We start from the raw sequence: 57,671 nt of genomic DNA, 5'->3' as shown, positions 1-57,671 counted from the left end.
TTATGGCAGCTTTTTTTACAAAAAAATAATAATTAAAAATCTTCTTCCTTACATTAAGTTGTATCTTCCTTTCACTCTTGAGTTTTGCATCCCAAATATCCCTGATGCGTTTTCTTACCTGGAAATATGTGCTCCGATGCATTTTTATCAAAGGCTCAAAGACGGCTCAAAGAGCACAACGTTTCATTTAATAAAATAGCTTTGAGATGTCATTTGAGCCTTTGATAAAAATCCATTGCACCAATATACTGCCTGCAAGTTCACTAACATTGAAAACCTGTCCGATAATAAACTGACGGGCCATTGAATTAACGGGACAGAGCACTAAGGAAGGCATGATATAAAAAAATTTAAAGAATTTTGCTCTATACCAGCATTCCGGCTAAAAATACTCTGCCGCCGAATAATATGGTTATTATTGCCAGTATGACAAAGATTATGACCAGCCACTTTGCGATCTCGACACTAAAGCCAGCCACGCCTCTTGCACCCAATACATATGCCACAAATGCCAGTATTAGAAATATAACCGCTAACCATATAAGGTCCATATCATCACCATTTTCCGAAAAAGAGTAATATGTCAATAAATATAAATTGATATTTTATTTATCACCGGAAACAAGTATCGATTTTTTTAATAATATCATAAATCAGGTTTACCTGTAAATCCCCTTAGCAAATGCCTGTAATTGCTACTAAAGGCTGGCAGGGCATGCAGAAAGATTTAAAGTATCATAGCCCTGACACACTACACTTGCTCCACCGGGGGTACATGTATAATCGGAAATTATTTTCGAGAACTTTTTAATTTTAATATCGATGTAAAACTATTCCTGTTGAGGACTTTCATCATCAGCCTTTACGCCGGCGTGTATGGGGTCGTGTTCAACCTGTATATCCTTGACCTCGGGTTCCGGGAGGATTTTCTCGGGCTGCTGCTGTCCGTCACGCTTCTCGCATCCTCATTGACATCTATACCGGCAGGAATTTTATGCGATCGGGTCGGAAGGAGAAGATCAATGGTAGTATCCAGCTTCCTGTCTGCCGCAACGGTATTCCCCATATTCCTTACCGATTCCCCCGTATTACTGCTCCTGTTCTGCGGCATCGGAGGCGTTTTCAATTCCGTTAGCGCAGTATGTGTAGCGCCATTCCTTATTGAGAATAACGTCGGGAAAAACTCTGTCCGGGTATTCAGCGCTAACTCGGCACTGAGCTGGACCGCGTCAGTCGCAGGATGCGCGATAAGCGGTGTCCTGTCCGGAATATGGGTGCATATTCCTGCACTGGCGAACATGGGCAGCCATCGTCTCACTCTTCTCGCCGCGGCCTTTCTGCTCATACCGGGATGTATCCTGCTTCTCTTTATGAAAGACAGGAGCGAGCTTAAGCCCGTCAATAAACTCACATTTAGGGGATTCAAGCTATCGCCCAACGTAAAAAAGTTCACCGCGATAAGCATGCTCATAGGCACCGGTTCCGGCATGATCGTGCCATACTTCAATGTATACTTCACGAAAGTGCTGAACGCAGGCGTCTTTGAGATCGGCATCGTATTCGCCGCGGCGGACATCCTGATGGTCATGGGTTTCATGGCTATCCCATGGCTTGTGAAAAAGATAGGCAAGGTCAGGTCATCCGTAATAACGGAGATGTCGTCCGTGCCGTTTCTTATCATGATGGCAGCGACGAATAATTTCATGATAGCGTCCACTTCATATGTCGCGCGCATGTTCCTGATGAATGTCGCGGGGCCAGCCACGACAAGCTTTCAGATGGAACAGTTAAAGGCAGAGGAAAGGGGGCTTGCAGTGGGCGTAATGTCTACCGGCAACAGCCTGGCGCTATGTGTCAGCACCTACGCCGGAGGCCTGCTTATGGCCGGTGGCAATTATATATTGCCCTACTGGATCACGTGTGCGGCTTACATTCTTGCCGCGTGTCTCATGTATCATTATTTCAGGAACGCTGAAAAGGCCGCTCCCGTCATGCATGATAACCTTTCACAGCCCTCCGCGGCCATATGATCTGTATGGGTGTTAGCGCTTATGCCCTGTTATCAATTAATACCAAACTAATACATTATTTTATTATATGCGTTTAAATTTTAGCTTGCATAGTAAAAAGGATTTATATTATCATTAAAATCTATGGTTGCCTGTATATTTGGTACTAAAATCGAAAAAACCACAAAATATGTTAATTATCTTAGATTTAAAAACTTAATAAAAGGTAGGGTTGATATTTGATACGCGACTACATTGAAGCCGTTAAGAAGTTTTCACCGAACGCACGAATGTTCCTGACCTCGACGTTCCTTTCATCGTTATGCATCGGGATCACCAACGTTATCTTCAACCTTTACATACTAAAGCTGGGATACAACGAAAGATTTTTAGGGCTGATCATCGCGGCGACCATGATCGCGACCGGCCTGTTCGCATTCCCGGCAGCCCAGATATGCGATCGTATCGGATGTAAGAAAAGCCTTGTAATCTCGGGATTACTGACCTCGGTGACAATGTACCTGCTATATACGGTCACGTCCCAGGAGATACTGCTTATCCTGAGCGTAATGAGCGGGATATTTGCGACCGTGCCGGCCGTCATATCCTCGCCGTTCCTTGTCCAGAACAGTAACGCCGACGACCGCATATACCTGTTCAGCGTCAACTTCACGCTGTTCCTTGTCGCGACAGTGCTGGGAACTGCCGTAGGCGGCTATCTGCCCCAGCTATGGAACATGATATTCGGCATAGACGGCACCGGCATCAGCTCATACCGATATACCCTGTTCATTTCGCTGATACTGGCGACGGTATCGGTGCTGCCTCTGGTGTTCATCAATGATAAAAAGAGCGCTTGCGCCAAGCCGCGGGACATCAGGGTCATGATAAAGAAGATGGCCGAGTCTGACCGGGTAAAAAAACTTGTCATGATAAGCTGTCTTATAGGCCTCGGGGCCGGGCTTATAGTGCCGTTCTTCAACGTCTACTTTAACAGGATACTGGCTGCCAGCCCCAATGAGATCGGAGTCATATTCGCACTTGCCCAGGCATCGATGGTGATTGGCGCCGTGGCTGTCCCTTACCTGGTCAAAAAGTTCGGGAAGGTCAAGACCATCTCGCTCACCTACATGATCTCAATACCGTTCCTTATAATAATGGCGATATCGACTAACCTGTTCCTGGTCGGTTCTGCATATGTGCTTAGGATGCTGTTCATGAACATGTCGATGCCCATAAGCAACAGCTTCTCTATGGAGATCGTAAAAGAGGATGAGATGGCATCGGTTTCCAGCCTGACCTCCATGGGCAGCTATATATCGATAGCTGCCAGCACAATGATAGCGGGGACTCTGATGTCGAGCGGCTCCTATGTGCTGCCGTACATCGCAGCATGCGGACTGTATACTGCCGCCGCGCTGCTGTACTTCAGGTTCTTCAAAAAGTATGAGGATAGCCATGCGGAGCCTGTCAAGGTCAACGTGGAAACCACGTCGGGCTCCTGATTTTTAACTTTAAGCGACCTTTACTTAAATTAATGGTCATTGGCGTTAGAAGAACTCATTATAACATTCATTTCACCGGCGCTGATGCACACGATTTTTTACCACTAAGCGCACGAAGGCGAGTAAGGTACACTATACTGTTAACCACGAAGCGCACGAAGGCGAGTAAGGTACACTAGACTGTTAACCACGAAGCGCACGAAGGCTAGTAAGGTACACAAATTTTTTTAGTATATGATCATCTTCTAAAAAAGTCTTTTGTGTTCCTTGTTCGCCTTTGTGCGCTTTGTGGTTGGCAGTTTTGTGTTCCTTGTTTGCCTTTGTGCGCTTTGTGGTTGGCAGTTTTGTGTTCCTTGTTCGCCTTTGTGCGCTTTGTGGTTGGCAGTTTAGTGTTCCTTGTTTGCCTTTGTGCGCTTTGTGGTTGGCAGTTTAGTGTTCCTTGTTTGCCTTTGTGCGCTTTGTGGTTGGCAGTTTTGTGTTCCTTTGTTGCCTTTGTGCCTATTTTGGTAAATGGAATGAAAGGGGTATACCTAAAAACCATGTAATATATCAAATATGTTTTATTTTAGCTTCCCTTTAGCCATTCGGGTATCAGTTCAAGCGACCTGTTCAGCATTACACTGCTCTGGCTTACAAGTCTCTGTCCGTCCATAAAGTACTGGTCTCCAGCAGTCTCATCATTCTCCCTGTATTCATTTCCGGCCAGGATAAAACAGTTCGACGCGTTTATCATAGTATCGGTGTACATTGTCAGGCTTTCCGCAAAATTAAGTTCATTCCATTCGCTCGCATGATCCTTCATTTTCATATAATGGGCACCAGCAATGGAGTATTCTCGCTTTGATTCCTGGTATTGGTCGATAGCCCGGTCCAGGTCTCCAGAATCCCAGAGGTCGGTCCCTGCATCAAAATATTCTTTTGCACTCAAGTGATGCTCAAGGCCCTGGCAATACTCCTCCACGTATCTTATCCCCGTATCCCCGGATTCGCCGGTATCCTGGCTCGAGAAGGTACAGCCTGATGTCATGATAATGCTCAGGATGATCATGAATGCTATCGTCTTGGGCTTCAATAAGGTATTGCTCCTATTTTTTTGATATATTTCATTTCTATGGTTCATCTGCAAAGCCATATGGTTAATCCGCAGAATCGGCGAATAGTTACCTGGAATATATACAATAAGTCGTGTTTGGGGTAGCGTAACGTTATAATCCTTTGAGGCCATACCATTCTATCATGGCGATGCATTCCGGTTTACGCCTGGGGTTTTCCACTCTTGCATTGTTCATGAGCCCACCGGATACCTGGGTAGAGACAGCTATGAGCGATGGTTTTAACGCGCTCGAGATACTCTGCGAGGGGCCTATGTGGCCAAGAGAAAAGAAGTGGGAAACTCTCAAAAATATGGGTGATAAAAATGTCGAGATTTACATGCATTCCCCGACCATCGACCTGAACCCGGCGAGCGTTAACCGGGGTATACGAGAGGAAACGCTAAAACAGCTAATAGAGTCGATAGAAATGGCTGTGGAGATAAACGCAAAGTTCGTGACCACCCATCCCGGCATAGTCCATAAGCCCATGCCGCGCATAAGGGAGTTTTGCGAACAGGCGGCCATGCAGGTGCTTGGCGAGGCCGGGGACCGCGCGAGGTCCGCGGGAGTTACGCTTTCCATAGAGAATATGCCGAACAGGGAGACCTATCTCTGTACCGATCCCGTGACACTGGCCGAGTTCCAGAAAAAATGCGGGTGCGGGGTGACCATTGATGTCGGCCACGCCATTACCTGTCCGGAGCCTCAAAGATTTTTAGAGATAGACGGGATCTCGTATCTCCATGTTAATGACAATGACGGCTTAAAGGACCAGCATCTCTGTCCAGGAGACGGTATTCTGGACCTGGGCATGCTCAGGGGACATGACCGCATGATAATCGAGCTAAGCGATTACCAGAAAGTGCTGCGCGCGCGGGATAACATCCGCAATGCCTTGCTTTAGGCTCCAAGGGCCGTTTTAGCTATTTATGATGATGCCGGCAATATTTTATTAAATCTTTACTGAAACCGGCCTGACGTATATTTTTATAAAAAAGGAAAAAATACGTATATATAAACATTATCGTCCCCATCGATTTATTTTTCTTTTTATTGCTATTCAATCAATAATATATCGAAATTTTTGGCCATTTTACGACAAAGTTAATAAATGGGTTTGTATAAGTATGTGATGTCAAATGTCCTGAGCGGCATTGGCGTCTTGTAGAGGTACCGGTATTCCCGCTATAATGGCGGTATACACATCTCGTGCGGATATACATCGGTAAGACCGCTTTTCAAAAATGAAAGGTGAGTGAATGGAAAACGATAATGATGCAAAGATGCAGAACTTAAACGAATATTTGCTGGATACAAGAGAACGTTTTTGCGCAATTAACTCAGATTACTTTGATAACGAAATACCGGATATCATGGTGCGCATCAGCGACCGGCTTTACAGCCGCATTGGATATGCGCACAGCAATCCGCTGGGCATCGTGTTATCCTCAAGATATCTCGAGAAGTACGGGTGGGAGACACTTGACGAGGTCTTAAAACACGAGATAGCCCACATTTATGCCTATCATTTTTATGGAGAAAGAGGTCACCGCGGAGAGAATTTTAGGGAGGCGTGCAAGAAGATGGGGGTATCTCCGAGCGCCAGGACCAACGATCTTTACGTGGAACGGGAGAAATGGCATTACAGGTGCAGGAATTGCGGCCAGACTATCTCCACTTACAGGCCTCTGAGAAGCGTAGAGTATTGTGATTCATGCGACGGCACGTCTGATGAGACGATGCTCATCAAGGTCAACAAAGACCAGATCGACATGCCTCTTAACGAGTTCCGGAAAAAAGTCCGGCCCAAGATAAACGTTTACAGGTGTATAAAATGCGGCCGTGAAGTCAGGAGATATAAGCGCTGGACTGAAAAGCACTCCTGCGCCGTTTGTAACCCTGATGATTTCGACAACACCTGCCTGATGGAACTTGTCAGGAATAAAGCCTGATATCATATTTTTCTTATTGTGTATTGACTGGCATGGTGTCTTGTCCCGTAAATAGGATAGTTAATCGTTTGATAGGTTTTTATTGATTTTAATCCTGCAGGAAGCTTATTGGAGTAATTCATTCTCATCTTTGAGTCTCAGTAGTTTCGGTGGGGTTTGTCCTGGTTTTTTGTTGGTTGTTGTTTTCATAAAAACACCATAAACAACACCCTACACCACTTGCTATAACCAACCACCAAAATAAAAAATACACAAAATCTTTGATGTGCGGGGTCTTGTTCAGGTTTTAAGGATGAAAGAACGTGTTTTACTCAATGGTCTTTGAGATGATGTTTTTATGGTTGTGCCTGTCGGATGGCAGGTAGACACGTAACCTCACAAAAACACGGAAACACAAAATTTTTTTTATGATTTTTTAAGGGCTCAAAAAGCACTAAGAGTTTACTCACTAAACCACGAAGGGCTCTAGTATCACCGTCAACGCACTAACACCTCTAACGCTCGGCTGAACGCACCAACATTCTCTAAGTCACCAACGCTAAAACAAGGCCCGAACATTCTCCAAGGGGCACGAAAGTCTAATATCCCGGTCTGTGTTCGCCCGACCTATAACAGATTTATTAGTCGTGTAAGCGTCAACCGTGCAGTTAAAATTTAGTGTTTTTGGAGAATGTTCGTGTCTTGTTTTAGCGTTGGTGAATTAGAGCGCTTCGAGCATTAAGCCGTGCATTTGAGACTTTAGTGCGTTGACGGTGATACTGGAGCCCTTTGTGGTTTGGTGAGTGAACCTTAGGGTTTTCGTGATCTTAAAATTCTAAAAAAATTTTTGTGTTTCCGTGTTTCTGTGAGGTTACGTGTCTGCCTGCCATCCGACAGGCATCACGGCAGAACATCGATCCCATAATGAATGTTACATGCACGTCTTTTTCAATGACCATCAAAAAGTTTCTTTATGAGAACACCCACAAAAAACCAACCGGTACAAACACACACCGAAACTACTAAGACTCAAAGAAGACTGAAAGATCTCAAAGTTTTTTTAAATATACGTTGAGTTCTTTGAGATGTCCTTTGAGTCTTTAAGATGAAGATGCATTAAGCCCGGGAACAACGGGCATGTTCACACGCATTATGAATCAACGTATTAACAAAACTATTTCAATCAAGAGGCATCATTGACATTAAAGTGAGTAGCCTATGCGTGTTCATGATACGTTCGAATGTGAGATGTGCGGCCAGTGCTGCGCCAACCAGGATCTCGTGCAATTAACGACCTTTGAGCTTTACAGGCTTGCGGAGCACCTGGGTATGTCCCCGGTCGAGTTTTTCAATGAATACTGTGAGCTCGGGGCTACTAACCTTAATCCCGAAGTGCATATGTATATCCGGACAATAGATCATGCCTGCCCGTTCTTGAAGGATGGGCTGTGTAGCGTCCATGGGGCAAGGCCGTTCGCATGCAGGGCTTATCCAATGAGGGCGTACAGGACAAAAGTATCGGATATGAAGGCGTTCGTGCATGAAAAATACCCGATGCTCGAGTCTACATGCGGACTTAATAAACTGGATAACGATGACGTACTTTTAGGGGATCTGGAATTACTTATTGACCAGACGATCTCTTACTGGGTGGACGACGCTTACTATAACCTGATAAGCACGGAGGGCGCTGTCGACATGTCCATACCCTATAGCGCGGCACAGCACTATATGGATGACACTGCCGTCAGGGGGATCGCAAAAAAATATCTCGAGGACCCCGGGGATGTTTTCGCCCAGCTTAACACTGAGATCCTTTATTCGCGTATAGCGATGTCTTTACAGGCTCTCGTATGGGGTTCGGGCATTTCGATACTGGACCCGCCATCGCATATGTCGGTCGGAGAAGGCGGATGTATGGGAAAATACCTGGTGCTGAAAACTAACGTTGACGCATATACTGCTTTAAGGTCGCTTGTGGAAAGCGGCAACATGGATGTTGCCCGGACTTTTGCTATAAGCCTTAAGATTTTACCTGACATCTATCTGATCAATGCTTTACATGGCTCTTCTGCCGGGAAGGCCGTTATCGGCTTCCAGTTCGAGGTCGATAAAGAGACGCTTGAAAAAGTAACACAGAACGGGACTATGCCGCTTTATGTGTTCTTCCTGCCGGAGAACAGCGAAGAGACTCAGGCGGTAGGGTTTAGCCTGAGCGTCAATGTTTGAGGCTTGAAGTGCCTGTAAATCATTTCGACTTGCCGTATGGGTTTTTAATGGTAACTGGATTACCAAAACTATTAATATTAGCCTGATAAAAATGTATAGAATGTCCGGTATCTTTTGAAACCGGAAAATATTAAATACTATTAGAGTAGATTAGGGTTCGCATTTCTTCTATATGTCGTGGTATCCAAGCCTGGTATGGAGCAGGTTTGCTAAACCTGTGCCCCTCGGGGCTCGGGCGTTCAAATCGCCCCCACGGCGCTCTTTATTGAAGTATCCGGCCGTATGGCTTGGATACGTATCTTTTAGTATTTTTCTATTATGTTTTTGTTCGCGGGTTCGACGCTCGCTCACTTTGTTCGCTCGCTACTCGTCGTTTTGGGTGCTTCGATGTCAGGGCCGGGCTTGCACCCCGCTCGCATTTCTGCTTCGCAGAATGCTCGCTCGCAAGCCCTAAGCGACGCCGACTGAGGCGGCGTCCATTACCCTGCAATCTACGCATCCCTCGCTTTGCTCGGGCAAACCCAAAACGCCTCGCCGACCGCGGATACTTTATTGAAAAACAAATTGAAACTAATAGGTAGATAAAATTGGCCGGGTTATTCTGTTTATTTTCCCGGTCTTAAAAAAATTCATACAGTCGTACGGATCAGAGATATTCTTTCGGGACATTTCCGACCGATATTATCTTGACGATATCTCCTTTCCTGTTCCTTATCACTTTATTTGACCACAGGAGCCTGACTCGCTCACCGCTTTTCTTGATATTCTCATCTGCATCATTCGAAACGTACTGCTCCGGATTTTTAAGAATATCTTTGATCATGTCAGCGGAACTTTTTCCCGGACGTGACATCTCAGGAAGGATCTTACCGATTATGCTTTTCCCGACTAACTCGTCGCTGGTATAGCCGAAAAATTGCTGCCCGAACTTGTTCATGTACATGATCTTTCCCTGAGTATCCCAGGTCAAGATGATACTGTTGGCGTTTTCGACTATCTCGCAGCAGTCCGTTCCTCTTTCCGTCGAGGACGGCATTGTGCTTATATCCTGAATTTTCGGACCGCCTCGTTCATTGAACAATCCAAGAATGATCGACAATATACTCACTGACATTTTCATATCATCCCTATGGACAGAAAATAAACAAAATATATAAATATATTTATTTTATTGTACGATAATCAAATTATTATCATTCTCCCGGATCACGATAACTCCCGTCTATACCACATTTTATTTTATGAAGCAGGTCTTTTTCCTCTTCCGTCATCTTCGCATCCGAACATATGTGATACAGGCATACAGGGCTTCGCAGTTCTCTGGGTAATATGCATCCCGTCCCGTCGCGGCAGAACCCATCGTGCAGGTCGCAATACTCGGCCATCATTCTGGCAGAATCATCGTCAAGAGTACCGTCCTCTCTCTTCCAGTGCCCTAAAGTATCGACACAATCCGCGCAGCATCCGACGCCGTTGACATGAATGTATCTGCAAAAGCTGTTGCCGTCACAGCAGTCAAAATCTATTTTCTCAGTTTGTTTAGCCATTGTCCTGTACGTATCGACATCATAGCCTCGTATACGTTTTTTGTCCTTAGGGATAACGGAAATGTTCAGTTTAGAGAGTAATCGCTCGAATTCATCATAACGCATAATGGTACCTTTTTCATGCTCAATTCTGTATCAGTAATATTTATTTATGTCTGCAAGTTATGTGACTGACTTATCCTGTCAGTTGCCAGAAATAATGATATGTGCGGAAATTTAATCATCAAATCCAGTCTAAAAGAAAAACATGAGTGATTGGAGATCCGTCCTGAACGGCGATCCCGTTGACTGGCTGCTAGAAAAGGAAAACCCTTCTGTCAGGTATTTTACTTTACGTGATATTTTAGATAGGCCTGAGAACGATCCCGAAGTAACGGATGCTAAACAGGATATCATGAAGACCGGCATTGTGCCGGCAATCTTAGAGAAACAGGACGATGAAGGATACTGGGTTGACCCTAAGCGATTTTACACGGCCAAGTATACGGGGACCGTATGGCAGGTCATTATCCTTGCAGAACTCGGGGCAGGCGAAAAGGATTCCCGGGTCAAAAAAGCATGCGAGTTCATTCTAAATAATTCACAGGACAGGGAAAGCGGCGGTTTCTCCATGTCGGTTAGCGTAAAAAACGGCGGAGGCAGGCACAGCGAAGTTATTCCCTGTCTGACCGGTAATATGGTCCGGAGCCTGATAAGGCTAGGATTTTTAGACGACCCGCGTCTTCAGGACGGGATCAAGTGGATCACGACATATCAGCGTTTCGATGATGGAATAACAGCACTCCCGACAGGCTGGCCCTATGATCGATCTGATGCATGCTGGGGAAAACACACCTGCCACATGGGTGTAGTAAAGGCGTTAAAGGCACTGGCGGAAATCCCTGAGAATGAACGGTCCGCTGATGTGAAAACGACTATAGAAAACGGTATGGAATACCTGCTCATCCATCATATATACAAAAAAAGCCATGATTTGAGCCGTGTTTCAAAACCCGGCTGGAAGAAGTTAGGGTTCCCGCTGATGTATCAAACGGACATTCTGGAGATCCTGGGGATATTGACCGGCCTTGGCTGCAGGGATGATAGAATGCAGGATGCAATGGACATTTTGATATCTAAGCAGGACAAGCATGGCAAATGGGTACTGGAAAATACTTTTAACGGTCGTTTCCAGGTAGACATCGAACAAAAAGGCAAACAGAGCAAATGGGTCACCTTAAACGCTATACGGGTCATAAAGGAGTATTACTGAAAATACTATTTTCATTTTTAATAACCCAAAAGAAGGGCCGGTAATAAGATAATTCTGGAATTCACAATGCTCTGCCATCATTTTTTTGAACGTCTATTATCATTTCCTTCTAGATAAAGACTTAATAATTAAACGGTTAATATTTAAGGAGATCAATTATGAAAATCGGTATCATTGTTCATTCTCAGACAGGTAATACGTTTACAGTGGCACAAAAGCTTCAGGATAAGCTATCAACGGCAGGGCATTCGGTAAATATTGAACGTATAGCTCCCGCGGGCGGCGAACAAAGAGACGCAAAGAACATCCGGTTCGATAAGCTTCCGGACCTAAGCGCATACGACGCCCTGGTATTAGGCGCTCCAGTACAGGCATTTTCTGTTTCGCCCGTGATGGCGGCATATCTGAAACAGCTTCCATCGCTTCAAGGTAAAAAGATCGCATGTTTTGTCACTAAAGGCCTGCCCTTTTACTGGACGGGCGGGAACCGTGCCATCTCTCAGATGAAAAAAGCCTGCGAATCCAGAGGCGGAACAGTGGGCGCTACGGGGATAGTGATCTGGAAGAAGACGGGCGTCGAGAAAAATATCGAAGATGTGGTAGAAAAATTGAGCGGATCATTTTAACTATTCCTTTTTATTTTTTTACAAAATTTTCATATATTTTTAAGTGTTCATTAGTTTTCAATATTTGACTGCCCTTTACTTTCCAATGATCATGCTAATTATATCCGTGCTAGAAATGCCCCTGGCACATAAACGGCCTGCTGCGCTTTTATTATTTACTAAATATCTCCATATTGAATATAACTTATTCGTTCTTAATTTTTAAAAAATATAAACAAATAATTTCAGAAATGCAAAGAAAATGCAATATAAACCTATATATCTTATATAAACTAATATTAGCCGACCGATTATTATGGTCTCGCTTATTGCATGACTCCCGGTAACAATATGGAATAATTGTGGTATGAAAGATGCTATCCGTCATCGCTTCATCGTTCATTCGTATTAAAAACGCAGGAGATATTAAAATATCATATAGCGGAAGTATGGGGATCACCTCCGGGTATTTTGCCAGGCATGATCCATGGCCAGGTGTACGGGAGGGACTATATTGATCCTTGATTTATCGCTCAATAGTCTAGGCTATATTATTATATCCATCATGGCCGCTATACTGGGACATTATACATGGAAGCGCCGTAAAGTCCCCGGCGGAACCTATTTTTCAATATTGATGGCCGCAGTTTCCTTTTGGGCGCTTGTGACCATGGGGGAACCTGCCGCAATGAGTGAGGACGTCAGTGAAATGTTCTCGCTGCTATCATACATATCGGTCACATGGGCAGGCCCGCTGTGGCTGTTATTTGTCCTTGATTACGGATATCGCGATCGCTGGCCTATAACAAAGAAAACTATGCTGATCTGTGTCGTACCTGTAATTATAATCCTACTTGCGATAACGAACGAATTGCATGGGCTTATATGGCTAAGACCAGGGCATCAAGACCTGGTGGTCTTTAACCATGGCGCCGGCCTGTGGGCCAATTTTATATACACCTATATACTCTTGCTTGCAGGGTTCGTGTTACTGATATGGACCGTAATAAGATCCTATAAAAAGAATTTCCTTAAGGCTGCGGCGTTATTGCTGGGCACGATGATGCCGATGATAACGAGCATATTCTGGATGGTGAGGTTCAATCCCTGGGCTGACATAGATATTACGCCCGTCGCCATGGGCATTACGATCTTGCTTTACACCTGGAGTATTTTCGGGCAGCGGCTGTTTGATATCAAGCCGGTGGCAAGAGAGGTCCTGGTCAACAGTATGGCCGACGGTGTGATGGTATTAAGCAATGAGGGAGATATCGTCGATCTGAATCCTGCCGCAATGAAGATGCTCGGAGCTGCGGAGTCTTCGATCGAGCAGCCTGTAGATACCGTTCTGACGAAATGGCCTGAGCTCGTCGATTATTGCCGCAGTGACAAAGAGGGGTCTTCAGAGATATTGATCAACGGCCATCAAGAACCATCATGGATCGAGATACATACATCTCCTCTATGCGGCGGCAGCGGAAAGTATTACGGCAGGCTTATCACCTTGCGGGATATTACAAAACGCAAGCTCGCAGAAGAGGAGATAAAGCGGTCGAACGAGTCACTTCAGGCCGAGGTGATCGAAAGGACGCATATCGAAGAAGCGCTACGGCTGTCCAACGAGGCATTACATGCGGAAATAGCAGAACGTAAGCGCGCCGAAGAGTGCCTTGAGATATCTTTGAAAGAAAAGGAGCTACTGCTTAAAGAGATACACCACAGGGTAAAGAACAACCTTCAGATCATTTCCAGTCTCATGAGCCTGCAGGCACTGAATACGATCAATGAAAATACCAGCGCACACCTGAGAGACACTCAGGGCCGTATCAAGTCCATGGCCTTGATCCATGAGAGACTTTACCTGTCCAGAGACCTGGCCCGGATCGACTTCAAGGAGTATGTCAGAAGCCTTATCGTATCTTTAAAGCGCTCTTATGCACTTTACCCGGGCATTGAGGTCGATACGGACATAGATAATGTCTTCCTGGATATCGATACCGCCATCCCCTGCGGCCTGATAATTAACGAACTGGTCTCTAACAGCCTGAAGTATGCGTTTAAAGATACGGGATCCGGCAGAATTTGCGTGTCAATGTGTTGCGAGAATGACCTGTACAGGCTTGTCGTAAGCGATGACGGCGTAGGATTGCCCGCAGGCATGGATTTCCGGAATACTGATTCGCTGGGCTTGCAGCTTGTGGTCACTCTGACAGAACAGCTTAAAGGGAATATAGAGTACCCTGATCGTAAAGGGGCTACGTTCATAATCACTTTTAATAAAAATAAGGAGTAAAATATCCTGCCATAATAGTGGCAGGGTATACGGCTTCCGTCAATGTATTCCCGTATGAAAGTCCTGGCTGCCGCTAATACAATATGTCTGCTATTATTGTTTTTACATCAGGCTCTTGTATTCAGGCTTATATGCATGCGATTCAATGAATGCGCGTATATTCTCAGGCCTGTCCACTCCCGCGAGGCTTTTATCGAAGATGACCTCTGCCACTTTCGTCGCCGTATATAGCTCTGTCTCCAGAATATTCGACTGGTGCGGGTAAATCTTTCCTGAGTCAAGTTCGGCCTGCGTGACCTGTTCGGCAACTGCATGAGCAGCAGCAATGAACATATCGTCAGTGATACGCTTTGCCTGAGTGGCATACACCGCCATTCCGATAGCAGGATAAACATACATGTTGTTTGCCTGGCTGGGAACGAATTTTTTACCGTTATACTCTACTGGCGGGAACTGAATGCCGGCAGCATAAATGGCACGGCCCCGGGACCATTCGTACGCCTCGTCAGGAGTACATTCCGCATGGTCCGTAGGATTCGACAGCGCGAAAATAATGGGGCGATCATTAATAGTGGCCATGGTCTCGATAACACGCCTGTTGAAGGCTTTACCTGTAGTGCTCACGCCGATTATCGCAGTAGGCTTGACGGACCCGATCGCCTCGGCGAAATCCCTGGTTGGCGTATGTGTATGCGCATAAGGCTTCTGAAAGCTCTTTACCTTCGATCGGCTTGACTCTACCAGGCCTTTGGTATCGAAGAGCCATATGCGGGAGACCGCTTCTTCCTTCGTCAGCCCGTCCTGCATCATGGCAGAGACGATAAGATCGGCGATCCCGATGGCCGCAGAGCCGGCTCCAAGGAACAATATCCTCTGGTCTTTCAGCCTGCTGCCGGCGATCTTAAGCGCGTTGATGATGCCGGCCAGTATGACGCCTGAAGTGCCCTGTATGTCATCGTTAAAACAGCAATAGTTCTCACGGTATCGCTCCAGAAGGTTAATGGCATCGACACCTCCCCAGTCCTCGAAATGGATGCAGCACTGGGGAAAAACTTCCTGCACTGCGGACATGAACTCGTCCGTGAACTCATATATCTCTTCAGCCGGGGGCCTTGTCTGGCGGATGCCGAGATACAGCGGATCGTTAATGCAATCGCGGTTATTCGTTCCCATATCCAGGAACACCGGAAGAAGGACGTGGGGCGGCACTGCTGCACAGGCGGTGTATAGCTGTAATTTTCCTATGGGTATACCCATTCCGTTAGCGCCCAGGTCGCCGAGGCCGAGTATTCGCTCGCCGTCCGTTACGCATATGAACCGGACGTCTTTTTCCGGCCAGTTGCGAAGTATCTCCTTTACATGGCCTTTGCGCCTGATCGAGATATACATGCCGCGAGGCCGCTGGAAAATGTGGCCGAACTTCAAGCATGCCTCGCCTATCGTCGGGCTGTAAATTACCGGCAGGAAATGCGCGGGGTCTGACATGACCACCTTGTAAAATAATGTCTCGTCGTTATCGAGAAGTGAAATAAGGTAGATGTACCGGTCTAGGTCGGAGGAATTATCGTTGAGCTGCTGCATCACGCGGTTTATCTGTGTCTCTTCTGTCTCGATAACGTCGGGGATAAGACCGACCAGGCCTCTTGCCTGACGTTCCTCCTCTGTGAATGCGGTGGATTTATTGAGCGTCGGATCCTGTAAGAGCTCGATCCCGCGTTTTGTGATTCGGTTTCCGTTTAAATCCATACTGGTACCTCTCCGGCAATAGGATGAACAGATCATGTATCCTGATGGTCTTTCCTCATATCATACGCTTTGATACATATGATTGTGTATAACTTCTGGTGACCGAGGATTTTCACCATATTTGGATAGTAATGTAATCCATTATGCTATAAATAAATTGTATTCAAAATGGTCATTGATATTCTATAACTATTTTGCATCAGTTATTGGTGTAATATAGGATCCTCTATAAAGATACCTTTATTGTATTGGTTTTTTGGGTCGTGGTTATTCTTCGATAGTATTCTTCCATCGAAGCTCACGCTCTATCTGCTCTATGGCCCGGGAGATTGATTCAGCATCTGTTTCTTTTACCTTTATGTTCGCGGCTCCAAAAACATATGACGCGCTTTTTCCGGAGAGAGATTGCTTTGTGAGCACTACGTCAGGCTCGTTATCGAGCAGCATCTTTGCCACCATTATCCCTTTTCTTTTTTCAGACTCTTTTTCCTGATTCGCTATTATTTTCTGACGCTCGAACTTACATTCTTTTACGTTAAAATCTATAAGCGCAAAGAAAGGCGCCTCCCCAAAGTGGGGGCTGAGCTTACCCTCCCTGTCCTGTAAAGGAATGGCATAGCGCAAATGCGTTTTCGTTTCCGGTTCGTAGTGGATAAGTACACGATCTACGTTAGGGACCAGTTTACGGATCTGATCTTCGATCCTCTCACTTGCATTATGCGCCTTCTCCAGATCCGATCCGGCCATGGTTACCGTCGCTTCCACAAACATAAAACGCCCTGAATTACGGCCCGTTATCCGCTTTACTCTTCTAACGATGGGATCCGATAGTATGGCGGCTCTGATAGTATCCAGGGTATCATGATCTATAGAGGCATCGAGAAGGGTACGCATACTATCCTTTAAAATGTACCATCCCGAACGGATTATAAATAGGGCTACTATTATCGCTGCGATACTGTCGAGCGGAATACCAAAGTACTGGCCAAGCAGGGCAAAGAACACTATAGATGCGGTGAGGACATCGACCTTGTGCTGTTCTCCGTCCGCTATCAGGCTTGGCGAGTTATACTTTCTACCCACTTTTACTTCATACATTCCAAGAATGTAAGGGACCGGAACGATAAGTGCGACAGCTACCAGGACCCATCCGCTGTATGGCAGTTGAGCGCCCTTGGAGCTCAATGCCTCCAGCGTTATCTCGTACGCCGTGAGAAATATCAATAACGAGATGGCCACAGATACGATATTCTCCACTTTATAGAGGCCGTAAGGATAGCCTTTGCTCTTACGGGAAGAGATCTTTATCCCAAAGATCAGTGCTACGGACATGATGACGTCTACAAACGAGTGTATGCCGTCAGCGCGAAGTGCCAGGCTTCCCGAGATCAGGGAGAGGCCTAACTTTGCTATGACCAGGCCGACATTAACGATAAGGGATAAAAAGGCAACTCGTATAAGCACGGATTCAGGTGTTTTATCTATCCCGCTTTTCTCCGGAGTCTCTCTACGCATACAAACTCACACTGATGGACATCCCGATAACATTAGAATATAATATAAACTATATTTTAACACTTTCCGAAACATGATATAATTCTAAAAAGAATGGCCGAAAGTCATATTCAGACATACAGGCATTAAAAAACCAGGTACATAAAGTGTTAATGACACAAACCGCTACAAAATCTTAACACCACCCGGGTCTGATTATTATCCGGGAATGTCAATGCAGATGATAGAAGAAAAGATCGTGAACGGTATAAATGTCACAAAGCTGTACAGCACTATCGATACTATAAAAGAGAGACCGGGACTTGCAAAATTCCAGTTTCGCGCGACCAACAAATGGGTCAACTCGATGCATAACCGCGCAAAGGTCAAGGATTTTTACGGGGCCGGCAAGGAAGACGATACGCGGACCGAGCCATATGTTTTTGATGCGGATGAGCCTCAGGTACTTTTAGGGGAAGACCAGGGAGCTAACCCTGTAGAATATGTGCTGGTAGCACTTTCCGCATGCCTGACCACAAGCCTGGTAGCCCACGCTGCCGTAAAAGGGATCCAGCTGGACGAGGTGGAATCAAGATTGGAGGGCGACCTTGATGTCAGGGGATTCCTGGGGATCTCGAATAGCGTCAGGAGAGGATATGAAAAAATACGCGTGACCTTTAAGATCAAATCGAATGCCACCCGTGAGCAATTGCTGGAGCTCATAGATGTGGCTCAAAAGAGGTCGCCCGTATTTGACATTACGCATAATACGACTCCGATCACGGTTACCCTGGAAACATAAAAAGATATGTATTTGGCGAGGGTAAGCCATGCGATCCCTCACTTTATGTTTTTATGTGGCCGTCCTGATGATTTTTCATGAAAATACTTTCGTCAAACACTACGCTAAATGATATTTTTATGCAGAACAATTCTTAGCTAAGTTATCCATCTGGATGGATAGACTTACGGCTATCTAATAGTCGATATATTGGTCTGGAGTAATAACAATGTCTTTCAAATGCGAACTCAAAGAACAGCCCGCTCAACCGGTGTTATCTATAAGGGCAAGGACGTCCGTGCGGAATTTACCGCAGGTGCTGGGGAATGGATACGGATCGATCATACAATACATTTGCGAACTTGGCGAAAACCCCGTAGGCCCGCCATTTACTGCCTATTATAACATGGACATGGAAAACCTGGATATCGAACTTGGTTTCCCGGTAGCAAAAAAGCTTCCGGGAAAGGGGGATATTAATCCGGGCGAGATCCCCGGCGGCAAACTGGGGACCTGTCTGTATACCGGCCCATATGGTGATGAGATGTGCCATGCGTATGGGGCGCTTACCAACTTCATTATCGATAAGGGTTATGAGCCGACAGGAGTGGCCTATGAGATGTACCTGAATGATCCGACGGTCACGCCGCCTTCGGAATTACAGACGCTGATCGTATTCCCGTTAAAGAACTGATAATGAAATGGTGGATATGGCCACATTAATATTGGTGGCTATTATCCTGTTGCCAGAAGCTACATTTTTTTTTACTTTTTTAATGTATCCATAATTTATGACATTACAGGGCAGCAGGCAGGGTAACCCGCGCCCTGATATGTCATTATATCCGAACCTGATCAATCAAGTTTCAGTTGTTTTATTTCCTTCAACGTATCAAGGTCATTTAGCTGAAGTATCGAGCTTGACATTGTGTAAAGCACATCTTTTATGTAAAGGCTTCTCGATATCGACCTGTCGCCATAGAAGTAGTATCCGCTCTTCTTGAAAACTTCGTCGTCATCGTAGTGAGTTACCTTTCCCCTGAGCGTGAAGCCATTTTTTATGCTGACGTCGTAGACATAGGCTCCCTGGAACACATAATCGCCATACTGGTTCAAAGAAGTCCGCTCACCCTGTATCTCGGCTACAGTGATAGGTAATACCAGTAAATTTTTCTCCCTGTCGAACAGGAATGCCTTATGGTCAGTAAGTACGGGCGAGTCGGTGCCTCTGTCACCTATGACCACCTTATACATCTCTTTAGGATGTTCCACGTCGCTGACGTCGAATATCGCCATCTTGACGCCCTGGTACCATGCGAAGTCAAGGCCCCTGCCAGATGTCTCGCTCTCGCCTGCATCAACTGTGTCCTTTCCTATGCCTATTATGTGGTTCTCGTCGTAAGGGTGAAGATAATCGCTGTACCCGGGTATCTTTAATTTACCCAGGACATCCGGGTCTTTCGGGTCGCTGAGGTCTATTACGAACAGCGGGTCGACTTTCTTGAACGTGACCATATAGCAGCGCTTGCCCATGAACCTGGCTGAATATATCTTCTCTCCCGGCGCAAGGTCTTCAAGTTCGCCGACGACGTTCATGTTCCCGTCTAAAACATAGACGTTATTTGTAGACGGGGTTTTAGAGTTCCAGACTTCCCCTATGGTCGTTGCTATCCGGAAATATCCATTATACTCGTCCATGGAGAACTGGTTAAGTATATGCCCTTTAACGCGGCCGCTGCCTATGAATTTTATTTTCCCGCCGTCAAGACTGAACTTAGCAACGGTAGTTTCCTCACCGGTTTTACCGTCCGGAGAGTATCTATAATATCCATAGCAGTCCGATTGCGTGATATAAAGATTATTCTCCGAGGCGTACACGTTCTGTCCTGAACCCGCGATCGTCTCTTTAGTGATGTCTTTATCCTCGTCGGTCATCGATACCGATGCTAAAGTTATAAAGCTGGCAGCTTCTACCGGCGGGATGTAGCAGATGTCCGTGGCATCGGCCACCGGCTTAAATGACTCCGAGCCTTCCCTGCAAAGAGGTATGATGTTGTCCGCTTCCACGCCCTCGTATAATGGCCATATACGGGGATAAGTGTTCACGACGAAATATACATCATTGCCTATCTTTCTTGACGTGAGATAACTGCCCTCTATCTCGAACGTCCTCAGGATCTGCGGATCTTTCCTGTCAGATATATCATAGAGCTTTACTGAAGTTACTGCAGGTATATGCCAGCAATAGGGGCATCCTGCAACGATCTTTTCCGCCTTTACGTCAAGCGGCTCCGGAATGTTTACGCTGGAAGAACCGAATACAAGTAATCTGTCATCGTCAATGAACATTTCTGACGGCCTGAATCCGGCGATATTCGTTGACGATAATATTTCAGCGTTTCTTCCAGGATAAGCTAAGGCGATGATGATCTTGTCTTTGGCGATAATATATACGTATTTCCCGTCAGTTTTTATTATATCTGCTTCGTCAACGCCTTCGACCTGCACATTCGTTGTCGAAAAGTCCCCTGATTGTCTGCCGATGGCCTCCGAACCTTTTGATGCATCCCCGGCGCTTAATATGGGAGATAAAGGCAGCCATGAATTCCATGCGCTATCCTCACACTCATAAATGCCGGCGGACGCGTTCATGAACGCTTTTATCATATCCCGGTCCGATGAAAACCTCGGAAGTTCAGAAGTATGCCCGGGATCGAATGGCGAACTTAATATGACGTTTTGGGGTCTCATATTGCTGATAAGGGCGATGGCAGATATCATCAACACGGCCGATATGAGTAATGCAAAGATAGCAAACAGGTAAATATCAGATCTCTCAGATTTCATAAGGCTCATCCTATCTCTGTTAAATTGTTGGTATTTACCCGATTTAAGCTTTTATTAGGCTACGATTTGATTTGTAGTTATAGAATTAATTCATTATTTATTAAAATTAGCTTTAATATTACTGTTTTTAGTTAATAGGCCTGGTATTGCCATTAATTGAATATTTTATACGATCGACCAGAAAATTATCAAATTGAAAATAGCTGATAGGCAAACTACACTGAGTATATGTTTAAAAAAATTATTTTTCTGGTTTCCTTGCTCAGTTAGAAGCCTGCTTTGCTTTTTCCGCCAGCTCCAGCGCCCATTTTCTCACTGCCGGTAAGTCCCTGGCATCATAAGGCTTACTGACATCCACACCTTTCTTCTCAAGTTCTCCCTTCATGGCCATGCCCATTATCCTTGCTATAAGGTTGGGACTGTTAAAGTCGACATAGCCGCCAAATAGCCCCATGGATATCGGCTTTATGGATGGATATTTTTCCGCCACTTTCTCGAGGTAGGTCTTCATGCCGTATTCTCTCTGGGACGGGTCTCCGCCAGACAGGCCGGAAGCGAACAGCGCGACCTTCTTGTCTTCAAGCGCCTTGGCGTTACGCTTCAGGAAGTTCGCCGCATCTCTCTTCCACTTCGTAGCCCAGATGGAACTGCCCACTACTATCAGGTCAAACTCATTCACATTGATACCTTTCGTCTCCCGGGCATTTTTCACCGTCGCAGCATAGCCCTGTTCTTCCAGCGCCTTTGCTATCTCATCGGCAATGCCTTTCGTAGCACCGCCTCTGGTACCGTATACTACCAATGCTTTCATTTGTTACCCAATCTCTCATAGGTGTATTGAAGCTATAATCTTGCCGGTTATCCTTTTTATCCTTAAAAAAAGTCCTATGTATTTCATCATTGACCTGTTATTCAGGTAAAACGCTAGAGATCAATAGACTACGTTCACCTCAACGTCGCCTTTTTTATCTATGACGTTGACAAGAGTGCTTTTTCCGACTCTTCTGAATTCGAGATCCACCCTCGAATCACCGATCGTCAAATTTAATATCCGGGCCGTCTCAAGCCATGGCGGCAGGTATGGTTCATTTAATGTCAGGCGCTTATCCATGGCGTCCGGCGTAAACCCGAGAGAGGAGCTTAACATATGGGGTATCGTACCTGCAGACCATGCCTGCGGGCTACATGCTACCGGGTACTTAATAGGTATTCCGTATTCAGCATAATTAAATCCGCCGAAAAGCTCAGGAAGCCTGTATCTCGGGTAGAACTGCGCCGCATCATACATACTTGAAAATAGGGTCGTCATCTCGTCCCTGTATCCGTATTTGCTTAAGCCGGCAGTGATTATCGAATTATCATGCGGCCAGACAGTGCCGGTATGATATCCCATGGGATTATATCGTTTTTCTTTTGACGATAACGTACGTATGCCCAATCCCGTGAACATGTCCGGCTCGAATATCCTGCTCACCAGGTCATCTGAGTGTGCCTTATCTATAATCCCTGTCCATAAACATTGAGCCGGGTTTGTGGATATGACGTCGCAGACACCCTTATCGTCGATGGCCTGCGCGTAATATTTTTTATCTTTCATCCAGAAGAGCTCGTTAAATTTTCTATACATGTCATCAGCTTCTCTTTTCATCCTCGCCGCTTCGTCCTCCCTTCCTATCCTGCTGAAAAGAATGGTAAATTTGCGCTTTACCATGTAAACATATCCCTGTACTTCTGCCAGGGCTACAGGATGCCTGGCCAGCGATCCGTCCGAATGGCTTATTGCGTTTAAAGAATCTTTCCAGCCCTGATTATCCAGTCCCATTTTCGACCTTCTTTTATAAGTCGCGAACCCGTTCTCGCTCATGGCAAATCTGTCAATCCATGAAATGGCTGCATCAACGTTATCCTTAAGCTTATGGTACAGGTCGATGTCCCCCGTCCAGTCAATGTATTCGGATAACAATATGAGGAATAGCGGCGTCGAGTCGATACTGCCATAATATGGCGTCTGCGGGATCTCGTTCAGGTTTGATTTCTCTCCCACTCTTAATTCATGCAATATCTTGCCGGGTTCTTCCTCTGTCCAGTTATCCATCCTCCTGCCCTGGAACTTTGACAGCAACATAAGAGTGGATCTTGCAATGATGTGCTCATAAGGCAATATCTGAATGGCCGAGATAATACTGTCCCGTCCGAACAACGCATCGTACCACGGTACGCCTGCCGCGTGATATGTGTATTTCCCCGAACTCATATGAAGCATTCTGAGATCTAAGAGCGAGCGCAGGAATATTTTGTTAAATATGAGGTTATTTGTCTGGATATTGCTACAGTATTCCAGCTTGTTAAGGTAAGAAAACTGTATCTTTTTTAAAGTTTTTTCAGGAGAGACCTTTTTTTCTTTGCGAGGCGCATTTTTATCAATATCGTCCACTTTTATTTTTAGCGATATTTCCCTGGACTCATTCGGGCTTAGATCTACAATGAATGTGCAGAGCCCTGACTTTATGTCCTGGGGCGGGGTTGAGAAAGATATCCTCGTGCTCCTTATATGTTCGTCCTTTCCCACATAGGAAAATAGCAGGTCTTTCCCATTAAATGCCGGGTGGACAAGCTTTCCCTTATCTTCTCCGGTGATACCTCTGACAGTGAATATATCGTAAAAATCAGAGTCGAATTCGAGAGTCACCTTAAGCGAGACTTCAAATTCGTTAAAATTTTCTATCTTTATTCTTTCGATCAGTATCTCCGGAATTTCTCTAATTCGTCTTATGCTGATAGTATCCTTGTCTATGCTTCTCCCTTTACAGTCGACTGACTCAGAGTTGGTCATCATCGTAATTGACGAGTAGCCTTTATCATCGCTTGCCAGTATCTCTTTCGGCTCCCTGCCATTTATCTTAAGCACGAACTCGTTCAAGAACCTGCAATCCTTGTGATAGAGGCCGTACCCGTGATGGTGGCCGTTTGGTATGTTCCCGTTCTGCAATGTTACCAGTGTCAGGTTCTCTTCACGTATCACCAAAGCGTTAAGTATGTCCTTTGAACTTTCATGCCATTTATGCACTTTTTTTCTATCCGGCATAGGCGCATTTTCTCCCGTCGTCAAAGCCCCGTCAGTATCAGTATGCTATCGAGAGCAGACCCTTTTCCGTATTATGATCATTCGGAAAACGATATGCTTTACTTTACGAAGGCCATTGCATATTATTATTTATTATAATATTAGTTATAATTTTATTGTTTATTTATTAAAAATAAAGTGTTTTAAGCACATTAAATAAAGGCATATTTTTAGCCGGTCTCTTCCATGTCCACAGTACGTTGAATGATCAATGCCGGCAGGCATCCGGACGGTATGGGTTTATGTTATCCCTTAATTTCGTCACTATAAAATTTTTCTAAATTGATCGTCATGTACCGACCATTCTGTATTTATACGTGTAAGACACACCTGTTTATTTACTCAACAGATTTCACCGGGTGGTAAAATGATTAAGGAATTCATTTCCGGATACAGGGAAAAAACATATGAAAAAATGAATAAGGCCGAAGAGAAGATCCTGGAAATGAAAGGCGTTATCCTGTATAATGAGCTTTCAAGAGAACGGGGAACGGTCACGATCGATGATAATTCATTTAAGGAAATGGCTTTTTTCCAAAAATTACAATTTTTAAAGAGAATATTGCCTAACTTAAGGCGCTGCAGGAATATCCAGTCCAAAAGCGTTGAGTCTTTAATCGAAAATCCCGGACACCCGAAGACAATAGCCGATAAAGCATTTATCGCGAGCCTGGAGAAAGAAGCAAAGCTGATGGGAGTAAATGCGGTAGGATACGTTAAAGTCCCCCGGGGATCGATCTTTAAAAACCGGGGCATCCTTTACGAAAACGCGATCATCCTGACGATGGAGATGGATAAGGAAAAGATCGGCAAGGCTCCAAGCTTTGACACGATGGATAACGTGATCAAGACCTATGCCGACCTTGGCGAGATGGCCAATGAGATCGCAAGTTCCTTAAGAAAGAATGGCTACGGTGCACATGCAAGCCCTGCATTAGGCGGTCTCGTTTTCTATCCTGCCCTTGCAGAGAAAGCCGGCATGGGGGTGCGCGGCAGGCACGGGCTACTGATATCGCCGGGTTGCGGTCCCCGCCAGAGGATCGCAGCGGTCTTTACGAGCATAGAGAACCTTCCGGTATCGGCTGATAACTCTCACGAATGGATCCGTGATTTCTGTAAAAACTGCGGCAGGTGTATTAAAAAATGCCCGCCGGGCGCAATATATGAAACGCCGGTGAAAATGGCGAACGAAGAGATACGATTTGTCGACGGTGAAAAATGCCTGCAATACTTTAGCAAAAATTATGGATGCTCTGTTTGCATCAAAGAATGTCCCTTTAATACGGTCGGATATGATAATATCAAGGCGGGACACGATAGAAAGAATCGTGCGAGCAGTAAGGATAAAACTTAACCCGGCGGACAGGGCCGTAAAGTTAAAAACACATCGTATATCACCGATCTTTAAAAAAAGAAAAGATGTGACTTTGAAGTCACACAGGCACCGACACTATTTCAGGCTTCTTATATTCTATCCGCGAAGCCGGCGCAGACGATGTCGCCTTGATCAGTTCGGTCATAGGTATCGGCTCAGCGTCGGACGGGAACTTATCTCCCGGCATGAAAGCATCTTTAAGGGCGCTGGTCACCGTAGGATACGCATCCATTATTTCCATCTTTCTCTCTTTGGAAAACAGCATCTTCACGGGCTTTTCCAGCTTATAGGATTTCACTGTGCCGTCCGGCATGTACAGCGACAGCGTGCCGAACTCGTACAGGAAGTAGTCCCTGTCGTTGAATAGCACCTTGATGTCCTTCATGGTCCAGATCGCGGAAGCGCCGGCAACTGCGATGGATGTTTTACCGACGTCCGATCTTTCCATGGTAGCCGTGTCCAGTTCTTTTGTAGACATGTAAGCCATGTCGCTGGTCATGTCATACTCCCCGCTTAACGGCTTACTGAGAATAATGTGGGATACGTTATTCCCTATTCCCTTCAAGACCATTTCACTTATCGTGAACATAGCCGAATCAGTGCTCATGTTAGAGATCGATATCACACTGTCTATGCGGTCGATCTGCCTGCCGGTCATACGGCCATATTTATCGGCCATAGGATCTTTATCGTCCATGTACCCGTCCTGCGCAAATGTGCCGGGAACGATCCCGGTAAAAAGCGAAAGCAGGACAAATACTATTAAAATCGTTCTGATAGTTTTACTGTGCACAATTTATCCCCCGTAAAAAATCCGGAGTTATCTAAAAATATCTTTGTGAAGAATCTAACGTGAATTACTTGAAATGCAAAAATGATAGAATCTCCATTCATTTATTGTACTGTTTCATTGGCTTTTTGGATGTGATATTTTTGTGGTTGTGCCTGACGGATGGCAGGTAGGCACGTAACCTCACAAAAACACGGAAACACTAAATTTTTTATATGATTTTTTAAGTGCACGAAATCTCAAAAATTTACTCACCAAACCACAAAGGCTCCAGTATCACCGTCAATGCACAAACACCCCTAACGCTCGGCTTAACGCACTAACCTCTCTAAGTCACTAACGCTAAAACAAGCCCCGAACATTCTCCAAAAACACTAAAGTTCAATATCCCGGTCTGTGTTCGCCTGATCTATATCATGGATATATTAGCCATATAAACGTCAACCGTGCAGTTAAAATTTCGTGTTATTGGAGAATGTTCGGGGCTTGTTTTAGCGTTAGTGGATTAGAGCACTTCGAGCGTTAAGCCGTGCGTTAGGGGTGTTTGTGCGTTGACGGTGATACTTGAGCCTTTGTGGTTTGGTGAGTAAGTTTTTGTGATTTAGAGACCTTAAAAAATCATATAAAAAATTTTGTGGTTTTGTGTTTCTGTGAGGTTACGTGCCTACCTGCCATCCGACAGGCATAACGTAAAACATATCCCCCAATATTTGATAAGAATCATTGTACATTGATAGCAGCGAAACATTGACCATACTAAAAACTCCCTTTTCTGATATGATTTATACTAACTATTATATCAATTTAAATTAATTTATGTCTATATGCCAGCGAGCAAAGAATACCGCGAATTTTTAGAGTTGGTCAGGGATATCGGGATGCTTGAACAGATCGGGGGACTTTTGTCCTGGGATGAGCAAACTTATATGCCGCCAGGGTCTTTCCAGCAAAGGGCGCGATATAATGCCGTCATCGCAGGTGTCGTACATGAGAAGCTGACCTCGCAAAAAATGGGTAAGCTGATCAAAGCATTGAAAAAACAAAAGCTTTCATCTGACGGAGAGGCGATACTCCGAAACGTAGAAAGGAAGTATAAGAGAGCGTCAAGCATGCCCGCGGATCTGGTAAAAGAGATCACGCGAACTGCGTCCCTGGGCATGGAAGCATGGGTAAAGGCAAGGAGTGATAGCGATTTTAAAAAGCTGGAGCCGCTGCTTGACAGGATGATCGGCCTTAAGTTCCGCGAGACGGAATGTATCGGGTATGAAGACCGGCCATATGATGCGCTACTGGACGAATATGAGCCCGGCATGAAGGCCGGTGACATAGACTTACTGTTCCCTCGTTTCCTGGGCAAGCTAAAACCGATAGCCGAAAAAATATTGGGGGAGACAGAGCCTGTAGATGTTATCCCTCCCGGTACTTATCCGCTCGAAGAACAGCGAAAATTTATCGCCCGGCTGTGCTCGGACATCGGGTTCGATATGAACTGCGGGAGGATCGACATTTCCGCCCACCCGTTCACGTCCGGCACAGGAAGCGATGTCCGGATAACTGTCAAGTACGACGAAAATAACCCTGCCATTGCCATATTCCCGGCTCTGCACGAGACCGGGCACGCGCTCTACGAGCAGGGATTTTTGGAGAAGTATTATCACACGCCGCTGGCAGATGCGATCTCTCTTGGTATCCATGAGTCTCAGTCAAGATTCTGGGAAAATGTGGTCGGCCGAAGCATATATTTCTGGAAATATCAATATCCGAAGCTTCAGCATACGTTCCCGGGCATCGGCAAAATGTCTCCTGACGCCTTCCATAGATACATAAATCGTGTAAAGCGGTCGTATATCCGGATCGATGCGGACGAGATGACCTATAACATGCATATAATGCTCCGCTATGATGTCGAGTCGGCGATCTTCGACGGCAAGCTTAAGACGCATGAGATACCCGCTTTCTGGAACGAGCGTTTTAAGAACTATCTTGACATAGAAGTTCCTGACGACGCCAGCGGCTGCCTGCAGGACATCCACTGGTCTATCGGCGCATTCGGATATTTCCCCACATATGCTCTGGGCAACATATATTCTGCACAGCTCTGGGATGCGGCAAAACGGAAAATACCCGGTCTTGAGGATAGGATCATGGCTGGTGATGTCAGTGTATTGCTGGACTGGCTCAGGAAGAACGTGCACAGGCACGGCAAGCGGTATGATGCGAAGGAGCTTATCAGAAGGGTGACCGGAGAGACCATTAACGAGGATCACTTCATCCGTTATGCAAAAGAGAAGTATGGGAGTATATATGGTATTTCATTATGACCATAGTCATCCTTTTTTTTTTCGAATTCAAATCTGATAATATCTATCAGTTTTTGCATGGGGATATTAAAATTTCAGTTCAAGACATGAAAAAATAAGATCAATAAATAAAAAAAGTTAGTCAAATAATACTTCCTCGTTCATCATATCCCAGTACTCATCCATGATCGCGCTTTTTATCCTGTAGTTCTCCACGGTGATTATCGCTTCATGTCCTGTTATTGCCTGTCCGAGGTACTTCCCTCTCCTGTCTCCATACCCGGTGTGCAGGCAGTCGAACTTTACTTTATACTTATATGCCGGTCCAGGAATATCGGCCTGTAACAAACCCATCTTATCCGTATCATCATTTAGCTGCTCTATCGCTAAAGTCTCACGTATGCCGTCATACTTGAACGTCTCATCGTACGTTACAAAATTTTTCACCAAGGGTTTTACAATGTCGGCTGATGATGCGGGCGAAGCCTCATACGCACTGGCCATACATCCGGCGTTCAATAATATCAGTGCTATCAGGACTGCGAATGAAAGTTTTATCGTTTTTTCCATAATGACCATTCCCCGGTTTATTTGTAGTATTAATGCTCGTACTGTATGTTCAACTGGCAAATATATCAACAATTGTGCTAAATAATACTAAATTTCTTAATATTTGCACGAAAAATGCATAAAATCGGCTTATTTTTCTAAATGGGGTAAAATATATAATTATTTGGATAAAATATAAAAGGTTTACATGACCTTTACTGCTTTATTAAAAAACCTTGAATTCAAGCTTTCCCGGAATAAAACTTTATCATTTCAGTTGTCAGTGGTCTTTCAGATTTAACATAAAAAGACGAACCTATGAAAGGATTGACTTTCAGGTCGGATGTATGGGCTTGTTGATCATACCGGGATATTGTTATATTACCCTTATTTATACAATATATGGATATGAGGTTTTATGATGGGTGACGGCGGGTATGAACTGGTCTGCTATTGCGGCCTTTATTGCGGAGACTGTCATAACTATAAAGGGGAGATAGCCGATCTTGCAAGGGATCTAAGGAAAAAGCTGCGCGAGTCAAAATTTGACAGGACGTCAAAAGGATTATCAAAGTACTTTAAGGATTTTGAGAACTATGACCAATGCTACGATGTCCTGGGCGCTATGGTAAGGCTAAGATGTAAACGGGGATGCAGGAACGGAGGAGGTCCTCCGCAGTGTAAGATCCGGAACTGCTGTGTGAAAAAGGGAATACAGGGTTGCTGGGAGTGCGGTGAGTTCGAGACCTGTACAAAGCTGGATTTCCTGAAGCCGATACATGATGATGCATATATCAAGAACCTTAAAAAGATCAATAAGGGCGGCATCGAAGGTTTTGTCAACGGAAAACGGCATTGGTAAGACATGACGGGAGGAGGGTAACGGGCTTATGCAAATCATTCCGATCGAAGAAAATGCCTGTAATGAAGGCTATCCTTTCCGGCATAATTGCATATCTTTAGGCATAACACTTTTAAGCTATGCGATAGGGACGGCGATCTTTTACCTGGCAGATCCGTTTTTTGGCCTTGCCTATGTAATACTATGTGCAATATCATTGCTTGCAGGCGTGAAATTTCGGTGCAGCTACTGTTATTACTATGGTAAAAGATGCTCTTCAGGCCTTGGACTACTGTGTAAGCTGCTATTCAGGAGGGGCGACCCGAATGAATTTAAAAACCCAAAAAATTTAATGACAGCCGGGATACTTGACTTCGGAGCCTTACTGCTTCCTGTGTTCGGAGGGCTTGCATTGATATTGTTGCGATTCTCGATACTATCTTTAGCCCTTTTAGCGGCTTATACGATAATTGCGGTCATTGTTAGCTTCCTGATGAAAAAAGAATTTTGCAAGAACTGCAAGCAAGGGCAGATCGGCTGTCCGGCTTATGAGGGGATGAAAGGTAATACCCGTAAAAAGGATCAATAAAAACTTTTTATTTTATCACTGAACTTAATTAGATCTTATCGTCCAGCCTGTATATGCGCGGTTTTGGGTCCTTGGCCTTTTCCTCGGCATCCTTGATACGTCTCATCAGCCCGGCGCTTCCTATTACGGCACCGCAGGGCATTTTTATATGCGCGTTTTCCAGCACGTCTTTTACGGGTACCTTATGGATATTGCCGCAGCCAGGGCATGGTACGAGGATCTCTTTTAATCTATCGGACATATGCTACCAAGACTTCATTTAAGTGCATCGGACAAATAAGTTACTGTCCATGGCTCATGAAAATAAAAAATGATCCTGCTCAACCCTCTCGCCTAAACAGGTCTCATCGCACGACCCGGGGCTTATAAGCGGGATATTAATTTTCTGACATCATCGGCTCTCGCTCCGGCTGCACGGTATTTGTTCATCAGCCCCGGGTCCTTTGTGTATATTGTGGCATTCTTCTCAAGGGCGAGCTCAAGGGTACTGGAATTGAACAGGTTGAGCGAATATCTTTCCGCAAGCCTTCTTACGGCATTCAGGTCCCTGATCTCTAACAGGTCTATGTGGGCGTCACGGACGAATTCCAGCATGTCCCGGAAGTTATTATATGAACCAATAATGTACTTGCGTATCCCTGCCAGCTTACTCTTATCAAGCCTCTTCAGCTCTTCCACGGCAGTATCATCGAGCGTGATCCTCTCAGTCTCCGCCGCCGTAACGTAGGGCTCTTCATATTTTAGCCTGTATTGTGCTTCTGGCTTTTCCGCGGCCGGCTTTTCATATCGTGATGCCGCAGGCTCTTTATATTGGGTGCCGTATGCCTGTTTCTGTCTGGCCCTGGCAGCCCTTTCTGCACGCTTTCTCCTCCAGCGCATGAACATCCATATCGGCAGGAGTATCGCGAGGCCTATCAGGAACAGTATGCCCAGGCCAACGAAGATCCCGAGAAGTCTTCCCCAGTTAATGCCTGTCTGTCCTCCCGGCGGCGGTATTCCCGGAATGGCCGGAGGCTGCTGTCTTGCCGCTGGCTGGCCTGCCTGCGGGATCTTCACAGGAGCCGGTACACCCGTCCCCACCTCGACCGGAGCCGCAGCCGCGGGCGGTATCATCAAATTGTCAACTGCGTAGATGACTCCGTTCTTGCTATCGATACCTCTTGTGATGATCCTTGCGCCGTCGACCATTAGATAGCCGTCTTTAACAGATACCTGTAAAGTCCTGCCATCGATGGTCCTGACGGACCTCAAGCCGGCAAGCTCGTTCAATGTCAATTTTCCAGGTATGACGTGATACCGGAGTATGTCACCGATCTTTTGCTTATCGTTAAATATCGCGCCGAGAGTGTTCGGCGTAAATTTATCGAAAGCGTCGTTAGTAGGAGCAAGCAAGGTATAAGGTCCGGGACCGCTAAGCGTGTTCTCTATCCCTGCCGCGTCCACGGCATTTACAAGTGTTGAAAAATCAGTGAACAACCGTAGATTTTCAGGTATGGTATTTTGCTGTGTATCCTGTGCAGATATTAATGGCACTGTCAGGCCGATCATCAAGGCCGATAAAGCCAGTATTATGAGTATTTTCCTATATTCTGCCATAATCCCCCACAAAATAACATAAAAGACATTAATATTTATTTTTTTATAAAATTAATTTTTAAATTTGTTCAAATTTCTAATCAGTCAACAAAAACAGGTCATAATACCCTGAAAAATGGCCGTATAGTAAAAAGGAATATCCCGAACAGGGATATTCAAACTGTTTTTTATTATGCGGTTTTAAACCATAGCCCGCCAGAGCCAGATACCATCCTTCCGTAAGCTATTACGGGCGAGGCATCATCCTTAGGCACCTGGTATATTACCCATCCTTCTTTCGTGCCGCCTTCATAGAGTTCCGCGTTGATCATTTCAATACCGGCCATGAGAGGTATGCCATTTACAACGACACCGTCCGTTGTCACGGCATCAAAGTCAAGCGTACTGATGCGGAAGCTTTCCCCGGCTGGCCCTAATTTCTCAAGCCTGTACCTGAATTTAGCCATCAGGTATTCTTTTCCGTCCTTAGGGGCCTGGTTTAAGACATTGGCGTCCGAGATACGGTTCCAGGCTTCATCCCCTCGTACCGTCTCAAGGAGAGTGATCTCGATGCTGATCTTTTTCTGTCCCCAGTTCCAGTCTTCGACAGTGATGGTCTCCCCTATGGGTGCGGGATTATCCTTCGAAAAGCCGGCCGGCTCAGAACCCGGCGACGGTGTCGTGCCGTTCATCACCGGCGGCTTTTCCACCGGTTTCGCACAACCGCAGATCATTACGGCGAATGATACCAGCAGTATCAATATTAATATCTTATGATTCCTTATCATTTTCACACTTCCGGAATAATTAAATTATATGGGATATTTACTTAAATTTTCCTGTGAAATACAATATTATTTAAAAATATGATTAATTTTAGTAAATTATCAAACGTACAATTTTTCCCTGTCGACAAATAACCTTACTGGGAATTTCCTTGAGCTTTTTAGATCATATCATAAAAAATATAATCGTAAAACACATACGGCGAATATGTGCCAAACATCACTTTCATTGAAACGGATGAGAAAGGTCTTGATATGGTCCGGCCATTGTGGGAAAAGCTAAGGGATCATCACCGGGCTATGTCACGTGACTTTAAAAAAAGATATGAGGAAATGAGCTTCGAGAAAAGAAAAGAAGAACTTCAGGAAAAATCCAGGAACGGTCTTCTGAGAGTGGACATGGCTATCGAGAATGATACAGATCAATGTATCGGTTATTGCATCACTTCCCTATGCCTTGAAAAAGGCGAAAAGGCAGGCGAGATAGACTCTATTTATATAGAAAAGGATTTCAGGTCGATGGGCATAGGCGACACTTTTTTAGAAAGAGCGGAAAAGTGGATGGACACGGGCGGGGCGATAACAAAGAAAGTATCCATAGCAGCCGGAAATGAGGATGTGCTTTCATTTTATGGCCGCTATGGGTATCGTCCCAAATTCATTACACTTGAGCAAGTTAAAAAATAGATTTACTTTTTTCTGCCACTGTTTTTCCATCAAAGTCCGCCAGCCATGACAAATAGCCTGATTTTAAAGATCGCTCTTGACGAGATCCTTATCGGATCTCCTGCCGTCGTCTCCGATGGCACATAAAACCAAGTAATTGTTTGTCGATGACGATACTTGACATTATACTGTAATCTTCAAATACTATCAGTAAAGATTTCATTCAGTGCTAATGTCTTCAAGACATTATCTGGCTCGAGCCATGTTAGAGGTCGTTACCGTATGAAAATAAAGGATTTTGGTCATGTCTCTTTTATAGGTCTGTTACTATCAGTGCTATGGATCGTCTTATTGATCGCCTCGATGTCGGGTAAGGGCCCGACCGACACTCTGGATAAGGCGATAGCCGAACTATCGGGACAGGATATTGTTGGATACTTATCATATGTGAATGTCGTATTGCTCACTCTTGTCATAACAGCTTTATTCGCAGGGCTTTATCTGTACTGCAAGCACAGCGACCCCGGCCTATCGCTGATAGGGCTCGTTTTTATCCCCGTATATTGCATGCTGAACCTTTTCTCGTATCTCACCCAGATCACGATCGTGCCTTCGCTCATCTCATCATACGAGGTAGCCGAGACTGCGTCGATGTCAGGGTTCCTTCTGGGCTATATGATCCAGTCCTGGCCGGGCTCCCTGGTCTACCTGTTAAATAACCTGGCTTATGCGATACTCGGCATTTCGTCGATAGCTTTCGGGCTAATACTCATGAACCGCGGCAAATATGCCAGAATATCAGGATTGCTGCTAATCATAAACGCTATAGCGTGTATCCTGGGCGTAATAGGAATTGTCGGGAACATCGGTGCCCTAACGCCAGGCTCTCTTGTCGGCGGGATATTTTTTATCCTCGCGCTTATCCCCCTGACTGTCATGTTCTTTAAGGAGCCGGGCAATTAAAGTTAATAACGGGAAGGCGACAAATGTCGCCTACTCTATTCGTACAATGGATCGGCTATTCCATGCTCTCGTGAGTTCAGCGATCATCCGGTCCTGACTAAACTCGATGAATGTCTTATTAAAAACGCATATGGACACTTATTCTTTTTACCATACCGATACCTTGATGATAAAGTGTTTATTCTATCGGGACTATCTCATGAATAATCTAACATAGATCGGTAATGACAATGCTCAGACCACTCAACAAGTCCGTCGAAAAGAACTTCCACTTAAACTATGGCCGCGACATCATTGCAGGCTGGTGTAATGAACACGCAGGCAGACAGGACGGCATGAAGCTCAAAGTGCTTGACATCGGGTGCGGATACGGCGCCGACCTTCAAAACGTTAAAAGTTCAATAGCGGATAAAGACCTGGAGCTTTACGGAATAGACTATGATGAGCAGAAAGCAGAAGCGCTGAGACATAACGGCATTAATGTACGCGTGCTGGACATCGAGAAGGACGCTTTACCGTTCGAAGACGGGTTTTTTGACATTATCATAGCCAATCAGGTCATAGAGCATACAAAAGAGGTCTTCTGGATATTTTCCGAGGTATCCCGGACTTTGAAAAAAGGCGGGATATTGATCATCGGCGTACCGAACCTTGCATCTTTACACAACCGTGTCCTGTTATTATTGGGTGAGCAGCCGACTTCGATAGAGACCATGGGGCCTCATGTCAGGGGATATACTGTCCCTTCGCTTAAAAGGTTCATAGAGACGGATGGATATTTCCGGGTATCAAAGGTCAGAGGATCTAATTTTTACCCGTTCCCGCCTCCGGTCAGCAGTGTCTTGAGCAAAATATTTCCCCGGTTTGCGGCTTCGTCATTCTTGCTGGTCGAGCGTCTCGGTAAATCAGGGAAATTCATTAGCGTGTTTGATGCCAGGGAATTTGAGACACCATACTATAAAGGAAATCAATGATCAACGGCTATTCGCTTTTTTCGTGCCGGGGATATCAACCATTACCGGCAGTGTCACTATGAATCTACTGCCTTTGCTTCTGTCTCCGTGTACGCGGTCTTCTACCCGGATCTTTCCATTAAACTCTTCAACCAGTGTCTTTACAACGAACAGCCCGAGCCCTCTTCCTTCCGCCTTTTTCCTGTCTGCCACAAAGCGCTTGAAGATCTTCTTTTTTAAGGCATCGGGTATGCCCGGCCCGTTATCTTCAATAACGACCTTATAATATGCCTTTTTATCCTCCGTGACCACCGATACTTCGATATTGACGGTCAGCGGTTTTTCCGGGTCCGAATGCTTGATGGAGTTCTCTATGATATTGGAGAACACGTCGGTTATCAGCCGGTTTGATAATATGGTACATCCGGGGATCGAAACATAATTGATCGTGATATCCCTGTCCGGGGTCCTGGCATAATGGTCCCTTAGTTCCGACAATATGTCACAGAGGTTTATGGGGATGAATTGTAGTCTGCCCGCTTTTATACGCTGTATCTTTTTAACGTTTGAAATGAGCTTGGAGCTATTCTTAAGAGCTTCCGCCGGCTTTTCGATGAGTTGCTTATCATCTTTTTCAAGCCTGTTATTCTTTTCTAATATATCGCTGGCAAATTCCAGGTATCCAAGAGCGATCTGATTCAAGTTATTGATGTCATGCCCCATGAGGTCCAGGTACATCTCCGCCCTGTTCTTTGATTCTTTTATTTCCTCCTCTGCTTTTTTTCTATCGCTAATATCGCTGACTATGGAGCAGTTATACTCTTTTCCCTCGAACTCGATGTAATTCACGGTAGCTTCAACGGGTATTATGGTCCCGTTCTTTGCCCTGAATTTCGACTCGATCTTTGTGGACACCTGCTCTTTGATCTTTTCCCAGTAATCAGGCCAATCCTCCTTTCTGAACTTGACGTCCACGTCAAAGACATCCATGGATAACAGTTCCTGACGGGTATATCCCAGCGTCTTGCATACTGTATCGTTGACATAAAAAAACCGGCTATCAGGAGTGGTCCAAAAGATCATGTTCATTGAATTCTCAATCGAGAATAAGGCGAGCCTGAGGAACTTCTGGCTTCTCTTCAGGTCGTAATATTTCGATCTCAGGTCCGAGTTCTGTTCCCGAAGATTTTCTATTTCCTTAATTAAGCCCTCTTTTGTCTTATTCTCCTCTGTAAGGCGATTCATGATACCGGTCCGGATTTGTTTAATTTGTTATCAGTAACTTAAATACTTATAATAAAATAAATTCTATGGCTGCTAAACGACCTATCCTATTTTTTACCAGAACTCCAGTATTCTATTTCAGATCGATATACGGGCCTGTCCAAATTTACCTGTACAAGGTCAGCAGCCATATTTTCCAGATCATGGATTGTGGTAGGTTCAGGCCCGGGCTTCCCTGCCGCGCTCTTCCAGCCGCAGCTTCTCATGGTAGCTCTCAGGCTCTTCCAGATTACCGACCGCCTTCGTGATGACCTCGCTTAATGTCGGGTGGATGATCTGGGCTCTCATTAAAGGCGTCAGGTCCTGGCTGTCTGTGTTCATCAGGTATACAACCTGCTGTATCATGACCGGAGCTTCAGGCCCTATTATGGAGCATCCCAGGATCTTCCTCGTATCCTTTTCGACGATCAGCTTCACGAACCCGTCCTGCTCCGCCATGGCATACCCTTTTGCGGCATCCATATAAACGGCTTTACCGACCAGTATGTTATAGCCTGCCTCTGCAGCTTCGGATTCCTTCATCCCGACACCCCCTATCTGGGGGTGCGTGAACACCGCATGCGGGATGGCATGTTGATCGTTCTCCATTCTCTCGCCCCTTAGCATGTTCGCGGACACTACTTCCGCCTCATAATTGGCCGTATGCCTGTACATGTTCTTGCCCGTGGCATCTCCAAGAGCATATATCCCGGGCTTATTTGTCTCCAGGTACTTGTTCACCTTGATCCAGCCTTTTTTATCTGTCTCTACTCCCGTTCTCTCAGGCTTTAGTATGTCCGAGTTCGATCTTCTGCCTGTGGCGACCAGTATCTCTTCAGCTTCAAACCTGTACATTTTATCGTCGTTTCGGTTTTTTGCATGGACTACTTTTTTGTCTTTTTCAGCCTCTACCTTCTGCGCCTCATGGTTCGTGTGCACTTTAAAGTCCCTGGACAGTACCCTTGTGACCGTGTTGCTCACTTCCGGCTCCTCATCGTCCATGAGCGTCGCGCTTCTTCCTATCAGTGTCACGTCCGATCCCAGTGCAGAAAAGAAGTGCCCGTACTCGCATCCGATGTATCCGCCGCCGATTATTATCAGGCTCCCTGGCAGCTTATCGAGCTTAAGAAGGGAAACATGATCAATATAACCGGTCTCTTTCAGCCCTTCTATCGGTGGTATCCCTTCCCTGCTGCCCGAAGCTATCACTATCTTAGGGGCGTTGACAGTCTCATCCCCGCACTTTAAAGTATGGTCGCTGATAAACTCCGAGGTCTTCCTGTACCAGGTCAGGTTGTCCGCGGACCGTATGCCTTCTTCCATAGATCTTCTTTCCTTTTCCACTATCCCCCTCATGCGCTTCATTATGAAATCGAAGTCAACCCTGCTGATATTGCCTTCGACGCCTACCGATTTCGCATCCTGTAGTATCCTGATGACGTCAGCCGGGTAAATAAGCGTCTTGGACGGTATGCATCCCGTGTTCAGGCATGTCCCGCCGAGAGGCCCATGCTCTAAAAGCGCCACGTTTAATCCTTCGTTCACGGCATCGTAGGCTACGTTAAAACCCGCGCCTGAGCCTATGACAATGACATCGTACTTTTCCATAGCATCACATTCCCGATGAATAGTGGGCCATACAGTTTTTTAATTATTTTTGGCGTTTTATCCTAAAAATCGGGGCGAAATAACACGGATAAATGAGAATACCGGTTAAACAGCCTTTCATTGTATCAAAAAATTCATATCTAAAGTAGCTATCAGTTTAACTATACTATCGCGGCGGTAGGTTACAATTGAAAAGAGCTATCGAGAGTCTTATCAAAGGGTATGTAAAAGATTATCCCGCCCTAAAAAACACATTGACGGGCTGGGATGAACCATTAGTGGCATATGCAGACGTAAAAGATGAGATGTTTATCAGGCTAAAGGAGATAATAAGCCCGACGCATGCGATGCCTGAAGATTTTTTGGAAGGCGCAAGAACAGTCATAACATATTTTATACCGTTCGAGAAGTCTGTCGCGCAGAGTAATATCCCCGGCAGGGAAAGCTCAAGGCAGTGGGCGGTAGCGTACATTGAGACTAACCAGATGATCAATGACCTGAGCATATTCATAAAAGGTGAGCTGGAAAAGATGGGCTATAGGTCGGCTGTCATTCCAGCGACGCATAATTTCGACGGGGAAAAGCTGATAAGCGACTGGTCTCACAGGCATGTCGCCTATGTCGCGGGACTGGGAACGTTCGGCCTGAATAACATGCTGATCACAGATAGGGGCTGCTGCGGAAGAGTGGGGAGCATGGTCACGGACTTGAAGATCGAACCTACGGAAAGGGACGGCATTGAGCGATGTCTCTATAAGGGTAAAGGGATCTGTAAAAAATGTGTCGACAGATGCGTGAACCAGGCATTGAGGGCGGATAGTTTTGACAGGCACCGATGCTATGAGATGTGCCTGTATAATGACAGCCTGTATTCAGGTCTGGGCCTGACGGACGTCTGCGCGAAATGTATGGTCGGGGTACCGTGCTCGTTTAAAGGTCCCGGGAATATGCCCTGAATATATTTAATCTAAGGCCGGCAGGAGGATAATGAACCTGCTGCCTTTTTTGTAATCTCCCTCTATCCTGTCCTCTACCCTGACACTTCCGTCATAGCTTTCGGCCAGCTTTCTCACAAGGTAAAGCCCGAGCCCTCCTTTCGGAAGCGTATGGCGCTGAAATAATCTTGCTTTAATGTCATCGCGAATTCCCGGGCCGTCATCCTCAATGATGACCTCGTAATATCCTCTTTCTTTCTCATATACTCTTTTTACGCGGATGTCGATATTAAGGAGGCCTTTCGAATGCTTGACCGAATTTCCGATGATATTGCCGAACATGTCCCTCGCGAGCTCGTTTGCCATGACGGAATATTCATCCTCCGGCTTATACTTGATCTTAATATGCCTGTCCGGGATACTGGAATACTGCTCGACGATCTCGGATAGTATCTCACCGATATCTATCCGTTTGTTCCTATAGCCTCCTTCCTCTATGCTCTGAAGCTTTCTGACATTCTCTATTATGTGGGAGCTTTCCTTCATCATATCGCAGGCTTTCATCAGCAGCGCCACGTCATCCGGACCTATTTCCGATCTCAACTTTTCAATCGCTATCTCCAGGAATCCAATCGCAGCCTGGTTCATATTGTTTATGTCATGGCCCATGAGATCGACGTATAACTCTGCCAGCTTTTTGGAATCCAGCAGCTCGTTCTCCATCTCCTTGCGGATAGTGATATCGTTAAATGTCACAACAGCTCCTTTAACGTTACCTTCTTCCATCATCGGGTAAGATGAATATTCCACTGGGAAAAAAGTCCCGTCCTTTCTCCAGAAGATCGCGTTATCCACCCTGCATCCCTCACCATCCTTTATGGCTTTGATGATCGGGCATTTATCACTGGGGCACGGAGTACCATCGATCCGGGTATGGTGTATAAGTCTATGAATGTCCTTACCTATCACTTCCTCAGGCTCGTATTTTGTCATTTTAGCGGCAGACCTGTTAAACATTGTACAGAGCCCATCCGCGTCCAGCCCGTAGATTCCCTCGTCAGTAGAATCCAGCAATAGTTTAAAATTATCCGCAAGATGGCAGCATTCTTCTTTCAACTTGTTAAGCCGTGAACATGCTTCTTTCAGCTCTTCCACCTGGTTATAATAACTGTCAAGTATCCCGACAAGCTTTTCATATGTTGAGTCTTCGTATTTCATTTACTCCCCAATCACTCTATAATATTATTTATTTTAATATATATTTTATATATGTTTGATGCCGTAAATACAGATCATCAGGAACAAACGCATGGGTCAGAAAACATAAGTCACACAAGCTTCCGGCGGTCCTGTTATCCTCCGGGAACTGCCATGACATCCACGGCTATGATGTAATAATATAGTATTGTATCCAATTGTCCAGTATCATAAGCGATCGAGGACCATGCATGATAATATGCCGGGAATACCTAAAGCCCGGACCGGGAATATCCGGGGCCTTTTACAGGTTCATAGGCCCGGGCACGACGAGATCCGAATTTTACTTGAGCTCGGTTTCGCCGTAGTATTCGGCATTGTGGTCCCTGTATACGCATTTATGGCAAATACGGGCTGGAATGCCCTGCAGCTTATGGTCGCCGCCCTGATAGCTTTTGACCCGGCAGGGGTATCGTCACGAACGCGACTTCTTCCGCAAAGAGATGGTATCATCGCGAAGGACAGGTTACGCTTCAGAACATGCCATTTATCGTTATACATCTGCTTCCGCTAATAGTGGCATGACTATTTCGCTCGATGGACTGGGGCTATTTCTTCATCGTGTACTGCTATCTCCTTCTGGCGGCATTGATCATCCTGTTATCTCCTCTATATCTTCGCAGGCCTGTTGCGCTCATCCTGTTCAGCTTTGGGATATTGATCAATATCTATTTGTTATCCCCTACACCGGGCCTGGAATGGTTCGTTCCGTTCTTTTGCGTGAAATTACTGGTAAGCCATATCCTGAGGGAAGAGCATTATCCCCCGAATAATGAAATATGAGTTCTATAGTGAAAACCCGGAAACAATTTTCCAAATCCTTTTAACCGGATAGTATTAACCATATAATTAGATGAATTGCCGGTTTAATAGCAATGCCCGACGTATTTCAGGATCGGGGGATAAACGTACGGAATATTTTCCTGTGTCCGGGGAATTTACCTTTTCCGGAGGCGAGCCCTCATGATCGGTAATTTTAAATTATTACACAGATACAGGCTGGGACTTCTATTCATGGCATCGTTCGTCATGTTCGCTTCCCTTTTCTTGCTAATGGCCAGCGATAAAGATGACCGTCTGCCTGTAAACACTATCAGGCTGCCTCCGGGGTTCAAGATAGACGTATATGCCGGCAATGTTCCCGATGCCCGCTCAATGGCCCTCAGCCCGAACGGCACGTTATATGTGGGGACCAGGACGGGAGGGAAAGTCTACGCAATACTCGACAACGATAAAGATAACATGGCCGACGAGGTCCTTGTCATAGCAAGCGGACTGAATATGCCTAACGGTGTGGCATACATGAACGGCTCTTTATATGTGGCTGAGATAAGCCGCATCCTTAGATATGACGATATCGACGATCGTATTCAGATCCCTCCCGATCCCGTCATTGTGAACGATAGTTTCCCGTCGGATGAATGGCACGGATGGAAGTTCATACGTTTCGGCCCTGACGGAATGCTATACGTCCCTGTGGGCGCTCCGTGTAACGTATGCCTTCGGGAGGACGAGCGGTATGCTACGATCATGCGTATGATGCCTGACGGCACCGGGCTGGAAATATATGCAAAAGGAGTCCGTAACACCGTAGGGTTCGACTGGCATCCGGATACGGAAGAGCTATGGTTCACCGATAACGGGCGTGACTGGCTCGGTGACGACCTGCCGCCGGACGAGCTTAACCGTGCCACGGAACCGGGCATGCATTTCGGGTTCCCTTACTGTCACGGGGGATACATTTCCGACCCCGATTATGGTAAAGGCCGTAACTGTTCAGAGTTCGCTCCGCCCGCTATAAACCTGGGCCCTCACGTAGCGGCGCTCGGAATGAGGTTCTATACAGGCTCTATGTTCCCCGAAGAGTATCGCGGACAGATATTTATCGCTGAGCATGGCTCATGGAACAGAAAGGACCCGATAGGTTATCGCATAACTCTGGTGAAAATCGTGAACAGCACGCCTGTGAGCTATGGCGTGTTCGCCGACGGATGGCTCAAGGGACGGGAGGCATGGGGTCGTCCCGTGGACGTCCTTGTGATGCCCGACGGTTCTATGCTGGTCTCGGATGATAAGGCCGGTGCCATATACCGGATAAGCTATGATGGAGAATAAAAGATGATGCCTATTGCCCCTCTGATGATAGAGCACAGACTTATCGAACGTATGATAACTCTGGTAAAAGAACAATTGCGGGAGATAAAGGAAACCGGGACGCTCGATCTGTTATTTATCGACGCAGCGGTCGATTTCATGAGGACTTACGCTGACAGGACCCATCACGGAAAGGAAGAGGACATACTATTCAGGGACCTGTCGGAAAAATACCTCTCCAGGGAACACCGGATGACAATGGGGGAACTTATACAGGAGCACAATTTCGCAAGGAATACCGTGTCGAAGCTCGTGAGCGCAAAAGAAAGCTATCTTAAGGGTGACGATGGCGCAATAAACGATGTCCTGTCATGTCTTGGCGACCTTGTCGAACTGTACCCGCACCATATAGAAAAAGAGGATAAACATTTTTTCATTCCGTCAATGTCGTACTTCAGTGAAGGAGAAAAGGATGATATGCTTAAGGAGTTCTGGGATTTTGACCGGAAGATGATCCATGAGAAATATGGTTCTATCGTTAAAAAGCTTGAAGATGAAAAATTAAAAAAAGATGAAGAAGCCGGCGAATGATCAGATACCGAATATGCGCCTGGCGTTAGACTCGCTTACTTTTTTAATGGTTTCCTCGTCAAATCCTTTCATCCTCATCAGATGTACCGTCCTCGGCACACCGAGCACGTCCGTCGGTGCCGACGACGAATCGGTGTTCAGGAGCAATAAGTCCGCGTCGTTCTCTGATATGATGTCGGCAGCATCCGAAGGCGTGAGCTTCGAAGGCTGTACGGTGAGACCTGCGTTATACCCGTTATCTATTATCAGCTTCACAGTTTCAAAGCTGGCATGGTCAATGACCACCGGGCTCTTTTTGGCGGATATCGTGGAGAGGATGCTCAGGATCTCCCTGGTGATCAGTCCTTTGCTGGAGCGCGGCGTATGGACGATGGCCGGCATGCGGTATTTCTCCGCTACCTCTAACTGGCGTTTAAAGATCTCCATCTCGCGCTTATCGATGGTCTCCAGCCCTATCTCACCGATCGCCCTTACTTCCCTGTCCTTTTTTCCCTTTAAGTATGATTCCAGTAGCTCAAGGCATACTTCCGGGTCAGAGGGCATCGTCCTGGGATGCATCCCGAGGCAGACATGAAGCCTTATGCCGTTCTTTTCCACTCTGCCCCGCTCAGAATAAAGCTTTTCAAAATGGTCGGAAAAGACGACGCTTGAGCTCATCCTCATCGGGTCGTGAGCAAGCGTAAAGACGTCAGTTATGCCCGCGACTGCCATCGCTTCGAAGTCCTCGTACGGTCTTGTATCAACATGAGTGTGAGTATCTATCATCTTACTGGCTCCGGCAAAACATGTTACAGATATTTTCACGTTTAATATTTTAATATTAACTATTCAGCCATTTATGGCTGTTTTTCTTATTATCGCTGCAATTAGAGCCTGCACAATACTAAAATCATTAATAAATGATTTATTCCTGCATTTAAAAAATTCATTTATGACTCTTGCGGATAAGAAATGCGCTCCGTGCGAACTTGGCACGCCGCCTATGTCTCGACAGTGGGCGGAAAAATTGCTTAATGACCTTCCCGGTTGGGGTATCGACGAAAATGGAAAGCTGGCAAAGACCTACACTTTCAATAATTTTATGGATGCCGTGCATTTCCTCGATAAAGTGGCAAAAATAGCTGAAGAGGAGGGCCATCACCCCGATATGTGCGTGCAGAACTATAATCAGCTAAAGCTCATGTCGTGGACACACGCAAGCAAAGGGCTTACTGAAAACGACTTTATCATAGCTGCCAAAGCGGAAAGGGCGTTCAGCGGGTTCCAGAAGGAGCTTGCCTGTGCTATGCCGTGATAAAAAAAGAAATGTTAATGATGTGCAGATAGCTGCACACCACATACGAGATCACTTAATTATGTCAGGGAAGAACAGCGGCTGTCCGTACTTAGGCTTGCCGTATTCCTTGATTATGCCCTGTCCCTCAGCACCGCAAACGTAATCCATGAACTTCTTAGCCAGGTCATATTTTGCGTTCGGGTGAAGTGTCTGGTTCACGGCTATTACACTGTACGGGTTAGCAAGGAGGCTATCGCCTTCGACAAGTATTGCAAGCGTCATGTTGCCCTGCTTTGCAAGGTACGTGCTTCTGTCGGATAGCGTGTAAGCCTGCTTCTCTTCTGCCATGCGCAGCGTGTCAGCCATTCCAAGACCTGTCTCTACATACCAGCCGGATTTCGGGTCCGGGGTTATGCCTGCGGCGCTCCAGATGGTCTTTTCCTTGGCGTTAGTGCCTGAATTGTCTCCTCTGGAGATGAACTCTATCTTCTTCTCCGCTAATGTCGTAAAGGCAAAGGTCGCGTTGTCGCCCTTGATGCCTGCCGGGTCGTCCTTCGGGCCTATGATGACAAAGTCATTGTGCATGAACCCTGTCCTGTTCCATCCATAGCCTGCATCCATGAATGCCTTTTCCGCCGCCGGGCTGTGTACCATCAGTACATCTACGTCACCGGCTTCTCCGAGCTTCATCGCTTCTCCGGATCCTTTGGAAAGTATCTCGATCTTAACGTTGTTCGCCTCTTCGAACGGAGGCAGCAGCACGCTCAACAAGCCTGAATCATATGTGCTCGTCGTCGTGGCCAGGCGAAGCGTCTGGGGCTCAGGCGTCGCCGTGGCTGTCGGGGTAGCTGTGCCTTCGGGCGTAGTGCATCCCGAAATTGATACCATTACCGCTAGTACGGTAATGGATAATATTAAGAGTTTTATCAACTTTTTGGAATCCATAGAAATCTCCCGAGATATTATAGTATGCACACTAAATATACCTAACGTAATTAAAAATAGTAACTATGTAACTAAAAATAGTTACATTTGTAGAATTAATTTAGCTTTTTATTATTGTTCCCGGATTTTCGCCGTTCATGACTCTGGAAATATTTCCCGGCACATGGCCGTTCACGATGGATATTTCCTTGATGTTTACCGTTCTCTGAAGCAGTTCAAGTACCTTTCTCTCAACGACAAAATCATTGAACCCGGCCTCATTAGCCTCCTTTGCGGTGATCTCTTTGATCATTTTTGCCTTTTTATTCTGCTTGGGATTTTCCGTATACAGCCCGTCAACATCTTTGACGAAAATGCATCGCTTCGCTCCCATCGCCTCCGCTATGAGAAGCGCACCGGTATCCGTCCTGTGATCCGGTATCCTGCCTATGTTCGGTGGCGGCTCATATAATCCGTAAGGGGGAGTACCATGCGTGACCGGCAGGCAATTCATCCTGTAAAGCATAGGGAGGTCCAGAAGGTCATCTCTCTTGATGCGGATGCCGCCATACTGCGTTAAAAGTATCGACATCATTATGGCGTTCTGCTCGCTTATCTTACCGGCGAGCTCGGCCAGCACTCCAGTGGGCATTTCGAGATCAAGGCCGATGTCCATTATATGCCTGACCCTGGTGCCGCCGCCCGTAACTACAAGGACCTGGTTTGAACGTGAAAGTTTTCCGATCTCCTCTACGAGCGGCATCACGACGGACTTGCCATAGTCCATGATGCTGTGACCTCCTACCTTGATGACGTTCAGGTCCGGAAGCATACGATACTGCTTATCAATGATGGTGCTTTCGAGAAGTTTATCCCGTACTAGCGTTTCACCTTTAAGCTTAGACTTGATCTCTTTTCTCTCGCGGCTCAATGGATTACCTCATGATGATATTTAACTTAAATGGATAAATATACTGCTTCCATTATGAAAATTGCTCCGGTCAGAAAGCTTTCTAATCATCAGGTCTATATAGTATGTAAAATATAATTATCCTGATTGAAAAAGATATGTTAAAACGATCCTATCCGATCAGGAGGTTGTCTATATGAGAATCTATGTAAGAGAAAGACTTAAAGCCAAAAAGGGCCAGCATCAGCCGAGGTTCAGGGTCGTCGCCGTAGAGGGCGGGGACCTCAAGTTCAATGTCCCGCACATGAGACGGCCTGAGCTGGAAAAGATCGCCTCGGACCTTAACGCTGAGCTCGTATATCTCAGCCGTGAGGCATGGCCTCATGAGCATATGGACCCGGAAAAATCCAAAAAAAAAGTTAAGGCCTGATAACCAGTAACGGGCCTTATTAATTATTTCGGGTCAGGTCCAGGATAAAATATCCTATTACCTTTGGGTTTTTAATTTTGGTTTATATATTATCATAAACTTTTAATAGCTAAGTTAACTAATGTTTATGGAATGACCTCTGACATATCAAGAAAGATCGCTTTATTCGTTTCCTTCATCCTTGTAGTTTTAAGTATACTAACGCTCATGCCGGATGATTTTTTTCTCGGGAACAGCTATTGCCATAGCTGTCATGATCCCGCAATGCCTGCAGACCATTTACTTTTCCGGATGAACTATCTTGGCTATAACTCCTTATGCTCTTTCGCTCCTTTCAGCACGCTGATACTTATGGGTGCAGGAATTGTGATTTTCCTCACCACATTTAAAATTAAATTCGAACGCTGGGGGAGTGAATACAGAAAGATAGCATCGTTGATGTGCGTGGGACTGGCAGTTTTAACAATTCTGCCCTGCGACGGATCTTACAATAACCTCTTAGGAGGCAGCACTCTATGCCCATTATTCCCGTTAAGCACAGCAACGCTATTACTCCTGGCCATTGTGGCCTATGCAGGATACATGGTATGCCCTTTCATGATCATATGGAGATGCAGGTGCCCTGTGTTAGAGCAGTATTTAGATGTGGACCGCTCTCCCCACAGGTCGATAAATCGGTATCTTAAGTTCCTTATCACCGGGAAACTTAGCGATGAGGACATAGAAAGGCTTTACAGGTGCACACTATGCAACGGGTGCTGGATATCTTTCTTTAATCGCAGGACAAGGATAAATGCCGTTAAAAAGGGTATCATCGCAAAACATCTCGATTCTATAAGATGCTCGGTAAAACAATGCGGTAATCCATACAATATCGATGTCCACGCGAAAGACGGCTCGGGCATCAGCAGTATAGATACTCTATTGTTCAGGGGATGCACGGGAAAGTATAGAGTACCGGAGATCTTAAACGCAACCGAAAAATTACTAAAGAAAAAGGACATTAAATATGAAATTATGCATGATGAGTCCTGCTGTGGCTCCACGTTATATAACCTCGGCGATATTGTATCGGCAAACGAGGCTGTGGATAAGAACATAGCAAAATTTAAGGAGGCTGGCGTGAAGCGCATCATTACCGTGTGTCCCGGCTGCTATTCCGCGTTTAAAACTCTATATAAGGGGCGTGACGGGTTTGATGCGGAGATAATACTTGCCATCGACCTGTTAAAAGATACCCGTATTGATGCTCCCGGAGCTATTATCCACGACCCGTGCCATGCAAAGGACAGGCATGATATAGTTCACAATATCCTTACCGGCTCAAAGGACGAATCCACCGGAGCATGCTGCGGCGCAGGCGGCGGCCTGATGTCCTTCGACAGGATGCTTTCCGGAGAAAGGGCAAAAAGGATAATCGAGGAAAGCCCGGGCCAGGTCATCACCTATTGCCCGTTTTGTTATATGAACATATCAAGGGCTTCAAAGGAAAAAGTGTCGGATATCTATATGCTCATGGCGGAGCAGGAAGGCTAAGATAATGTTAGAGGTCCCGCCTCCGCATCCTTTCGAGAGACTCAGGTTCATAAAAAAATTCCCGAGTAAAAAAAATAGCGTTTATCTAGTCGAAAGAGCAGGTAAGCAATATGTTCTAAAGCTATACGCTACCGACCGATGGCAAAACGAGTTCCGCGTGCTGAGCGCCGCGTATGATCTGGGCATTGCGGTGCCTGCTCCGATAGAGGCCAGGGATAATGCCGTGCTCATGGAGTACATAGACGGGAAGACCGTTAACGATCATCTGAACGAAAAGTTCGACCAGGACCTCGTGCTGTCGGTAGCCTCATGGCTTGCACGGTTCCATCTTGCTTTTTACAGCGAGGACAGTGTATTGCTTAAATCCGATGCGATATTCAAGAATTTTATCCTGTCGGAACGTATCATCTATGGCATCGACTTCGAACTGTCAAGGCCCGGCCGCCCCGAGGAAGACGTGGGCGAGGCGATATCTTTCCTGCTTGATACCGAGCCTATGTTCACCGATGAAAAATACCGCCTCGCATGTAAGTTCATAAAGCGTTACGAGAACGACTCCGGTATAGTCCTTCATGACATAGAGGACAGCATCGCAAAGTCCCTGATAGAGGCGGCAAGCTTTAGGCCTGCCCACAGCAGTCTCCTTTTAAAAAAGGCAAAGGACATCATAACTTTGAAGCCCTTTACAAGGTATTGAAGTCTCTGATCAATAAAATATATGAGCATCGATAAAGTCTGCCTAAATTATTGAGCAATTCTCCGGGTAAGGAATAGCTTACTATTTTTTGGTTCTTTTGCATTATCAAGATGTTATATAATATTATTTTGGGGATGAGGACATTCTGTCTCACAAAAATAGAAAAATAAAAAATCGTTAGATCGTGTGTACGAATATCGGTACTATCATGTCCTCAGGCAACAGCGTCCCATGATTCCCGCCCTCCTCCGTGTAATGTCCCCCGTGGTCGGAGAATATAATCACGACGGTGCCAGGATCAAGGTGATGAATGATATTTCCGGCAAGGGCATCAGCATAACTTAAAGCCTCTCTGGCCTCCGCTGATTCCGGACCATAGTCATGCATGACGGAGTCCGTGTTCTTAAAGTGGACTATCATCAGGTCAGCGCCGGACTCGTACTGCCTGATAGCCTCTTCGGCCACTTCGTCATCCTGGCTGCCGTTGGCGTTACTGTCAAGGTTATACACTATATGGTCATCCAGGTATACCGGAGAGCTTATCCCTCCTACCCATACTGCTTTTAATCCATTATCGGAGACCTTGTGTAAGATGGTCACGCCGTCAGGCATAGATGATTTGAGATCGCCTTTTGTGATGTCCGGGGCTATTCCGGTCACCATGGCCCTGCTATTCGCCCTGGATATGGACGGGTATACGTCAATAGCCTTAATAGGCGGTCCCATTGCAGTAATGTTATTAATTATGCCTTCTGATGAGGCGTTCAAATACCTTCCGTAGCCCATACCGTCAATGTAGAACAGGACGATCCTATCGGTTTTATTCTCTATGATGCTGCCTTCGGTATCTTCTATGCCGAGAGCGTCCAGTATCGACGGCGCTATGCTCAGGGTCGATACCGGCGGAAGATCGGATACGTCCACATTGATGTGATCCGTCTGAGTGATCGCGCCATCATAAAATACAGTCCCGTTCGGAAGCACCATCATTTCTATATCTTTTGCAGAAACGTATGCGACATCCTCCCACAGGTATGTTTTATCTGCGAAAGATACTGACTCTACCGGATAAATGCCATAATAGTACAAAAAGATCTCAAGCGGTATTCCTTTTATACAATCATATGTGCTGCTGCAATTGATCATCTTATTATAGACCGACTCGTTAATGATCGCATCCTGATCCCCGTTGATGGTCATAGACCATGTGTTGTCCTGGGTAACGCATCCGGAAAATAAGATCATGAAAATAAAAGGAAGGATAACGGCTATCCTTCCTGCCGGTGCAGACATCATTCCACCGTTATAGACTCTACGCTCTGCCATAAAGGCCTGTTCTTGTCGGCAGTGGCAAGCTTGATCTTGCCCTGGTCCCTTGTAAGGAAATAGCTTCCGTCAAGGACCTCATAACGTAATAATATTTTTTCCGATGAGCCCTTTATGGTCACCTTCGAGAAATCCTTGTAGCCTTCCTTGAACAGCAGGTCCTTTAAGCCGATACCAGTTACTACATATCCTGCTTCGAACTGGTAGTTCTGATCCTCGTATATGTAGCCGTTGGTCCTTCGGCTGGTCACCATAGTATCGATACCGTCGTTAAGCATTTCGCCGAACGTGATCTCTTTTCCATTCACGGAGATCGAGTCGCCGCCTTTACCGACGACAACTATGGTCTTGATGTTCTTGAGCCAGACCGATACGGGCATATTGCTGCTGAGTATCCGTATAGAGTACTCATGAGGAACGAATACCGTGTCCTCGGTCATTTCGCTTTTATTGACCGTGACCTCAAAGTCGTCAGCGTACAATATTATCTGTTCGAAATCATTTACGCCGTAAGCCTTGAGGAAATCGAATACCGGGACTCCTCTGGAAGGTATTCCCTCGTCATTCTGCAATTTAAGGGTCACTACGTCTTTCTGCTTTAATTTAAATATGTCCGCTATGGGGATCATTTCGTCCTGCGGAGTATCGCCCGTTAAAAGTATCGTGCCATTCACGTTGACGTCAGGCGCTACAACGCTGCCGTGTCCTTCATGGCATTCGTCACAGTTATCCTGTGACCCCATGAGAGACGGGCTTAGGGCAAATGTGCCCACGACCGCTAATACTAAACCTATCGCGAGTCCTGCGATAAGGTACTTATATGCTTTTTCCATCCTTTATCACGCTTACAGTACTTCTATAGTGACTAACTGCTTCACCCATGTTCCGAAACTCTCTCCGGGGAATATGCTCTGGAGGGTGCCGTCGTCGTTGAAGGCTATAAGGGCGTCTTCACATGCGATCACGTTAGAGAGCGCGATAGTCTTCGAGTAACCGTCCTCGGCTATGAGCTTGATCTCCGCAGCATCCGCAGCTGGCTTTGCTTCCTCGAGAAGCTTGTTAAAGTATGTACCGGTCACGGTCAGGGTCGTATCATCCTTATACGGGACTGTCATCGTCTTCATGGGGTTCGCCTTAAGGTCGGATAGCCTGAAACTCTTGGTATTCTCTACCTTTCCGGTGATGTTAAGGACGACAGGTTCCTTGTCATTGACATTGCTAAGGCTGCCTGCAACTATATCGATCTTTACAGGAAGCTTCATCCACATGTCGCCGGGCTCTCCCGGAACTACCATTTTTATTGAATTCTTGTTAATGTTATTCGTAAGGGCGGTCGAGTTCTCCTTTAAGCCTAATATGGACTTTTCCATCTGTGCTCTGGTATATACCTTGTTATACCCGTCCGGTGCGGCTACTTTGAAGGAGACTTCTCCGTCGGGGCAGCCTGCCTTGTTGATGATGTCCATCATCGGCACGCCTACATAATCGCTGGTCTTTTCGGTGCCGACAGAGTTGATCATTGTAACTCCCTTTACCTCGACAAATTCCATGTTAAGGATATCGGACCATGTGACAGTAACCGGCGATGTCGTACCGCCTGTGACCTCTATCTTAAAGTCGCTGTTATCGGCAAGGCCGGACTTTAGTCCCGAATCCTCTCCCGTGCCTGTCGATGTGCATCCTGAGACCGCTGTTATGGCCAGCAGCATCAGTCCTATTATTGTGATAGCAAATAACTGGTTCTTCCTCATAGTAATTCACCCCTTATTAGTAATGGCTTAAGCGTAATAAATATAACTAATTATGCTTTTGAAAACCAGAAACATGCAATCAATTTTAGTTACATTGTTTTATATAAAAATTACAAAAATGAATTTTAGTTATTATAGATTTCCAGCTGGGGCAAGACAAACCAGCCGAACCACATATTCAGGACCAGGACTATGAATATTATTGCAGAGAAGGTAATGATCAATATATCCCTGGCTCTAAAACGGCTTTTTCTTGTGAACGTCCTTGTACGCTTATATCCGAACGCTCTTCCTTCCATGGAGATGACAAGGGCGTCAACTTTCGATAATGCGGATACGACTAACGGAAGCATCGTATACCGTATGGACTTGATGACTCCCTTTATCCCGCCGCTGTCGATATCAAGGCCTCTGGCACGCTGGGCATTTATCACCGTGCTTGATTCGGATTCGAATACCGGTATGAAACGTATGGCAGTCACCAGCATGAAGCCGAACCTGTATGGCAGCCCGGCTCTCATAAGGGAATATGCGAGCTCGTTTCCTTCGGTCGTCGCGACAAATATCGCGCTGGCTATTATTATCGTTATGAACCTTAAAGCGACCACTGCGCCGCTTAATACTCCGAGCATGGTGACGTCGATGGTAAAAATGATAAGCGGGACGCTAAAAAAGACGTCCCCTCCCCTGGTAAATATGATCTGTATGACAAAAACGAGGAGCGCGAATGTGATTATAAATCTGGACCTTATGAACGACCATAACGATGACGATCTTACGCTGGCGACAAGGATCAGCATGCAGAGGAAAGAGGCTATAAGTATCTCAAGGCTATCGAACATGAAAACCGAGATACTGTAGACTACCAGCGCGAGCAGTTTGGTGACAGGGTTAAGCCCGTGCAGGAAAGAATCTCCTTTTTCAAACTTGATCTTCATCAGGACCACGCACCCGGCAGATAGTCCTTCATGCCCATCTCACTGATCTTCCTGAACGCCTCTTCGGGCTCATCATCGACGGCGATATTTCCCGACTTGAATAAGACCACTCTGTCACAGTGCTTGTAAACAAGGTCTACGTCATGGGATACCAGAATGACTGTCTTCCCTTCTTTCTTTAGCTCATTTATGTGTTCTATCATCCTGGAAACATTAATGAAATCCTGGCCTACGAACGGCTCATCCAGAACTATCACGTCCGGGCCGTGAGGCAGGATAGAGCAAAGGTTAAGTCTGCGCTTCTCTCCGAAACTTATGCCGTGAGGATGCCTGTCCCTGTATTTCGAGAGCCCGTATTTCTCAAGCATCGAGCTTATCGTGGTATCTATATACTCGTTATCGAACTTCAAGTTCCTGCATCCGAAGGCTGCCTCGTCGAAAACAGTGCGCTCGAATATCTGGGAATTCGGATTCTGAAAAACATACCCGACCTTCCGGGCCATGCCCGAGGTCTTTGCTTTAGTGACATCGATCCCCATGACGCTGATCTTTCCGGAACGGGGATGGTTAAGGCCCATTAGGTGTAGAAGAAAAGTGGTCTTACCCGAGCCGTTCGGCCCGATAAGCCCGATTATCTCCGAATGCCTGGCCTCAAAATCAATGCCGTGAAGGATCTCCTTGTGATCGTATGAAAACCTGAGGTCTTCCGCCTTTACTATCGGCTCTCCGTTACCGTGAGTATGGTCCGTATGAGAGAACTTGTTCCTAAAAGGCAGCCGAACCCCTATCTTTTTTACTTCGTCCCTGTATCTCTCGATGACCTCTGCAGGCTTGCCGTCCAGCGCTATCTTTCCTTTATCCATCACAAGCAGCCTGTCAGCCATAGACATCACCATGTCCAGCTTATGCTCGATCACGATGATCGTAAGGCCTGTCTTTTTCTTTAATTCCTGTATCGTGGCAAGAACTTCTGACGTTGATGTCGGGTCGAGATTGGATGTGGGCTCATCGAGTATGATGGTGCGCGGATGCATCGCAAGTATGGAGGCTATTGCGACCTTTTGTTTCTCCCCGCCCGAAAGCTCGTATACCTGCCTGTCAATAAGGTGAGAGGCGCCTACCATGGATAATGACTCTTCCAGGCGTCTTCCCACTTCACCCGGGGGAAGTACCAGGTTTTCAGGCCCGAAACACACCTCGTCTTTCACGTTCAGCGTACAGAGCTGCGATTCCGGGTCCTGCTGTACGATGCCTACTCTGGTCGCCAGATCATTCAGCGTAAGATCTGTGGTAATGTCTCCTTCAACTTTTACCGTACCTGACATCTTTCCTTCGAAAACGTGCGGGATATACCCTCCTATCGCAAGAGCGAGAGTGGACTTACCGCATCCTGAAGGCCCCGTGATGGCCAGGAACTGGCCTCCGGGGATGTCAAGGTCGATGCTATCCAGTACTTTTTTCTCGGTGTTAAAAAAAGAAAAGGATAGTCCTTTAATGGATATCATTTTATCTCGATGGTCTTGATGTACCTGACCCACATGCCGCCCGCGTATCCTTTGGCCACGAGCCTCACTGTGTTGTCCTCGTCAATGAGTATCAGGTTATCGTTCGCGGTCACGTTAGAAAGCTCGAAGACCTGGTTGTATCCATCCGAGGCAAGGAAACTGACCATTGTCGCCCCGGTCTTGACTTTCGCATCCGCCAGCACCGTTCTCAAGGGCACGCCTGTATAATCCTGCGCCGGCAGATGGGTGACATCTCCGTCGAGCTTTGCGTTGATCGTGACCAGCCTGTCATTATAGTCTTCCAGGTTGTAAGCTCCCGGATTTTCCACTTCTCCCTTTACTTCAAAATTTAATGCCTCGTTTTTTGTGCTGTCTGTGCATCCCAGCGCTATGGCCGAAAGCATGACCAGCGCAATCACGATCGCTATACTTTTTCTATTCATATCCTACACCTCAATAAACCCTTATCTGTTTGACATAACGCACCCAGAGCTGGCCCGGGTATCCTTTTGCCACAAGGCGGAGCTCACCATCCTCTTCCAGGATGAGGAGGTCGTTATTGTCCGTGATATTGCTCAGGTAAAATGACTGGTAATAGCCGTCAGAGCCTACTACGTCGATCATGGTCGCCTTTTCGCCTACCCTTGCATCTCTAAGTATATAGCTCACGGGCAATCCAGTATAATCCTGCGCAGGAAGATGTGTTACCTGCCCGTCGAGCTTTGCATTGATCGTTACGAACTTATCGCTGTATACCGGAAGATAATAGCTTTTAGTATATGCGACATCCCCGGTGACTTCCAGTTCCAGCGGATCGCCTTTGATCTGCACCAGCGCAAAGTAATATATTGCTGAAAACAGCATTGCCAGCGCGAGTATGAGCGCGAACGCTTTAGGGACATTAAAGGACAATAGCTTTTCTTTCTTTTTCTCACGCCTCACAATGCCTGCGTCCTCCAGGTTGCCGACAATGCCCGATGTGAAATATCCTGCGAAGACGACACCTGATACAAAAGCCAGCAGGCTTACAGCCCCAAACAGGAATATATTATCGTATACCTGGTATGCGAGCTGGAACGCAAGCACGTTCGCAAACGAGCCCAGTCCTCCCGCAAGCATGTATGCCAGTCCTCTCCTCTCTTTAAAAGGCCAGTATCCCAGTTCTACAAAGATACCTTCAACGAGTGAGAGAAAGATCACGAACACGCCCAGTCTGCTTCCTGATATGAACTCGACGAAACCCTTTACAAGCCCTCCGAGTGCACCGGAACCTTTTTTGCCTGTTATGGCCACCACAAGGACCATCCACAGTACGTGAAGGCCTCCGACTATCTGGCCCGCTCCATACGGCACTCCTACAAGATGGTTGATAACGTTCGCGATGTAACCCACATAAGTGGATAACACGCCTCCCAGAGAGCCGAGTATGGCAAGCACCAGGAGGTCTCTTGTAGAGAAATAGTACTTATTACCTGAAGCCATTTACCCACCGTTATTTATTTAAGTTAACAATTATCTTTTTAGCTATCGAATATACTTTATAGTTGAATATAAAGGTTTTGAGAGTAATATGTCCGTGGCATTAGAACAATGGTTGCTGGCTTTAGCCGTGGTAGCGGCAGTCCTGTTCATGATCATATCATTTTTGCAAAAAAATGGGAGTAAATCTATTTATCTCATGGCTGCCGGATGCGTGCTCATTGTGGCCGCTCTATCTTTTAGGTGGTATTACACCGGAAGGCCTCCCTGGGCTACCTTATATGAGACGGCATCCCTTCTTGCGCTGGCGACCGGCATAGCCGCTACATACGGCTATCATAAGAAGTATTCTCTCCCATTCTATATGATCGCGGCAGCATTCACAGCTTCATTGGTCTCTTTTTCGGCGCTGTCATGGGACCCCTCACCGATAATATCCGGATCTCTAAACAGCGGCTGGCTGATGGTACACGTACCGGTACTGATGCTATCCTACGGTATGTTCGCGATCTCAGCAGCGGCATCATTCGCAATCGTTTTCCATATCTATTCCGGCAAATTTGATAGTGTCTCTATGGCAAAGCTCGATTCCATCGCATACCGGTCAATAACGGCGGGCATGCTTTTAATTATTCCCGGTATTATAATGGGATCAATATGGGCCAATACTGCATGGGGCTCGTACTGGTCATGGGACCCTAAAGAGACCTGGTCGCTGATAACCGTTATCGTATATTTATTGTATCTTATACTGAGAAGGACCGGGATGAAGGCCGAAGACGCCGCATTCGTTTCGATACTCGGTTTCCTGTCGGTCATTTTTACATATTTTGGCGTATCCTATATTATCCCGGGACTGCATAGCTATGCATGAACATTTTTTGTCTTTCGTAAAATGTGAAATTTCAGGAAAATAAAACTATATCTAATATAAAAAAATATTATAAACCATATGAGACTTCTCTGCTTCTCTGACGTGCACGGGAATGTGGAAGCTGTCAGGGCCATGATCAGCGATACGCGAAAGAGGGGCATCGACTATGATGCGGCGATAGCCGCAGGCGACCTTACCAATGCCGTGGTGACAAAAGACATCGAAAAAGCCCAGGAGTGCTATGACACGATGCTTTCGATGCTGACTAAGGAATACGGCAGAGTCTATCACGTCCCCGGTAACAGGGATTATACCGGCAGAGGAAAGAAGAGGAGGACTCTAAATTTTAACAAAGGCATCTTTATAAAGCCGGGCGAGATACTTCCTTTATCGCCGGACCTTGGCATAACCGCATCGCCGGAGCTGGCGGATAA

The 57,671-nt window shown here is 46.0% G+C and carries 56 protein-coding genes and 1 tRNA gene (1 of these 57 running past the window's edge); 30 read left to right on the top strand and 27 right to left on the bottom strand.

Annotated features, from left to right (window positions below; all coding sequences use genetic code 11):
- Positions 1-365: 365 nt before the first annotated feature.
- Entirely contained in the window at positions 366-551 is a 186-nt protein-coding gene (locus CUJ83_RS03605) for a DUF1328 domain-containing protein (protein ID WP_230740711.1), read from the bottom strand.
- A gap of 288 nt (positions 552-839) precedes the next feature.
- On the opposite strand from CUJ83_RS03605, the gene CUJ83_RS03600 reads away from it, so the two are divergent.
- Complete coding sequence (locus CUJ83_RS03600) at positions 840-2,030, top strand: MFS transporter (RefSeq protein WP_230740709.1); 1,191 nt, start codon at positions 840-842, stop codon at positions 2,028-2,030.
- 218 nt (positions 2,031-2,248) lie between these two features.
- A complete protein-coding gene (locus CUJ83_RS03595) occupies positions 2,249-3,514 on the top strand; it encodes an MFS transporter (protein WP_230740707.1) in 1,266 nt (421 codons plus the stop codon).
- A 565-nt stretch (positions 3,515-4,079) separates the two neighbouring features.
- On the opposite strand, the gene CUJ83_RS03590 is transcribed toward CUJ83_RS03595, so the two are convergent.
- Positions 4,080-4,586, bottom strand: coding sequence for a hypothetical protein (locus CUJ83_RS03590; RefSeq protein WP_230740705.1), 507 nt, complete (start codon positions 4,584-4,586; stop codon positions 4,080-4,082).
- A gap of 164 nt (positions 4,587-4,750) precedes the next feature.
- Here CUJ83_RS03590 and CUJ83_RS03585 point away from each other — a divergent pair, with 164 nt between their 5' ends.
- From CUJ83_RS03585 to CUJ83_RS03570, 4 genes are all read left to right on the top strand, one after another.
- Positions 4,751-5,512, top strand: coding sequence for a sugar phosphate isomerase/epimerase family protein (locus CUJ83_RS03585; protein WP_230740703.1), 762 nt, complete (start codon positions 4,751-4,753; stop codon positions 5,510-5,512).
- Between the two features lie 355 nt (positions 5,513-5,867).
- Positions 5,868-6,560, top strand: coding sequence for a SprT family zinc-dependent metalloprotease (locus tag CUJ83_RS03580; protein ID WP_230740701.1), 693 nt, complete (start codon positions 5,868-5,870; stop codon positions 6,558-6,560).
- A gap of 1,197 nt (positions 6,561-7,757) precedes the next feature.
- Positions 7,758-8,768: a YkgJ family cysteine cluster protein gene (locus CUJ83_RS03575; protein ID WP_230740699.1), complete on the top strand. Its 1,011-nt coding sequence runs from the start codon at positions 7,758-7,760 to the stop codon at positions 8,766-8,768.
- A 174-nt stretch (positions 8,769-8,942) separates the two neighbouring features.
- Positions 8,943-9,026 (top strand) — tRNA-Ser (locus CUJ83_RS03570).
- A gap of 388 nt (positions 9,027-9,414) precedes the next feature.
- Here CUJ83_RS03570 and CUJ83_RS03565 read toward each other — a convergent pair.
- A complete protein-coding gene (locus CUJ83_RS03565) occupies positions 9,415-9,882 on the bottom strand; it encodes a PAS domain S-box protein (protein WP_230740697.1) in 468 nt (155 codons plus the stop codon).
- A 79-nt stretch (positions 9,883-9,961) separates the two neighbouring features.
- Entirely contained in the window at positions 9,962-10,420 is a 459-nt protein-coding gene (locus CUJ83_RS03560) for a hypothetical protein (RefSeq protein ID WP_230740694.1), read from the bottom strand.
- Positions 10,421-10,562: 142 nt separating this feature from the next.
- Here CUJ83_RS03560 and CUJ83_RS03555 point away from each other — a divergent pair, with 142 nt between their 5' ends.
- From CUJ83_RS03555 to CUJ83_RS03540, 4 genes are all read left to right on the top strand, one after another.
- Positions 10,563-11,567 (top strand): prenyltransferase/squalene oxidase repeat-containing protein, encoded by a 1,005-nt coding sequence (locus CUJ83_RS03555; RefSeq protein ID WP_230740692.1) that lies wholly within the window; start codon positions 10,563-10,565, stop codon positions 11,565-11,567.
- A 158-nt stretch (positions 11,568-11,725) separates the two neighbouring features.
- On the top strand, positions 11,726-12,193 hold the full coding sequence (locus CUJ83_RS03550) for a flavodoxin family protein (RefSeq protein ID WP_230740690.1): 468 nt from the start codon (positions 11,726-11,728) through the stop codon (positions 12,191-12,193).
- 353 nt (positions 12,194-12,546) lie between these two features.
- Entirely contained in the window at positions 12,547-12,690 is a 144-nt protein-coding gene (locus tag CUJ83_RS03545; protein ID WP_230740688.1) for a hypothetical protein, read from the top strand.
- Complete coding sequence (locus CUJ83_RS03540; RefSeq protein WP_230740686.1) at positions 12,687-14,465, top strand: histidine kinase N-terminal 7TM domain-containing protein; 1,779 nt, start codon at positions 12,687-12,689, stop codon at positions 14,463-14,465. Before CUJ83_RS03545 ends, CUJ83_RS03540 begins: the two co-directional genes overlap by 4 nt.
- Before the next feature lie 102 nt (positions 14,466-14,567).
- Here the strand turns inward: CUJ83_RS03540 and CUJ83_RS03535 are convergent, their stop codons facing one another.
- Together CUJ83_RS03535 and CUJ83_RS03530 are read right to left on the bottom strand one after the other, a co-directional pair.
- Positions 14,568-16,211, bottom strand: a complete 1,644-nt coding sequence (locus tag CUJ83_RS03535; RefSeq protein ID WP_230740684.1) for an NAD-dependent malic enzyme — start codon at positions 16,209-16,211, stop codon at positions 14,568-14,570.
- A gap of 267 nt (positions 16,212-16,478) precedes the next feature.
- Entirely contained in the window at positions 16,479-17,726 is a 1,248-nt protein-coding gene (locus CUJ83_RS03530; protein WP_230740682.1) for a cation diffusion facilitator family transporter, read from the bottom strand.
- Between the two features lie 214 nt (positions 17,727-17,940).
- On the opposite strand from CUJ83_RS03530, the gene CUJ83_RS03525 reads away from it, so the two are divergent.
- Positions 17,941-18,507, top strand: coding sequence for an OsmC family protein (locus CUJ83_RS03525; RefSeq protein ID WP_230740680.1), 567 nt, complete (start codon positions 17,941-17,943; stop codon positions 18,505-18,507).
- A 208-nt stretch (positions 18,508-18,715) separates the two neighbouring features.
- The gene (locus tag CUJ83_RS03520) at positions 18,716-19,180 is read left to right on the top strand and encodes a GyrI-like domain-containing protein (protein ID WP_230740677.1); all 465 of its coding nucleotides are present in this window, start codon (positions 18,716-18,718) and stop codon (positions 19,178-19,180) included.
- 161 nt (positions 19,181-19,341) lie between these two features.
- On the opposite strand, the gene CUJ83_RS03515 is transcribed toward CUJ83_RS03520, so the two are convergent.
- The 3 genes from CUJ83_RS03515 to CUJ83_RS03505 all read right to left on the bottom strand — a co-directional run bounded on the left by CUJ83_RS03515 (position 19,342) and on the right by CUJ83_RS03505 (position 24,418).
- Positions 19,342-21,342 (bottom strand): beta-propeller domain-containing protein, encoded by a 2,001-nt coding sequence (locus CUJ83_RS03515; RefSeq protein WP_230740675.1) that lies wholly within the window; start codon positions 21,340-21,342, stop codon positions 19,342-19,344.
- Positions 21,343-21,595: 253 nt separating this feature from the next.
- A complete protein-coding gene (locus CUJ83_RS03510) occupies positions 21,596-22,144 on the bottom strand; it encodes a flavodoxin domain-containing protein (protein ID WP_230740673.1) in 549 nt (182 codons plus the stop codon).
- Between the two features lie 120 nt (positions 22,145-22,264).
- Entirely contained in the window at positions 22,265-24,418 is a 2,154-nt protein-coding gene (locus CUJ83_RS03505; RefSeq protein ID WP_230740671.1) for an amylo-alpha-1,6-glucosidase, read from the bottom strand.
- 406 nt (positions 24,419-24,824) lie between these two features.
- Between CUJ83_RS03505 and CUJ83_RS03500 the strand changes: the two genes are divergently transcribed.
- Positions 24,825-25,811, top strand: coding sequence for a 4Fe-4S binding protein (locus CUJ83_RS03500; RefSeq protein ID WP_230740670.1), 987 nt, complete (start codon positions 24,825-24,827; stop codon positions 25,809-25,811).
- Positions 25,812-25,890: 79 nt separating this feature from the next.
- Here the strand turns inward: CUJ83_RS03500 and CUJ83_RS03495 are convergent, their stop codons facing one another.
- Complete coding sequence (locus CUJ83_RS03495) at positions 25,891-26,625, bottom strand: hypothetical protein (protein WP_230740668.1); 735 nt, start codon at positions 26,623-26,625, stop codon at positions 25,891-25,893.
- Positions 26,626-27,446: 821 nt separating this feature from the next.
- Between CUJ83_RS03495 and CUJ83_RS03490 the strand changes: the two genes are divergently transcribed.
- Positions 27,447-28,943, top strand: a complete 1,497-nt coding sequence (locus tag CUJ83_RS03490; RefSeq protein WP_230740666.1) for a carboxypeptidase M32 — start codon at positions 27,447-27,449, stop codon at positions 28,941-28,943.
- A gap of 117 nt (positions 28,944-29,060) precedes the next feature.
- Here CUJ83_RS03490 and CUJ83_RS03485 read toward each other — a convergent pair whose 3' ends face one another.
- The gene (locus CUJ83_RS03485; RefSeq protein ID WP_230740664.1) at positions 29,061-29,492 is read right to left on the bottom strand and encodes a hypothetical protein; all 432 of its coding nucleotides are present in this window, start codon (positions 29,490-29,492) and stop codon (positions 29,061-29,063) included.
- A 397-nt stretch (positions 29,493-29,889) separates the two neighbouring features.
- Here CUJ83_RS03485 and CUJ83_RS03480 point away from each other — a divergent pair, with 397 nt between their 5' ends.
- Positions 29,890-30,333, top strand: coding sequence for a DUF3795 domain-containing protein (locus tag CUJ83_RS03480; protein ID WP_230740662.1), 444 nt, complete (start codon positions 29,890-29,892; stop codon positions 30,331-30,333).
- Between the two features lie 28 nt (positions 30,334-30,361).
- Complete coding sequence (locus tag CUJ83_RS03475; RefSeq protein WP_230740659.1) at positions 30,362-30,901, top strand: hypothetical protein; 540 nt, start codon at positions 30,362-30,364, stop codon at positions 30,899-30,901.
- 28 nt (positions 30,902-30,929) lie between these two features.
- On the opposite strand, the gene CUJ83_RS03470 is transcribed toward CUJ83_RS03475, so the two are convergent.
- The 3 genes from CUJ83_RS03470 to CUJ83_RS03460 all read right to left on the bottom strand — a co-directional run bounded on the left by CUJ83_RS03470 (position 30,930) and on the right by CUJ83_RS03460 (position 33,264).
- Entirely contained in the window at positions 30,930-31,142 is a 213-nt protein-coding gene (locus CUJ83_RS03470; protein WP_230740657.1) for a hypothetical protein, read from the bottom strand.
- Between the two features lie 122 nt (positions 31,143-31,264).
- The gene (locus CUJ83_RS03465) at positions 31,265-32,497 is read right to left on the bottom strand and encodes a fasciclin domain-containing protein (RefSeq protein ID WP_230740655.1); all 1,233 of its coding nucleotides are present in this window, start codon (positions 32,495-32,497) and stop codon (positions 31,265-31,267) included.
- 170 nt (positions 32,498-32,667) lie between these two features.
- Entirely contained in the window at positions 32,668-33,264 is a 597-nt protein-coding gene (locus tag CUJ83_RS03460) for a DUF4352 domain-containing protein (RefSeq protein WP_230740653.1), read from the bottom strand.
- A 207-nt stretch (positions 33,265-33,471) separates the two neighbouring features.
- On the opposite strand from CUJ83_RS03460, the gene CUJ83_RS03455 reads away from it, so the two are divergent.
- The 3 genes from CUJ83_RS03455 to CUJ83_RS03445 all read left to right on the top strand — a co-directional run bounded on the left by CUJ83_RS03455 (position 33,472) and on the right by CUJ83_RS03445 (position 35,864).
- Positions 33,472-33,948 (top strand): GNAT family N-acetyltransferase, encoded by a 477-nt coding sequence (locus CUJ83_RS03455; protein ID WP_230740651.1) that lies wholly within the window; start codon positions 33,472-33,474, stop codon positions 33,946-33,948.
- 261 nt (positions 33,949-34,209) lie between these two features.
- The gene (locus tag CUJ83_RS03450; RefSeq protein WP_230740649.1) at positions 34,210-34,890 is read left to right on the top strand and encodes a hypothetical protein; all 681 of its coding nucleotides are present in this window, start codon (positions 34,210-34,212) and stop codon (positions 34,888-34,890) included.
- Positions 34,891-35,120: 230 nt separating this feature from the next.
- A complete protein-coding gene (locus CUJ83_RS03445; protein WP_230740647.1) occupies positions 35,121-35,864 on the top strand; it encodes a class I SAM-dependent methyltransferase in 744 nt (247 codons plus the stop codon).
- Here the strand turns inward: CUJ83_RS03445 and CUJ83_RS03440 are convergent, their stop codons facing one another.
- Both CUJ83_RS03440 and CUJ83_RS03435 read right to left on the bottom strand, forming a co-directional pair.
- Entirely contained in the window at positions 35,865-37,088 is a 1,224-nt protein-coding gene (locus CUJ83_RS03440; protein ID WP_230740645.1) for an ATP-binding protein, read from the bottom strand.
- A gap of 198 nt (positions 37,089-37,286) precedes the next feature.
- The gene (locus CUJ83_RS03435) at positions 37,287-38,714 is read right to left on the bottom strand and encodes a dihydrolipoyl dehydrogenase (RefSeq protein ID WP_230740643.1); all 1,428 of its coding nucleotides are present in this window, start codon (positions 38,712-38,714) and stop codon (positions 37,287-37,289) included.
- Positions 38,715-38,902: 188 nt separating this feature from the next.
- Between CUJ83_RS03435 and CUJ83_RS03430 the strand changes: the two genes are divergently transcribed.
- Positions 38,903-39,670, top strand: coding sequence for a hypothetical protein (locus CUJ83_RS03430; protein WP_230740642.1), 768 nt, complete (start codon positions 38,903-38,905; stop codon positions 39,668-39,670).
- Between the two features lie 6 nt (positions 39,671-39,676).
- On the opposite strand, the gene CUJ83_RS03425 is transcribed toward CUJ83_RS03430, so the two are convergent.
- Positions 39,677-40,867, bottom strand: coding sequence for an ATP-binding protein (locus CUJ83_RS03425; protein WP_230740633.1), 1,191 nt, complete (start codon positions 40,865-40,867; stop codon positions 39,677-39,679).
- 238 nt (positions 40,868-41,105) lie between these two features.
- Between CUJ83_RS03425 and CUJ83_RS03420 the strand changes: the two genes are divergently transcribed.
- The 4 genes from CUJ83_RS03420 (at position 41,106) to CUJ83_RS03405 (ending at position 43,591) form a co-directional block, all read left to right on the top strand.
- The gene (locus CUJ83_RS03420) at positions 41,106-41,420 is read left to right on the top strand and encodes a hypothetical protein (protein ID WP_230740631.1); all 315 of its coding nucleotides are present in this window, start codon (positions 41,106-41,108) and stop codon (positions 41,418-41,420) included.
- 23 nt (positions 41,421-41,443) lie between these two features.
- Positions 41,444-41,689 carry a hypothetical protein gene (locus tag CUJ83_RS03415; protein ID WP_230740629.1) on the top strand — a complete coding sequence of 82 codons (246 nt, stop codon included), beginning with the start codon at positions 41,444-41,446 and terminating at the stop codon, positions 41,687-41,689.
- A 270-nt stretch (positions 41,690-41,959) separates the two neighbouring features.
- Positions 41,960-43,021 carry a PQQ-dependent sugar dehydrogenase gene (locus CUJ83_RS03410; RefSeq protein WP_369423870.1) on the top strand — a complete coding sequence of 354 codons (1,062 nt, stop codon included), beginning with the start codon at positions 41,960-41,962 and terminating at the stop codon, positions 43,019-43,021.
- Between the two features lie 3 nt (positions 43,022-43,024).
- A complete protein-coding gene (locus CUJ83_RS03405) occupies positions 43,025-43,591 on the top strand; it encodes a hemerythrin domain-containing protein (RefSeq protein ID WP_230740626.1) in 567 nt (188 codons plus the stop codon).
- On the opposite strand, the gene CUJ83_RS03400 is transcribed toward CUJ83_RS03405, so the two are convergent.
- Positions 43,592-44,356: a TatD family hydrolase gene (locus tag CUJ83_RS03400; protein WP_230740624.1), complete on the bottom strand. Its 765-nt coding sequence runs from the start codon at positions 44,354-44,356 to the stop codon at positions 43,592-43,594.
- A 166-nt stretch (positions 44,357-44,522) separates the two neighbouring features.
- Between CUJ83_RS03400 and CUJ83_RS03395 the strand changes: the two genes are divergently transcribed.
- Positions 44,523-44,885, top strand: a complete 363-nt coding sequence (locus CUJ83_RS03395) for a 4a-hydroxytetrahydrobiopterin dehydratase (RefSeq protein ID WP_230740622.1) — start codon at positions 44,523-44,525, stop codon at positions 44,883-44,885.
- A 51-nt stretch (positions 44,886-44,936) separates the two neighbouring features.
- On the opposite strand, the gene CUJ83_RS03390 is transcribed toward CUJ83_RS03395, so the two are convergent.
- Positions 44,937-45,812: an ABC transporter substrate-binding protein gene (locus CUJ83_RS03390; protein WP_230740620.1), complete on the bottom strand. Its 876-nt coding sequence runs from the start codon at positions 45,810-45,812 to the stop codon at positions 44,937-44,939.
- A gap of 100 nt (positions 45,813-45,912) precedes the next feature.
- Positions 45,913-46,722 (bottom strand): amino acid kinase family protein, encoded by an 810-nt coding sequence (locus CUJ83_RS03385; protein WP_230740618.1) that lies wholly within the window; start codon positions 46,720-46,722, stop codon positions 45,913-45,915.
- A gap of 175 nt (positions 46,723-46,897) precedes the next feature.
- On the opposite strand from CUJ83_RS03385, the gene CUJ83_RS03380 reads away from it, so the two are divergent.
- The 3 genes from CUJ83_RS03380 (at position 46,898) to CUJ83_RS03370 (ending at position 49,364) form a co-directional block, all read left to right on the top strand.
- A complete protein-coding gene (locus CUJ83_RS03380; RefSeq protein WP_230740615.1) occupies positions 46,898-47,131 on the top strand; it encodes a hypothetical protein in 234 nt (77 codons plus the stop codon).
- 132 nt (positions 47,132-47,263) lie between these two features.
- A complete protein-coding gene (locus tag CUJ83_RS03375; RefSeq protein WP_230740614.1) occupies positions 47,264-48,667 on the top strand; it encodes a heterodisulfide reductase-related iron-sulfur binding cluster in 1,404 nt (467 codons plus the stop codon).
- A 4-nt stretch (positions 48,668-48,671) separates the two neighbouring features.
- On the top strand, positions 48,672-49,364 hold the full coding sequence (locus tag CUJ83_RS03370) for a phosphotransferase (protein WP_230740612.1): 693 nt from the start codon (positions 48,672-48,674) through the stop codon (positions 49,362-49,364).
- A gap of 177 nt (positions 49,365-49,541) precedes the next feature.
- On the opposite strand, the gene CUJ83_RS03365 is transcribed toward CUJ83_RS03370, so the two are convergent.
- The 7 genes from CUJ83_RS03365 to CUJ83_RS03335 all read right to left on the bottom strand — a co-directional run bounded on the left by CUJ83_RS03365 (position 49,542) and on the right by CUJ83_RS03335 (position 56,366).
- Complete coding sequence (locus tag CUJ83_RS03365) at positions 49,542-50,690, bottom strand: alkaline phosphatase family protein (RefSeq protein WP_230740610.1); 1,149 nt, start codon at positions 50,688-50,690, stop codon at positions 49,542-49,544.
- Entirely contained in the window at positions 50,657-51,523 is an 867-nt protein-coding gene (locus CUJ83_RS03360; RefSeq protein WP_230740608.1) for a hypothetical protein, read from the bottom strand. The genes CUJ83_RS03365 and CUJ83_RS03360 overlap by 34 nt, the downstream gene beginning before the upstream one ends.
- 12 nt (positions 51,524-51,535) lie before the next feature.
- Complete coding sequence (locus CUJ83_RS03355; protein WP_230740606.1) at positions 51,536-52,441, bottom strand: hypothetical protein; 906 nt, start codon at positions 52,439-52,441, stop codon at positions 51,536-51,538.
- Positions 52,442-52,566: 125 nt separating this feature from the next.
- On the bottom strand, positions 52,567-53,379 hold the full coding sequence (locus CUJ83_RS03350) for an energy-coupling factor transporter transmembrane component T family protein (protein WP_230740604.1): 813 nt from the start codon (positions 53,377-53,379) through the stop codon (positions 52,567-52,569).
- Complete coding sequence (locus tag CUJ83_RS03345; RefSeq protein WP_230740602.1) at positions 53,379-54,884, bottom strand: ABC transporter ATP-binding protein; 1,506 nt, start codon at positions 54,882-54,884, stop codon at positions 53,379-53,381. Before CUJ83_RS03345 ends, CUJ83_RS03350 begins: the two co-directional genes overlap by 1 nt.
- Complete coding sequence (locus CUJ83_RS03340) at positions 54,881-55,327, bottom strand: molybdopterin-dependent oxidoreductase (RefSeq protein WP_230740600.1); 447 nt, start codon at positions 55,325-55,327, stop codon at positions 54,881-54,883. Before CUJ83_RS03340 ends, CUJ83_RS03345 begins: the two co-directional genes overlap by 4 nt.
- Before the next feature lie 10 nt (positions 55,328-55,337).
- Positions 55,338-56,366, bottom strand: a complete 1,029-nt coding sequence (locus CUJ83_RS03335) for an ECF transporter S component (protein WP_230740598.1) — start codon at positions 56,364-56,366, stop codon at positions 55,338-55,340.
- Positions 56,367-56,454: 88 nt separating this feature from the next.
- On the opposite strand from CUJ83_RS03335, the gene ccsA reads away from it, so the two are divergent.
- Positions 56,455-57,237, top strand: coding sequence for a cytochrome c biogenesis protein CcsA (ccsA, locus tag CUJ83_RS03330; RefSeq protein ID WP_230740596.1), 783 nt, complete (start codon positions 56,455-56,457; stop codon positions 57,235-57,237).
- 78 nt (positions 57,238-57,315) lie between these two features.
- Positions 57,316-57,671: the 5' portion of a metallophosphoesterase family protein gene (locus CUJ83_RS03325; protein WP_230740594.1), read on the top strand. 349 nt of this gene lie beyond the right edge of the window; only the first 356 of its 705 coding nucleotides appear in the window; its start codon is at positions 57,316-57,318; its stop codon lies beyond the right edge, outside the window.

Source organism: Methanooceanicella nereidis (genome assembly GCF_021023085.1).
GTDB lineage: Archaea > Halobacteriota > Methanocellia > Methanocellales > Methanocellaceae > Methanooceanicella > Methanooceanicella nereidis.
The sequence above is the reverse complement of the archived record's forward strand: the minus strand, read 5'-3'. Positions and strand labels throughout refer to the sequence as shown.

What these genes read in the sequence shown, in the direction of transcription:
- CUJ83_RS03605 (WP_230740711.1), bottom strand. Translation starts at nt 551, where the DNA reads ATGGACCTTATATGGTTAGCGGTTATATTTCTAATACTGGCATTTGTG.
- CUJ83_RS03585 (WP_230740703.1), top strand. Translation starts at nt 4,751, where the DNA reads ATGGCGATGCATTCCGGTTTACGCCTGGGGTTTTCCACTCTTGCATTG.
- CUJ83_RS03580 (WP_230740701.1), top strand. Translation starts at nt 5,868, where the DNA reads ATGGAAAACGATAATGATGCAAAGATGCAGAACTTAAACGAATATTTG.
- CUJ83_RS03575 (WP_230740699.1), top strand. Translation starts at nt 7,758, where the DNA reads ATGCGTGTTCATGATACGTTCGAATGTGAGATGTGCGGCCAGTGCTGC.
- CUJ83_RS03565 (WP_230740697.1), bottom strand. Translation starts at nt 9,882, where the DNA reads ATGTCAGTGAGTATATTGTCGATCATTCTTGGATTGTTCAATGAACGA.
- CUJ83_RS03560 (WP_230740694.1), bottom strand. Translation starts at nt 10,420, where the DNA reads ATGCGTTATGATGAATTCGAGCGATTACTCTCTAAACTGAACATTTCC.
- CUJ83_RS03555 (WP_230740692.1), top strand. Translation starts at nt 10,563, where the DNA reads ATGAGTGATTGGAGATCCGTCCTGAACGGCGATCCCGTTGACTGGCTG.
- CUJ83_RS03550 (WP_230740690.1), top strand. Translation starts at nt 11,726, where the DNA reads ATGAAAATCGGTATCATTGTTCATTCTCAGACAGGTAATACGTTTACA.
- CUJ83_RS03545 (WP_230740688.1), top strand. Translation starts at nt 12,547, where the DNA reads ATGCTATCCGTCATCGCTTCATCGTTCATTCGTATTAAAAACGCAGGA.
- CUJ83_RS03535 (WP_230740684.1), bottom strand. Translation starts at nt 16,211, where the DNA reads ATGGATTTAAACGGAAACCGAATCACAAAACGCGGGATCGAGCTCTTA.
- CUJ83_RS03530 (WP_230740682.1), bottom strand. Translation starts at nt 17,726, where the DNA reads ATGCGTAGAGAGACTCCGGAGAAAAGCGGGATAGATAAAACACCTGAA.
- CUJ83_RS03525 (WP_230740680.1), top strand. Translation starts at nt 17,941, where the DNA reads ATGCAGATGATAGAAGAAAAGATCGTGAACGGTATAAATGTCACAAAG.
- CUJ83_RS03520 (WP_230740677.1), top strand. Translation starts at nt 18,716, where the DNA reads ATGTCTTTCAAATGCGAACTCAAAGAACAGCCCGCTCAACCGGTGTTA.
- CUJ83_RS03515 (WP_230740675.1), bottom strand. Translation starts at nt 21,342, where the DNA reads ATGAGCCTTATGAAATCTGAGAGATCTGATATTTACCTGTTTGCTATC.
- CUJ83_RS03510 (WP_230740673.1), bottom strand. Translation starts at nt 22,144, where the DNA reads ATGAAAGCATTGGTAGTATACGGTACCAGAGGCGGTGCTACGAAAGGC.
- CUJ83_RS03505 (WP_230740671.1), bottom strand. Translation starts at nt 24,418, where the DNA reads ATGCCGGATAGAAAAAAAGTGCATAAATGGCATGAAAGTTCAAAGGAC.
- CUJ83_RS03500 (WP_230740670.1), top strand. Translation starts at nt 24,825, where the DNA reads ATGATTAAGGAATTCATTTCCGGATACAGGGAAAAAACATATGAAAAA.
- CUJ83_RS03490 (WP_230740666.1), top strand. Translation starts at nt 27,447, where the DNA reads ATGCCAGCGAGCAAAGAATACCGCGAATTTTTAGAGTTGGTCAGGGAT.
- CUJ83_RS03485 (WP_230740664.1), bottom strand. Translation starts at nt 29,492, where the DNA reads ATGGAAAAAACGATAAAACTTTCATTCGCAGTCCTGATAGCACTGATA.
- CUJ83_RS03480 (WP_230740662.1), top strand. Translation starts at nt 29,890, where the DNA reads ATGATGGGTGACGGCGGGTATGAACTGGTCTGCTATTGCGGCCTTTAT.
- CUJ83_RS03475 (WP_230740659.1), top strand. Translation starts at nt 30,362, where the DNA reads ATGCAAATCATTCCGATCGAAGAAAATGCCTGTAATGAAGGCTATCCT.
- CUJ83_RS03470 (WP_230740657.1), bottom strand. Translation starts at nt 31,142, where the DNA reads ATGTCCGATAGATTAAAAGAGATCCTCGTACCATGCCCTGGCTGCGGC.
- CUJ83_RS03465 (WP_230740655.1), bottom strand. Translation starts at nt 32,497, where the DNA reads ATGGCAGAATATAGGAAAATACTCATAATACTGGCTTTATCGGCCTTG.
- CUJ83_RS03460 (WP_230740653.1), bottom strand. Translation starts at nt 33,264, where the DNA reads ATGATAAGGAATCATAAGATATTAATATTGATACTGCTGGTATCATTC.
- CUJ83_RS03450 (WP_230740649.1), top strand. Translation starts at nt 34,210, where the DNA reads ATGAAAATAAAGGATTTTGGTCATGTCTCTTTTATAGGTCTGTTACTA.
- CUJ83_RS03445 (WP_230740647.1), top strand. Translation starts at nt 35,121, where the DNA reads ATGCTCAGACCACTCAACAAGTCCGTCGAAAAGAACTTCCACTTAAAC.
- CUJ83_RS03440 (WP_230740645.1), bottom strand. Translation starts at nt 37,088, where the DNA reads ATGAATCGCCTTACAGAGGAGAATAAGACAAAAGAGGGCTTAATTAAG.
- CUJ83_RS03435 (WP_230740643.1), bottom strand. Translation starts at nt 38,714, where the DNA reads ATGGAAAAGTACGATGTCATTGTCATAGGCTCAGGCGCGGGTTTTAAC.
- CUJ83_RS03425 (WP_230740633.1), bottom strand. Translation starts at nt 40,867, where the DNA reads ATGAAATACGAAGACTCAACATATGAAAAGCTTGTCGGGATACTTGAC.
- CUJ83_RS03420 (WP_230740631.1), top strand. Translation starts at nt 41,106, where the DNA reads ATGCCGGGAATACCTAAAGCCCGGACCGGGAATATCCGGGGCCTTTTA.
- CUJ83_RS03415 (WP_230740629.1), top strand. Translation starts at nt 41,444, where the DNA reads ATGGACTGGGGCTATTTCTTCATCGTGTACTGCTATCTCCTTCTGGCG.
- CUJ83_RS03410 (WP_369423870.1), top strand. Translation starts at nt 41,960, where the DNA reads ATGGCCAGCGATAAAGATGACCGTCTGCCTGTAAACACTATCAGGCTG.
- CUJ83_RS03405 (WP_230740626.1), top strand. Translation starts at nt 43,025, where the DNA reads ATGATGCCTATTGCCCCTCTGATGATAGAGCACAGACTTATCGAACGT.
- CUJ83_RS03400 (WP_230740624.1), bottom strand. Translation starts at nt 44,356, where the DNA reads ATGATAGATACTCACACTCATGTTGATACAAGACCGTACGAGGACTTC.
- CUJ83_RS03395 (WP_230740622.1), top strand. Translation starts at nt 44,523, where the DNA reads ATGACTCTTGCGGATAAGAAATGCGCTCCGTGCGAACTTGGCACGCCG.
- CUJ83_RS03390 (WP_230740620.1), bottom strand. Translation starts at nt 45,812, where the DNA reads ATGGATTCCAAAAAGTTGATAAAACTCTTAATATTATCCATTACCGTA.
- CUJ83_RS03380 (WP_230740615.1), top strand. Translation starts at nt 46,898, where the DNA reads ATGAGAATCTATGTAAGAGAAAGACTTAAAGCCAAAAAGGGCCAGCAT.
- CUJ83_RS03375 (WP_230740614.1), top strand. Translation starts at nt 47,264, where the DNA reads ATGACCTCTGACATATCAAGAAAGATCGCTTTATTCGTTTCCTTCATC.
- CUJ83_RS03370 (WP_230740612.1), top strand. Translation starts at nt 48,672, where the DNA reads ATGTTAGAGGTCCCGCCTCCGCATCCTTTCGAGAGACTCAGGTTCATA.
- CUJ83_RS03365 (WP_230740610.1), bottom strand. Translation starts at nt 50,690, where the DNA reads ATGGCAGAGCGTAGAGTCTATAACGGTGGAATGATGTCTGCACCGGCA.
- CUJ83_RS03360 (WP_230740608.1), bottom strand. Translation starts at nt 51,523, where the DNA reads ATGGAAAAAGCATATAAGTACCTTATCGCAGGACTCGCGATAGGTTTA.
- CUJ83_RS03355 (WP_230740606.1), bottom strand. Translation starts at nt 52,441, where the DNA reads ATGAGGAAGAACCAGTTATTTGCTATCACAATAATAGGACTGATGCTG.
- CUJ83_RS03350 (WP_230740604.1), bottom strand. Translation starts at nt 53,379, where the DNA reads ATGAAGATCAAGTTTGAAAAAGGAGATTCTTTCCTGCACGGGCTTAAC.
- CUJ83_RS03345 (WP_230740602.1), bottom strand. Translation starts at nt 54,884, where the DNA reads ATGATATCCATTAAAGGACTATCCTTTTCTTTTTTTAACACCGAGAAA.
- CUJ83_RS03340 (WP_230740600.1), bottom strand. Translation starts at nt 55,327, where the DNA reads ATGAATAGAAAAAGTATAGCGATCGTGATTGCGCTGGTCATGCTTTCG.
- CUJ83_RS03335 (WP_230740598.1), bottom strand. Translation starts at nt 56,366, where the DNA reads ATGGCTTCAGGTAATAAGTACTATTTCTCTACAAGAGACCTCCTGGTG.
- ccsA (WP_230740596.1), top strand. Translation starts at nt 56,455, where the DNA reads ATGTCCGTGGCATTAGAACAATGGTTGCTGGCTTTAGCCGTGGTAGCG.